This is a genomic window from Stenotrophomonas sp. MMGLT7 (genome assembly GCF_021168555.1).
Lineage (GTDB): Bacteria > Pseudomonadota > Gammaproteobacteria > Xanthomonadales > Xanthomonadaceae > MMGLT7.
In genome coordinates, this window is sequence record NZ_JAJOZS010000018.1 from 1 (window position 1) to 56900 (window position 56900).

General features: G+C 69.8%; 51 protein-coding genes and 1 tRNA gene (1 of these 52 running past the window's edge). 16 read left to right on the top strand and 36 right to left on the bottom strand.

Translation table 11 applies throughout. From position 1 onward, the window contains the following. Nucleotides 1-614 (bottom strand): RseA family anti-sigma factor (locus LRX76_RS16930; RefSeq protein WP_269450941.1); only part of this gene is annotated, 614 nt, incomplete at its 3' end. Beyond that, nucleotides 611-1231 carry an RNA polymerase sigma factor RpoE gene (gene rpoE, locus LRX76_RS16935; protein WP_231806864.1) on the bottom strand — a complete coding sequence of 207 codons (621 nt, stop codon included), beginning with the start codon at nt 1229-1231 and terminating at the stop codon, nt 611-613. The genes rpoE and LRX76_RS16930, both read right to left, overlap by 4 nt. 237 nt (nt 1232-1468) lie before the next feature. Here rpoE and LRX76_RS16940 point away from each other — a divergent pair, with 237 nt between their 5' ends. Then, nucleotides 1469-3532, top strand: a complete 2064-nt coding sequence (locus LRX76_RS16940; RefSeq protein ID WP_231806808.1) for a 3-hydroxyacyl-CoA dehydrogenase NAD-binding domain-containing protein — start codon at nt 1469-1471, stop codon at nt 3530-3532. 436 nt (nt 3533-3968) lie between these two features. Here LRX76_RS16940 and LRX76_RS16945 read toward each other — a convergent pair whose 3' ends face one another. After that, on the bottom strand, nt 3969-4958 hold the full coding sequence (locus tag LRX76_RS16945) for a cation diffusion facilitator family transporter (RefSeq protein WP_231806809.1): 990 nt from the start codon (nt 4956-4958) through the stop codon (nt 3969-3971). Nucleotides 4959-5102: 144 nt separating this feature from the next. Between LRX76_RS16945 and LRX76_RS16950 the strand changes: the two genes are divergently transcribed. The 4 genes from LRX76_RS16950 to katG all read left to right on the top strand — a co-directional run bounded on the left by LRX76_RS16950 (nt 5103) and on the right by katG (nt 12487). Continuing rightward, a complete protein-coding gene (locus LRX76_RS16950; RefSeq protein ID WP_231806810.1) occupies nt 5103-6539 on the top strand; it encodes a GGDEF domain-containing protein in 1437 nt (478 codons plus the stop codon). A gap of 217 nt (nt 6540-6756) precedes the next feature. Then, complete coding sequence (gene mutS / locus LRX76_RS16955) at nt 6757-9312, top strand: DNA mismatch repair protein MutS (protein WP_231806865.1); 2556 nt, start codon at nt 6757-6759, stop codon at nt 9310-9312. Between the two features lie 180 nt (nt 9313-9492). Next, nucleotides 9493-10107 (top strand): DUF937 domain-containing protein, encoded by a 615-nt coding sequence (locus tag LRX76_RS16960; protein WP_231806811.1) that lies wholly within the window; start codon nt 9493-9495, stop codon nt 10105-10107. Between the two features lie 178 nt (nt 10108-10285). Beyond that, the gene (gene katG / locus LRX76_RS16965; protein WP_231806812.1) at nt 10286-12487 is read left to right on the top strand and encodes a catalase/peroxidase HPI; all 2202 of its coding nucleotides are present in this window, start codon (nt 10286-10288) and stop codon (nt 12485-12487) included. A 193-nt stretch (nt 12488-12680) separates the two neighbouring features. On the opposite strand, the gene LRX76_RS16970 is transcribed toward katG, so the two are convergent. Both LRX76_RS16970 and LRX76_RS16975 read right to left on the bottom strand, forming a co-directional pair. Further along, nucleotides 12681-13085: an RNA-binding S4 domain-containing protein gene (locus tag LRX76_RS16970; RefSeq protein ID WP_231806813.1), complete on the bottom strand. Its 405-nt coding sequence runs from the start codon at nt 13083-13085 to the stop codon at nt 12681-12683. Further along, complete coding sequence (locus LRX76_RS16975) at nt 13082-13324, bottom strand: hypothetical protein (protein WP_231806814.1); 243 nt, start codon at nt 13322-13324, stop codon at nt 13082-13084. The genes LRX76_RS16970 and LRX76_RS16975 overlap by 4 nt, the downstream gene beginning before the upstream one ends. A gap of 79 nt (nt 13325-13403) precedes the next feature. Here LRX76_RS16975 and LRX76_RS16980 point away from each other — a divergent pair, with 79 nt between their 5' ends. Continuing rightward, a complete protein-coding gene (locus LRX76_RS16980; RefSeq protein ID WP_231806815.1) occupies nt 13404-14843 on the top strand; it encodes an MATE family efflux transporter in 1440 nt (479 codons plus the stop codon). Between the two features lie 74 nt (nt 14844-14917). Here the strand turns inward: LRX76_RS16980 and LRX76_RS16985 are convergent, their stop codons facing one another. From LRX76_RS16985 to ffh, 10 genes are all read right to left on the bottom strand, one after another. Further along, nucleotides 14918-15196, bottom strand: a complete 279-nt coding sequence (locus LRX76_RS16985; protein ID WP_231806816.1) for a hypothetical protein — start codon at nt 15194-15196, stop codon at nt 14918-14920. A gap of 146 nt (nt 15197-15342) precedes the next feature. Next, the gene (rplS, locus tag LRX76_RS16990) at nt 15343-15747 is read right to left on the bottom strand and encodes a 50S ribosomal protein L19 (RefSeq protein WP_231806817.1); all 405 of its coding nucleotides are present in this window, start codon (nt 15745-15747) and stop codon (nt 15343-15345) included. 312 nt (nt 15748-16059) lie between these two features. After that, a complete protein-coding gene (gene trmD, locus LRX76_RS16995; protein WP_231806818.1) occupies nt 16060-16818 on the bottom strand; it encodes a tRNA (guanosine(37)-N1)-methyltransferase TrmD in 759 nt (252 codons plus the stop codon). 221 nt (nt 16819-17039) lie between these two features. Continuing rightward, nucleotides 17040-17555, bottom strand: coding sequence for a ribosome maturation factor RimM (rimM, locus tag LRX76_RS17000; protein WP_231806819.1), 516 nt, complete (start codon nt 17553-17555; stop codon nt 17040-17042). Nucleotides 17556-17607: 52 nt separating this feature from the next. Continuing rightward, complete coding sequence (gene rpsP / locus LRX76_RS17005) at nt 17608-17868, bottom strand: 30S ribosomal protein S16 (protein WP_231806820.1); 261 nt, start codon at nt 17866-17868, stop codon at nt 17608-17610. 102 nt (nt 17869-17970) lie between these two features. After that, the gene (locus LRX76_RS17010; RefSeq protein WP_231806821.1) at nt 17971-19005 is read right to left on the bottom strand and encodes a M48 family metallopeptidase; all 1035 of its coding nucleotides are present in this window, start codon (nt 19003-19005) and stop codon (nt 17971-17973) included. Beyond that, the gene (locus LRX76_RS17015; RefSeq protein WP_231806822.1) at nt 19002-20105 is read right to left on the bottom strand and encodes a YjgN family protein; all 1104 of its coding nucleotides are present in this window, start codon (nt 20103-20105) and stop codon (nt 19002-19004) included. Before LRX76_RS17015 ends, LRX76_RS17010 begins: the two co-directional genes overlap by 4 nt. 162 nt (nt 20106-20267) lie before the next feature. Continuing rightward, nucleotides 20268-21065 carry an aminotransferase class IV family protein gene (locus tag LRX76_RS17020; RefSeq protein ID WP_231806823.1) on the bottom strand — a complete coding sequence of 266 codons (798 nt, stop codon included), beginning with the start codon at nt 21063-21065 and terminating at the stop codon, nt 20268-20270. Next, complete coding sequence (locus LRX76_RS17025; RefSeq protein WP_231806824.1) at nt 21062-22132, bottom strand: nitronate monooxygenase; 1071 nt, start codon at nt 22130-22132, stop codon at nt 21062-21064. The genes LRX76_RS17020 and LRX76_RS17025 overlap by 4 nt, the downstream gene beginning before the upstream one ends. 125 nt (nt 22133-22257) lie before the next feature. Next, entirely contained in the window at nt 22258-23637 is a 1380-nt protein-coding gene (gene ffh / locus LRX76_RS17030; protein WP_231806825.1) for a signal recognition particle protein, read from the bottom strand. 142 nt (nt 23638-23779) lie between these two features. Here ffh and ccsA point away from each other — a divergent pair, with 142 nt between their 5' ends. Next, on the top strand, nt 23780-24577 hold the full coding sequence (gene ccsA, locus LRX76_RS17035) for a cytochrome c biogenesis protein CcsA (RefSeq protein ID WP_231806826.1): 798 nt from the start codon (nt 23780-23782) through the stop codon (nt 24575-24577). Between the two features lie 61 nt (nt 24578-24638). Here ccsA and LRX76_RS17040 read toward each other — a convergent pair whose 3' ends face one another. Beyond that, nucleotides 24639-25247, bottom strand: a complete 609-nt coding sequence (locus tag LRX76_RS17040) for a hypothetical protein (RefSeq protein ID WP_231806827.1) — start codon at nt 25245-25247, stop codon at nt 24639-24641. Nucleotides 25248-25480: 233 nt separating this feature from the next. On the opposite strand from LRX76_RS17040, the gene LRX76_RS17045 reads away from it, so the two are divergent. Further along, the gene (locus LRX76_RS17045) at nt 25481-26164 is read left to right on the top strand and encodes a hypothetical protein (RefSeq protein ID WP_231806828.1); all 684 of its coding nucleotides are present in this window, start codon (nt 25481-25483) and stop codon (nt 26162-26164) included. A gap of 162 nt (nt 26165-26326) precedes the next feature. Here LRX76_RS17045 and radA read toward each other — a convergent pair whose 3' ends face one another. The 14 genes from radA to murJ form a co-directional block, all read right to left on the bottom strand. Beyond that, nucleotides 26327-27715, bottom strand: a complete 1389-nt coding sequence (gene radA, locus LRX76_RS17050) for a DNA repair protein RadA (protein ID WP_231806829.1) — start codon at nt 27713-27715, stop codon at nt 26327-26329. A 206-nt stretch (nt 27716-27921) separates the two neighbouring features. Beyond that, nucleotides 27922-28305, bottom strand: coding sequence for an RcnB family protein (locus LRX76_RS17055; protein WP_231806830.1), 384 nt, complete (start codon nt 28303-28305; stop codon nt 27922-27924). Between the two features lie 253 nt (nt 28306-28558). After that, nucleotides 28559-29314 (bottom strand): hypothetical protein, encoded by a 756-nt coding sequence (locus tag LRX76_RS17060; RefSeq protein WP_231806831.1) that lies wholly within the window; start codon nt 29312-29314, stop codon nt 28559-28561. Between the two features lie 82 nt (nt 29315-29396). Next, complete coding sequence (locus LRX76_RS17065; protein ID WP_231806832.1) at nt 29397-31283, bottom strand: tetratricopeptide repeat protein; 1887 nt, start codon at nt 31281-31283, stop codon at nt 29397-29399. Between the two features lie 162 nt (nt 31284-31445). Beyond that, the gene (gene cyoD, locus LRX76_RS17070; protein WP_231806833.1) at nt 31446-31790 is read right to left on the bottom strand and encodes a cytochrome o ubiquinol oxidase subunit IV; all 345 of its coding nucleotides are present in this window, start codon (nt 31788-31790) and stop codon (nt 31446-31448) included. Then, the gene (gene cyoC / locus LRX76_RS17075) at nt 31790-32419 is read right to left on the bottom strand and encodes a cytochrome o ubiquinol oxidase subunit III (RefSeq protein ID WP_231806834.1); all 630 of its coding nucleotides are present in this window, start codon (nt 32417-32419) and stop codon (nt 31790-31792) included. The genes cyoD and cyoC overlap by 1 nt, the downstream gene beginning before the upstream one ends. Then, the gene (gene cyoB / locus LRX76_RS17080) at nt 32416-34419 is read right to left on the bottom strand and encodes a cytochrome o ubiquinol oxidase subunit I (protein ID WP_231806835.1); all 2004 of its coding nucleotides are present in this window, start codon (nt 34417-34419) and stop codon (nt 32416-32418) included. The genes cyoC and cyoB overlap by 4 nt, the downstream gene beginning before the upstream one ends. Beyond that, complete coding sequence (gene cyoA / locus LRX76_RS17085) at nt 34419-35456, bottom strand: ubiquinol oxidase subunit II (RefSeq protein ID WP_231806836.1); 1038 nt, start codon at nt 35454-35456, stop codon at nt 34419-34421. The genes cyoB and cyoA overlap by 1 nt, the downstream gene beginning before the upstream one ends. A gap of 269 nt (nt 35457-35725) precedes the next feature. Then, a tRNA-Thr gene (locus LRX76_RS17090) sits at nt 35726-35801 on the bottom strand. Between the two features lie 35 nt (nt 35802-35836). Then, the gene (gene ispH, locus LRX76_RS17095; RefSeq protein WP_231806837.1) at nt 35837-36787 is read right to left on the bottom strand and encodes a 4-hydroxy-3-methylbut-2-enyl diphosphate reductase; all 951 of its coding nucleotides are present in this window, start codon (nt 36785-36787) and stop codon (nt 35837-35839) included. Nucleotides 36788-36842: 55 nt separating this feature from the next. Beyond that, nucleotides 36843-37358 (bottom strand): signal peptidase II, encoded by a 516-nt coding sequence (gene lspA / locus LRX76_RS17100; RefSeq protein WP_231806838.1) that lies wholly within the window; start codon nt 37356-37358, stop codon nt 36843-36845. 167 nt (nt 37359-37525) lie between these two features. Further along, on the bottom strand, nt 37526-40354 hold the full coding sequence (gene ileS, locus LRX76_RS17105) for an isoleucine--tRNA ligase (protein ID WP_231806839.1): 2829 nt from the start codon (nt 40352-40354) through the stop codon (nt 37526-37528). Then, nucleotides 40351-41313 carry a bifunctional riboflavin kinase/FAD synthetase gene (locus LRX76_RS17110; protein ID WP_231806840.1) on the bottom strand — a complete coding sequence of 321 codons (963 nt, stop codon included), beginning with the start codon at nt 41311-41313 and terminating at the stop codon, nt 40351-40353. Before LRX76_RS17110 ends, ileS begins: the two co-directional genes overlap by 4 nt. A 73-nt stretch (nt 41314-41386) precedes the next feature. Continuing rightward, nucleotides 41387-42979: a murein biosynthesis integral membrane protein MurJ gene (gene murJ / locus LRX76_RS17115; RefSeq protein ID WP_231806866.1), complete on the bottom strand. Its 1593-nt coding sequence runs from the start codon at nt 42977-42979 to the stop codon at nt 41387-41389. A 116-nt stretch (nt 42980-43095) separates the two neighbouring features. Here murJ and rpsT point away from each other — a divergent pair, with 116 nt between their 5' ends. Further along, nucleotides 43096-43365 carry a 30S ribosomal protein S20 gene (gene rpsT, locus LRX76_RS17120; protein ID WP_057629708.1) on the top strand — a complete coding sequence of 90 codons (270 nt, stop codon included), beginning with the start codon at nt 43096-43098 and terminating at the stop codon, nt 43363-43365. Nucleotides 43366-43535: 170 nt separating this feature from the next. Here rpsT and cgtA read toward each other — a convergent pair whose 3' ends face one another. From cgtA to rplU, 3 genes are all read right to left on the bottom strand, one after another. Beyond that, nucleotides 43536-44582 (bottom strand): Obg family GTPase CgtA, encoded by a 1047-nt coding sequence (gene cgtA / locus LRX76_RS17125; protein ID WP_231806841.1) that lies wholly within the window; start codon nt 44580-44582, stop codon nt 43536-43538. A 229-nt stretch (nt 44583-44811) separates the two neighbouring features. Beyond that, nucleotides 44812-45072 carry a 50S ribosomal protein L27 gene (gene rpmA / locus LRX76_RS17130; protein ID WP_231806842.1) on the bottom strand — a complete coding sequence of 87 codons (261 nt, stop codon included), beginning with the start codon at nt 45070-45072 and terminating at the stop codon, nt 44812-44814. Nucleotides 45073-45084: 12 nt separating this feature from the next. After that, on the bottom strand, nt 45085-45405 hold the full coding sequence (rplU, locus tag LRX76_RS17135; protein WP_231806843.1) for a 50S ribosomal protein L21: 321 nt from the start codon (nt 45403-45405) through the stop codon (nt 45085-45087). 296 nt (nt 45406-45701) lie between these two features. Between rplU and uvrA the strand changes: the two genes are divergently transcribed. Further along, on the top strand, nt 45702-48689 hold the full coding sequence (uvrA, locus tag LRX76_RS17140) for an excinuclease ABC subunit UvrA (RefSeq protein ID WP_231806844.1): 2988 nt from the start codon (nt 45702-45704) through the stop codon (nt 48687-48689). Next, the gene (locus tag LRX76_RS17145) at nt 48686-49099 is read left to right on the top strand and encodes a thioesterase family protein (protein ID WP_231806845.1); all 414 of its coding nucleotides are present in this window, start codon (nt 48686-48688) and stop codon (nt 49097-49099) included. Before uvrA ends, LRX76_RS17145 begins: the two co-directional genes overlap by 4 nt. A 215-nt stretch (nt 49100-49314) precedes the next feature. On the opposite strand, the gene LRX76_RS17150 is transcribed toward LRX76_RS17145, so the two are convergent. After that, nucleotides 49315-49773: a copper chaperone PCu(A)C gene (locus LRX76_RS17150; protein WP_331716790.1), complete on the bottom strand. Its 459-nt coding sequence runs from the start codon at nt 49771-49773 to the stop codon at nt 49315-49317. A 38-nt stretch (nt 49774-49811) separates the two neighbouring features. On the opposite strand from LRX76_RS17150, the gene LRX76_RS17155 reads away from it, so the two are divergent. Then, complete coding sequence (locus LRX76_RS17155; protein ID WP_231806846.1) at nt 49812-50588, top strand: enoyl-CoA hydratase/isomerase family protein; 777 nt, start codon at nt 49812-49814, stop codon at nt 50586-50588. A 315-nt stretch (nt 50589-50903) separates the two neighbouring features. On the opposite strand, the gene LRX76_RS17160 is transcribed toward LRX76_RS17155, so the two are convergent. After that, nucleotides 50904-51842, bottom strand: coding sequence for a DUF1684 domain-containing protein (locus tag LRX76_RS17160; RefSeq protein WP_231806847.1), 939 nt, complete (start codon nt 51840-51842; stop codon nt 50904-50906). A 201-nt stretch (nt 51843-52043) separates the two neighbouring features. On the opposite strand from LRX76_RS17160, the gene tesB reads away from it, so the two are divergent. The 4 genes from tesB to LRX76_RS17180 all read left to right on the top strand — a co-directional run bounded on the left by tesB (nt 52044) and on the right by LRX76_RS17180 (nt 56521). Then, nucleotides 52044-52961, top strand: coding sequence for an acyl-CoA thioesterase II (gene tesB, locus LRX76_RS17165; RefSeq protein WP_231806868.1), 918 nt, complete (start codon nt 52044-52046; stop codon nt 52959-52961). Between the two features lie 292 nt (nt 52962-53253). Continuing rightward, a complete protein-coding gene (locus LRX76_RS17170; RefSeq protein WP_231806848.1) occupies nt 53254-53751 on the top strand; it encodes a pathogenicity-like protein in 498 nt (165 codons plus the stop codon). Nucleotides 53752-53807: 56 nt separating this feature from the next. After that, nucleotides 53808-54962, top strand: coding sequence for a sigma-70 family RNA polymerase sigma factor (locus LRX76_RS17175; RefSeq protein ID WP_231806849.1), 1155 nt, complete (start codon nt 53808-53810; stop codon nt 54960-54962). Between the two features lie 311 nt (nt 54963-55273). After that, a complete protein-coding gene (locus LRX76_RS17180) occupies nt 55274-56521 on the top strand; it encodes a DUF2075 domain-containing protein (protein WP_231806850.1) in 1248 nt (415 codons plus the stop codon). Between the two features lie 112 nt (nt 56522-56633). Here the strand turns inward: LRX76_RS17180 and LRX76_RS17185 are convergent, their stop codons facing one another. Beyond that, nucleotides 56634-56900, bottom strand: partial view of a transcriptional regulator gene (locus tag LRX76_RS17185; RefSeq protein WP_231806851.1) — the 3' portion only. It continues 132 nt past the right edge of the window; 267 of the gene's 399 nt are visible here — the last part of the coding sequence; its start codon lies beyond the right edge, outside the window — the gene reads right to left on this strand; its stop codon occupies nt 56634-56636.

Consider the following 56900-nt stretch of genomic DNA (forward strand, 5'->3'; position numbering starts at 1 on the left):
GTGCGCGTGGCGGCGACCGTGCGGCGTGCCGAGGCTTCCTGGCGGCGCGCGGCCGCCAGCGCCGCCGCCGGCGCGGCCGCGACCACCTGGCCGAGGGTGCCGTCGGGATCGGCCGGCATCGCCGGCGCCTGCACAGGCACCGGCGCGGGCGTCGGGGCCGGTGCAGGCGTGGTGGCGACCACCGCGGCGGACTCGTCGGCGGGAGGCGGAAGATTGTCCGGCAGCTGCTCGCGGCTCATGAACATCGCCAGCGCGGCGACCGAGGCCGCCAGCGCGGTGCCGCCGCCCCAGCGCAGCCAGCGCCGCGGCGCGTGCGCGGGAGAACGCGAAGGCGAGCCGGTGCGTTCCGGCGGCGGTTCGTGCGCCACCGCCGCGGCGACGCGGCCGGCGAAATCCAGCGGTGCCGGCGCGCAGGACTGGCCGCGCAGCACGTCGCCGCACAGCAGCCAGCGCTCGTGGCAGCCGGACAGTTCGGCATCGTGCTGCAGCCGGCGCAGCATGAAGCGCGCCTCGTCGGTGGACAGCTCGCCATCGATCAACGCCGACAGCTGCTGGCGGTAATGGACCTCGAACTTGTCGCCGGCGACGCCGGGCAAAGGCTTTTCGTTATTCATACGCGTTGCTTTTCACGGGTAGCGCTCTCGGTATCCAGCAGGGGCCGCAGCTCGGCATCGATCGCCTCGCGTGCACGGAAGATGCGCGAACGCACCGTCCCGATGGGGCACCCCATCCTGTGCGCGATGTCCTCGTAGCTCATGCCCTCCACCTCGCGCAGGGTGATGGCCGCTCGCAGCTCCTCCGGCAATGCATTGACCGCCTTCATCACCGTTTGTTCCAGCTGCTGGCGCATCAGTTCACGTTCCGGTGTGTCGGTATCGCGCAGGCGGGTGCCGGAATCGAACTGCTCGGCGTCGGCCACGTCGATGTCGTCGGTGGGCGGGCGGCGGTTGTGGGCGACCAGATGGTTCTTGGCGGTGTTCACGGCGATCCTGTGCAGCCATGTATAGAACTGGGCGTCGCCGCGGAAGCTCCCGATCGCGCGGTAGGCGCGGAGGAAGGTGTCCTGGGCCACGTCCTGACATTCGCTCCAGTCGGCGATGTAGCGCCCGATCAACGCCACGATCCGATGCTGGTACTTGCGCACCAGGACATCGAACGCCGCGCTCTCGCCGCGCTGCACACGCCGGACCAGTTCCAGGTCCAGCTCCTGAGGTGTATCGACATCGGCCATAACGGGCCGCACTCCTGTCAGCCCAACCGCGTCGGGCACTGTGACCGCCATTCCGGCAAAAAGTTCAGCGGCCTTGCCTGCACCGCCACCCCACAACGTTAACCGCGTCCCCGTTAGGCTCGCGCATGCCAGCGGTCACGGATCATGTCCCTCGCCCGGAACATTGGGATTTGACGGGATGGAAACAACCTCTGGATGATAACGACCTTGTCCATACACAACCGGATGGTCCACCCCATGCTTGCAGGCTTCGATGGGCTTCGATTCAGCCACTGGCTTCCCGAGATCCGCGACGACGGCGTCGTCGTGCTCAGCCTGGACCGCCAGGGCATCTCGGTCAACGCGTTCTCGCAGGACGTGCTGATCGAGCTGGGCGACCTGCTGGAACGCATCGCCATCGATCCGCCCAAGGGCGTGGTGATCCGCTCGGCCAAGCCGTCGGGCTTCATCGCCGGCGCCGACCTGAAGGAATTCCAGGAGTACGACCGCAAGGGCACGGTCAACGATGCGATCCGCCGCGGACAGGCCGTGTTCCAGAAGCTGGCCGAGCTGCCGTGCCCGACGGTGGCCGCGATCCATGGCTTCTGCATGGGTGGCGGCACCGAGATCTCGCTGGCCTGCCGCTACCGCGTGGCCAGCGGCGACGCCTCCACCCGCATCGGCCTGCCGGAAACCAAGCTCGGCATCTTCCCCGGTTGGGGTGGCAGCGCGCGCCTGCCGCGCCTGATCGGTGCGCCGGCGGCGATGGACCTGATGCTCACCGGCCGCACCGTGTCGGCATCGGCCGCGCGGGCGCTGGGACTGGTGGACAAGGTGGTGGCGCCGGCGGTGCTGGTCGATGCCGCGGTCGCGCTGGCGCTGTCGGGCACCACGCGCCCGTTCAAGCAGCGCGCGACCGCATGGGCCACCAATACCTGGATCGCACGGCAGATCCTGGCGCCGCAGATGGCCAAGCAGGTCGCGCGCAAGGCACGCCGCGAGCACTACCCGGCGCCGTACGCGCTGATCGACGTGTGGAAGCGCAGCGGCGGCAGCGGCATCCAGGCACGCCTGGACGCCGAGCGCCGCGCGGTGGTCAAGCTGGCCGGCACGCCGACCGCGCGCAACCTGATCCGCATCTTCTTCCTCACCGAGCGGCTCAAGGGCCTTGGGGGCAAGGATCACGGCATCCGCCACGTGCACGTGGTCGGTGCAGGAGTGATGGGCGGCGACATCGCCGCCTGGTCGGCCTACAAGGGTTTCGAGGTGACGCTGCAGGACCGCGAGCAGCGCTTCATCGATCCGGCGCTGGCGCGCGCCGGCGAACTGTTCGCCAAGCGCGTCAAGGACGAGAGCAAGCGCCCGGCGGTGGCGGCACGACTCAAGGGCGACCTGGACGGCGCCGGCATCGCCGAGGCCGACCTGGTGATCGAGGCGATCATCGAGAACCCGGACGCCAAGCGCGAGCTGTACCAGTCCATCGAGCCCAGGCTCAAGGCCGACGCGCTGCTCACCAGCAACACCTCCTCGATCCCGCTGGACGAGCTGCGCGAGCACATCCAGCGCCCGGCGCAGTTCGCCGGCCTGCACTACTTCAACCCGGTGGCGCAGATGCCGCTGGTGGAGATCGTGCAGCACGACCAGCTGGCGCCGGAGACCGGCAAGCGGCTGGCGGCGTTCTGCAAGGCGCTGGACAAGCTGCCGGTGCCGGTGGCCGGCACGCCCGGCTTCCTGGTCAACCGCGTGCTGTTCCCGTACATGCTGGAGGCGGCCAACGCCTACGCCGAGGGCGTCCCCGGCGCGGTGATCGACAAGGCCGCGGTGAAGTTCGGCATGCCGATGGGACCGATCGAGCTGATCGACACCGTCGGCCTGGACGTGGCCGCCGGCGTGGGCAAGGAACTGGCGCCGTTCCTCGGCCTGCAGATCCCGCAGGCGCTGGCGACGGTGGAGCCGGACAAGCGCGGCAAGAAGGATGGCAAGGGCCTGTACACGTGGCAGGAGGGCAAGCCGGTCAAGCCGGACGTGCCCGCCGACTACAAGGCGCCGGACGACCTGGAGGACCGCCTGGTGCTGCCGCTGCTCAACGAGGCGGTCGCCTGCCTGCACGACGGCGTGGTCGCCGATGCCGACCTGCTCGATGCCGGAGTGATCTTCGGCACGGGCTTCGCCCCGTTCCGCGGCGGTCCGATCCAGTACATCCGCAGCACCGGCGCCGACGCCCTGCTGGACAGGCTCAAGGCGCTGCAGGCTCGCCATGGCGAACGCTTCGCCCCGCGCCCGGGCTGGGATTCACCGGCACTGCGCGAACCGGCGGTGTGACGCAGCGATGCCGCGACCGGAAACGCCGCCTTCGGGTGGCGTTTTCGTAGGCCCCTGCCGGCGTCGGACGGGGAAACGCCTGGAGCCCCGTAGCCCGGGCAAGCGAAGCGCACCCGGGATGACCGATGGCCTGGCAGCGCCCACGCCGCCGGCCTGGGCCGGGGCGCGCCGCAGAGATTGGGGTCAGGGGGCAAAGCCCTCGGAATGCCCGGCTGCACCAGGCTTCGCCCGTACCCTCATCCGCCCCTTCGGGGCACCTTCTCCCGCAAGGAGAAGGAAACTTACAGCCCGTAGCTCGGAACCACGCCCCCGACGCCTGGTGAACCCGAACATCGCGCGCGTCGGCCGCGTGCCTGCCCCGTGAACACCGGCCCGCGCGTCGGATGCATCGCTGCGATCGGCTGCGGAGCTGGCCTTGCCGTGGACAGCCAGACGCTCAGGAATGGGTGTGCCCGTAATGCCCGTGCCGATCAGGCCCGTGATCGTGATCGTGCGAATCATGCCCGGACGGGTCGTGGCCATGGCCATCGCCTTCTACCCCGCACACCTCGCCACCGCAGTAGCTGGCCTCGACCTGCAGCGTCACGTGATCGATGTCGAAGCGCTCGTGCAGCAGTTCCCCCAGCCCGCGGCGCAGCAGTTCGGCGTCGACGCCGTCGGCCATGACCACGTGCGCGGTCAGCGCCGGCGTGCTGGAGGCCAGCGCCCACACGTGCAGGTCGTGCACGTCCACCACCCCCGCATGGCCGCACAGCGCCTGCCGCACCTCGCCCAGCACGATGCCCTTGGGCACGCCTTCGAGCAGCACGTTGATCGCCTCGCGCAGCAGCACCCAGGTGCGCGGCAGCACCCACAGGCCGATCAGCACCGCCAGCGCCGCGTCGATCCATTGCCAGCCTGTCCAGCGGATCAGCAGTGCGCCGATGATCACCGCCACCGAACCGAGCATGTCGCTCCATACCTCAAGGTAGGCCCCCTTGACGTTGAGGCTCTCGCCGCTGCCGGCCTTGAGCAGGCGCATGGCGACCAGGTTCACCGCCAGCCCGATCGCCGCGATGACCAGCATGCCGCCGGAAGCCACGTGCTGCGGCTGGCGGAAGCGCTCCACCGCCTCCCACAGGATGTAGGCCCCGACCGCGAACAGCAGCGCGCCGTTGGCCATCGCCCCCAACGCTTCCAGGCGCGCGTAGCCATAGGAACGGCGCGCATCGGGGGGGCGCCGGCTCATGCGCACGGCCAGCAGCGCGATCATCAGCCCGACCGTGTCGGTGGCCATGTGCGCGGCATCGGACAGCAGCGCCAGGCTGTTGGTGATGAAGGCGCCGGCGATCTCCGCCAGCAGGAAGGCCGAGGTCAGCCCGAGCGCCCACCACAGGGGCTTCTCGTAGCGGATGTCGCTGGGCAGGTGGTTGTGATCGTGGCTCATGTGCCGCTCCGGGATTTGCGCCACCTTAGGCACGTTCGTGCACGGAGACTATTACACCGCAGGCACCGCCATCGCATTGACACGACCGGCCGCGCCGGTGAAATACAATACGCGGTTAATTTTTCCCCGCGCCCTCCCCCGGCTATGACATCCCCGGCCAACGCCCTTCCCGACGAAGACTCGCAGCAGCTGGCTCCGGCCTGGCGCGAGCAGATCCTGGCCACGCCGCCACACGCCCTGGCGTTGATGGCCGACATCGCCTCGCAGCCGCTGCAGGCGCTTTCGGACCAGTTCTACGCGGTCCTGCTCGACGATCCCCGCGCCAGCCGCTTCCTGTCCAACGAACAGGTCAGCGAGCAGCTCAAGCCCGCCCTGCAGCACTGGCTGCGCGCGCTGATGACCGCGACGCCGGCCACGGTGCAGGAACTGATCGTCGTCAACCGCCACATCGGCCGCGTGCACGCGCGCGTCGGCATCCCTGTGGACCTGGTCACCCGCGGGGTGCGCGTGCTGCGGCTGCAGCTGTTCCGCCGCATCGCCGGCAGCGGAGCCGTCGAGCCGACCTGCATCTCCGCCATGGCCTGCATCAGCATCGCCATGGACATCGCGCTGGAAGGCATGACCCTGGCCTACACCACCGCACACGACCGCTCGGCGCGCACCGACGCGGCCTACCGCCTGTTCTCGCTGGTGCAGAACGTGAGCACCGAGCGCGAACGCCAGCGCGCGCTGCTGCTGGACTGGGAGAACAACCTGCTCTACAGCCTGGCCGGACAGACCGGTTCGGACATCGACACCCAGCGCCTGTCCACATCCGAATTCGGCCTGTGGTACACCCACAAGGGCATCCCCAGCTTCGGCGACAGCTCCGAGACCCAGCGCATCACCGCGCTGATCGGCGAGGTCGATGCGCTGCTGGCGGTCGAACCGGGCGCCGGCGGCTCCGGCCAGGGCCGCCTGGCGACCCTGCATGCGATCCGCGAGCGCCTGAGCGCGATCCGCAACCTGCTGAACATGCTGTTCGAGCGCGTCGGCGAACTCGACGCCGGGTCGGATTCGCTGACCAACCTGCTCAACCGGCGCTTCCTGCCCACCGTGCTGCGGCGGGAGATCGAACTGGCGAGCAAGGCATCGGGCAGCTTCGCCGTGCTGCTGCTCGACCTGGACCACTTCAAGAGCATCAACGACCGCTACGGCCACGAGACCGGCGACCGCACGCTGCAGCACGTGGCCAACACCCTCAACCAGTTCACCCGCGGCAGCGACTATGTGTTCCGGTTGGGCGGCGAGGAGTTCGTGATCGTGCTGGTGGCGGTCACCGAACAGCGCGCCCAGGCCATCGCCGAGTCCCTGCGCAAGCAGATCGCCGCCACCCAGGTGCCGGTGACCGATGCGCAGGTGCTGGCCATCACCGCGAGCATCGGCGTGGCCATGTACGACGGCCATCCCGACTACGAACGCCTGATGAGCCGGGCCGACGCCGCCATGTACGAGGCCAAGGCCAACGGCCGCGACCAGGTGGTGATGGCCCGCCCGGGCATGAAGACCAGCGCGCCCCGCCGCTACCTGGCGCGCGACTGAGCGCGCCGCACCGGTGGCGCCGGAGCGCCGCCATGCCATCGGGATCGCCACCTGCCTGCGGCGCGCGCGACCGCGTCGACTACAATTCCAGACCGTTTGCACGTCCGCCCGCGTCAGCTCGGCGGACATGATCGACAACCTGGAATCCGGTGCGCAGTTGAGCGAATCAAGAGACAAGGCGGACAGCCGCAAGGGGCAGCCCGAGCACACCCCGCTCATGAAGCAGTTCTTCGCAGCCAAGTCCGAACATCCGGACCTGCTGCTGTTCTTCCGCATGGGCGACTTCTACGAGCTGTTCTACGACGATGCGCGCAAGGCCGCGCGGCTGCTCGACATCACCCTGACCCAGCGCGGCAGCTCCGGCGGCGCGCCGATCCCGATGGCCGGGGTGCCGGTGCATGCCTACGAGGGCTACCTGGCGCGGCTGGTGGCGCTGGGCGAGTCGGTGGCGATCTGCGAGCAGATCGGCGACCCGGCGCTGGCCAAGGGGCTGGTGGAGCGCAAGGTGGTGCGCATCGTCACGCCCGGCACGGTCACCGACGAGGCGCTGCTGGACGAGCGCCGCGACACCCTGCTGATGGCGCTGTCGCGCACCCGCCACGGCTACGGCCTGGCCTGGGCCGACCTGGCCGGTGGCCGCTTCCTGGTCAACGAGGTCGATGGCGAGGACGCGCTGGAGGCGGAATTGGCGCGACTGGAGCCGGCCGAACTGCTGGTGCCGGACGAGGACGGCTGGCCCGAGTTCCTGCACCAGCGCCACGGCATCCGCCGCCGCGCGCCGTGGCTGTTCGATGCCGACAGCGGCCGCCGCCAGCTGCTGCAGTTCTTCGGCGTGCACGATTTGTCCGGCTTCGGCATCGAGGATGCGCCGCGCGCCATCGCCGCCGCTGCCGCCCTGCTCGGCTATGTCGAGGAGACGCAGAAGCAGCGCCTGCCGCACCTGACCGCGATCGCGCTGGAGACCGCCGGCGAGGCGATCGCGATGAATGCCGCCACCCGCCGCCACCTGGAACTGGACACGCGCGTGGACGGCGACACCCGCAACACCCTGCTCGGCGTGCTCGACAGCACCGTCACGCCGATGGGCGGGCGCCTGCTGCGGCGCTGGCTGCACCGGCCGCTGCGGCTGCGCCAGGTGCTGGTGCAGCGCCACCACGCCGTCGGCACATTGATCGACCACGGCGCCGACGCCGACCTGCGCGAGCGCTTCCGCGCGCTCGGCGATGTCGAGCGCATCCTCACCCGCATCGCCCTGCGCTCGGCGCGCCCGCGCGACTTCTCCACCCTGCGCGACGGCCTGGCGCTGCTGCCGGACATCGCCGCCCTCCTCGCCCCGCTCGACTCGCCGCGGCTGCAGGCATTGGCCGCCGAACTGGGCGACCACGGCGAGACCGCACATCTGCTGCTGTCGGCCATCGCCGAGCAGCCGCCGCTCAAGCTGTCCGACGGCGGCGTGATCGCCGCCGACTACGACGCCGAGCTGGACGAGCTGCGGCAGCTGTCCACCAACGCCGACCAGTTCCTGATCGACCTGGAGGCACGCGAGCGCGAGGCCAGCGGCATCGCCACGCTCAAGGTCGGCTACAACCGCGTCCACGGCTACTTCATCGAGATCAGCAAGGGCCAGGCCGACCGCGCGCCGGTGCACTACACCCGCCGGCAGACCCTGACCAACGCCGAGCGCTACATCACCGAGGAACTCAAGGCGTTCGAGGACAAGGTGCTGTCGGCGCGCGAACGCGCGCTGTCGCGCGAGAAGCTGCTGTACGAAGGCCTGCTCGATGCGCTCGGCGCGCGCCTGGAGCCGCTCAAGCGCGCGGCCGCGGCGCTGAGCGAGCTGGACGTGCTGGCCGCCTTCGCCGAACGCGCGCAGGCGCTGGACTGGTCGCGCCCGGAACTGGAGACGGCGCCGTGCCTGCGCATCGAGCGCGGCCGCCACCCGGTGGTCGAGGCGGTGCGCGAACAGCCTTTCGAGCCCAACGACCTGGACCTGCATCCGGACCGCCGCATGCTGGTGATCACCGGCCCCAACATGGGCGGCAAGAGCACCTACATGCGCCAGAACGCACTTATCGTGCTGCTGGCGCACATCGGCAGCTTCGTGCCGGCCGCGCGCGCGGTGATCGGCCAGATCGACCGCATCCTCACCCGCATCGGCGCCGGCGACGACCTGGCCAGGGGCCAGTCCACCTTCATGGTCGAGATGGCCGAGACCAGCTACATCCTGCACCATGCCAGCGCGCAGTCGCTGGTGCTGATGGACGAGATCGGCCGCGGCACCTCCACCTACGACGGCCTGGCCCTGGCCGACGCGGTGGCGCGCCACCTGGCCCACGTCAACCGCTGCTACACGCTGTTCGCCACCCACTACTTCGAACTCACCGCACTGGCCGACGAGACCGTCGAAGGCGGCCCCAGCGGCATCGCCAACGTGCACCTGGACGCGGTCGAGCATGGCGAGAACCTGGTGTTCATGCATGCGGTCAAGGACGGCCCGGCCAACCGCAGCTTCGGCCTGCAGGTGGCGGCGCTGGCCGGCCTGCCGCGCGACACCGTCGCCCAGGCGCGGCGGCGCCTGGCCGAGCTGGAGCAGCGCGGCGGCGAGAGCCACGCCTCGCAGATGGCACCGCGGGCGCTGGACGCACCTCAGCAGTTCGGCCTGTTCGCGCCGGCTGCCTCGGCCGCGCAGGAAGCCCTCGCCGCACTCGACCCGGACGAGCTGACGCCCAAGCAGGCGCTGGAGGCGCTGTACCGGTTGAAGTCGTTGCTTTGAGGGCCGGGATTCGGGATTCGGGATTCGGGATTCGGGAAAGGCTATCCCTAGTTTCGCTGGTCCTGGGGGCCGATCCGATCCGTCTTTCCTGTCGCTGCGGAGACGACTCAACGGTAATGCCCGGGCTGCTAGCCTGAAGCGGCCACGGCGGTACGACCGCCTTCACCCAAAGGACATGACATGACCACGACCAGCCTTACCGAGACCCTCCTGCAGCAACTGCAAGGCCCCGCACTGCAGCAGGTGGCGCAGAGCCTGGGCATCGATGCACAGCAGGCGCAGGGCGCCGTCGGCGCGGCGCTGCCGCTGTTGATGGGCGCACTCGGGCGCAACGCACAGCAGCCGCAGGGCGCCGAGGCGCTGCTGGGCGCACTGCAGCGCGACCATGCCGGCGGCGGCGGCTTCGACCTGGGCGGCCTGCTCGGCTCGGTGCTCGGCGGTGGCAGCGGCAATGCCCAGACCGATGGCGCCGGCATCCTCGGCCACGTGTTCGGTGCCAAGGCGCCGCAGGCGGCCAGCCAGTTGGGCCAGGCCACCGGGCTGGGCGGAGACAAGGCCTCGCAACTGCTGCAGATCCTGGCCCCGATCGTGCTGGCCTTCCTGGCCAAGCGATTCCTCGGCAACGGCCAGGCCGATGCCTCGCAACTGGGCCAGACCCTGAGCCAGGAACAGCAGCATGTCGCGCAGTCGGGCGTCGGCGGCCTGCTCGGCTCGGTGCTCGACCAGGACGGCGACGGGCAGCTAGGCGTCGGCGACCTGCTGAAGATCGGCGGCGGCCTGTTCGGCAAGTCCTGAGCAGGCGTCCCCCGGCCATCGCGGCCACTCATTCATCCAACTGGTCGCTTTGGCAGAGGGCAGCCTCTGCCTCTCGAGGCAATCGATAGATCTGGTCTATCGATAAGGCAGATTCATTCGAATTGATTTTATTAATCAACGGCGCATATCGTTCGGGTCTTTAGAGGAGAAGCCCGCCATGAGCACGCCAACCGAAACCAATACCCCGGCCCCGGTCGACACGCCCTCGCCCTCGGCCGCGAAATGCCCGTTCCACAGCGCCCCGATGCATCCCGTCGCCGGTGGCGGCACCGGCAACCGGGACTGGTGGCCGAAACAGCTGCGCGTGGACCTGCTGAACCAGCATTCCGAGCGCTCCAACCCGCTCGATCCCGGATTCGACTACCGCCAGGAGTTCAAGAAGCTCGACTATGCCGCGCTGAAGGCCGACCTCAAGGCGCTGCTGAGCGACTCCCAGGACTGGTGGCCGGCCGACTGGGGCAGCTACGGCGGCCTGTTCATCCGCATGGCATGGCACAGCGCCGGCACCTATCGCATGGTCGACGGCCGCGGCGGCGGCGGTCGCGGCCAGCAGCGCTTCGCCCCGCTGAACTCGTGGCCCGACAACGTCAGCCTGGACAAGGCCCGCCGCCTGCTGTGGCCGGTCAAGCAGAAGTATGGACAGAAGATCTCGTGGGCCGACCTGATCATCCTGGCCGGCAACATCGCGCTTGAGGCGTCGGGCTTCCGCACCTTCGGCTTCGCCGCCGGGCGCGAGGACACCTGGGAGCCGGACCTCGACGTCAACTGGGGCGACGAGAAGAGCTGGCTGGCCCACCGCAAGTCCGAGGCGCTGGCCGGCAGCCCGATCAGCGCGACCGAACTGGGCCTGATCTACGTGAACCCGGAAGGTCCGGAGGCCAGCGGCGACCCGCTCTCCGCCGCCCCGTTCATCCGTGCCACCTTCGGCAACATGGCGATGGACGACGAGGAGATCGTCGCCCTGATCGCCGGCGGCCACACCCTGGGCAAGACCCACGGCGCCGGGCCGGCGGACGCGGTCGACGTCGATCCCGAGGCCTCGGCGCTCGAGCAGCAGGGCCTGGGCTGGCGCAGCAGCCATGGCAGCGGCGTCGGCAAGGACGCGATCACCTCCGGCCTCGAAGTGGTATGGACGCAGACGCCGACGCAGTGGAGCAACCACTTCTTCGAGAACCTGTTCAAGTTCGAATGGGTGCAGACGCGCAGCCCCGCCGGCGCCATCCAGTGGGAGGCCCAGGATGCCGAGGCGATCATCCCGGACCCGTTCGATCCGGCGATCAAGCGCAGGCCGACGATGCTGACCACCGACCTGACCCTGCGCTTCGACCCCGAGTTCGAGAAGATCTCGCGGCGCTTCCTCAACGACCCGCAGGCCTTCGCCGAGGCCTTCGCCCGCGCCTGGTTCAAGCTGACCCACCGCGACATGGGCCCGAAGGCGCGCTACCTCGGCCCGGAAGTGCCGAAGGAAGACCTGATCTGGCAGGACCCGCTGCCGGCTCCGGTCCATGCGCCGAGCGCCGCCGACATCGCCGACCTGAAGGCGAGGATCGCAGACTCGGGCCTGACGGTGTCGCAACTGGTGTCGATCGCCTGGGCCTCGGCCTCGACCTTCCGCGGCGGCGACAAGCGCGGCGGCGCCAACGGCGCGCGCATCGCCCTGGCCCCGCAGAAGGACTGGGAAGCCAACCGGCTCGCGCTGCAGGCGCTGCCCAGGCTGCAGCAGATCCAGCAGGCCTCGGGCAAGGCCTCGCTGGCCGACGTGATCGTGCTGGCCGGCGTGGTCGGCGTCGAGCAGGCAGCCAGGGCCGCCGGCGTCGCGGTGGAAGTGCCGTTCGCGCCGGGCCGCGTCGATGCCACGCAGGAGCAGACCGAGGCCGAATCCTTCCAGTGGCTGGAGGGCCTGGCCGACGGCTTCCGCAACTGGAAGAAGGCGGGCGTGAATGCGCCGACCGAGGCGCTGCTGATCGACAAGGCGCAGCAGCTCACCCTGACCGCGCCGGAGCTGACCGTCCTGGTCGGCGGCCTGCGCGTGCTCGGCACCAACCACGACGGCTCCAGCCACGGCGTGTTCACCGACCAGGTCGGCGTGCTGAGCACCGACTTCTTCACCCACCTGCTGGACATGTCCACGGTGTGGGCGCCGGTGGACGATGCGGCCGAGGTGTTCCAGGGCAAGGACCGCAGGACCGGCGAGCCGAAGTACACCGCCACCCGCAACGACCTGGTGTTCGGCTCCAACTCGGTGCTGCGCGCCCTGGCCGAGGTCTACGCCGAAGCCGACGGCAGGGAGAAGTTCGTCAAGGACTTCGTCGCCGCGTGGACCAAGGTGATGAACCTGGATCGCTTCGACCTGGCCTGAGCGGACGTAAGGTGCCGGCCTGGCCTGAATCCCCCAGGCCAGGCCGGCACCTGTCTTTCTCCCTTTTTTTGTAGGAGCGACTTCAGTCGCGATGGGACCTTACCTAACCTAGTAAAGCCCGATCGCGACTGAAGTCGCTCCTACAGTTTTCACGCAGTTTTCCACGCCGTTTTTCACGCAGTTCCACGGCCCGTCACATCGCGTCGATGTCACCCAGCGCGCGGATCAGCCGCCGCGCGCGCTTGTCCGGGCGGTGCTCCGGTGGCCGGTAGCCGTTGCGTTCGGCCGCGCGCAGCTCGCGCAGCTGGATGCGTTGCTGCCGCGACTGCTCGCTCTCCTCGTACAGCGCCTGCGCCACCGCTGCCGGGCCGCGGGTCTCGCTCAGCGCCAGTACCCGCACCTCGAACGTCTCCTCGCCGCGGCCGATCCGCAGCCACTCGCCGACGCGCAGCGCGCGCGACGACTTGGGCCGCTGCCCGGCCACCTCGACCTTGCCGGTTTCTATCGCCTGCTTGGCCAGGCTGCGGGTCCTGAAGAAACGCGCGGCCCACAGCCACACGTCCAGCCTCACCGCAGCCTGCAACAACCCATCCGTCATTTGTCGAAATCCGCCTTGATCGGTGCCTGCCGGCCGCGCCCGGTCATCTCCGGGTCGCAGCGGCGATCGTACATCCCGGACATCCCGGCCGGGTGCGGCGGCCCCGGTTCGCGGCCGACCTGGCACTCGGGCAGGTCGGCCGGATGCCGGCCGGCGTCCTCGCGCCAATCGGTCGAGGCGCAGCCGCCCGACATCGCCGTCATCGCCGCCGCCCGCAAAGCCGTGGTCACTGGATTCATGCGATCTCCCTGCCGGGAAACACCCGGACTACGCCAACACAATGGTAGTGTGCCGGTCCCCAGACGACGTGACCGGCGCATGCAGTCCAGCACAGGAAACCTGACCGAAGGACCGATCGGACGCAGCCTGCTGCTGTTCTCGCTGCCGATTCTCGCCGGCAACGTCGCACAGTCGCTGAACGGCTCGGTCAATGCGGTCTGGGTCGGGCGCTACCTGGGCGAGGCGGCGCTGACCGCCACGGCCAACGCCAACAACATCCTGTTCTTCCTGCTCGGTTCGGTATTCGGCATCGGCATGGCCTCGAGCATCCTGATCGGCCAGGCCATGGGCGCCGGCGACATCGCCCGGGCGCGGCGGGTGATGGGCAGCAGCGCCAGCTTCTTCATCGGCATCTCGGTGGTCGTCGCCCTGGCCGGCTGGCTGCTGGCCCCCCGGCTGCTGGCGGCCATGGGCACGCCGGCGGCGTCGCTGCCGCTGGCCGTGGCCTACCTGCGGGTGATCTTCCTGGCGATGCCGGTGCTGTACGCGTTCGCGTTCCTGTCGGCGGCGCTGCGCGGTGCCGGCGACTCGCGCACCCCGTTCCGCTTCCTGATGCTGTCGGTGCTGCTGGACATCGGCTTCAACCCGCTGCTGATCTTCGGCCTCGGCCCGCTGCCGCGGCTGGGCATCGCCGGCGCCGCCTGGGCCACGCTGTTCGCGCAGGTGCTGTCGCTGGCCGCGCTGCTGCTCTACCTGCGCCACAAGCGCCACGTGCTGTGGCTGGGTCGCCGCGACGCGGCGCTGTTCAGGCCCGACCTGCAGATCCTGCGCGCGCTGGTGGTCAAGGGCGTGCCGATGGGCCTGCAGATGGTGCTGATCTCGCTGGCGATGCTGGCGATGATGACCATGGTCAACGGCTACGGCACCCACACCGCCGCCGCCTACGGCGCCGCCCTGCAGCTGTGGACCTACGTGCAGATGCCGGCGATGGCGATCGGCGCGGCCTGCTCGTCGATGGCCGCGCAGAACGTGGGCGCCAACCGCTGGGACCGGGTGTCGGCCACCGCCGGCTACGGCGTGCTGTTCAACTTCCTGCTGACCGGCGCGCTGATCGCGCCGCTGATCCTGCTCGACCGCTGGACGCTGGCGCTGTTCCTGCCCGCCGGCAGCGAGGCGCTGGAGATCGCCCGCCACCTCAACCACATCGCGGTGTGGTCGTTCCTGTTCTTCGGCGTGACCTTCGTGATCTCCGGCGTGGTCCGTTCCACCGGCGCGGTGATCCCGCCGCTGGTGATCCTGGCGATCTCGCTGTGGGGCATCCGCGTCCCGTTCGCCGAGATGCTGCAGCCGACGCTGGGCGCCGACGCGGTGTGGTGGAGCTTCCCCACCAGCGCGGTGTGCGCGATGCTGATGTCGATGGCCTACTACCGCTGGGGCCGCTGGCGCCGCGCGCACATGCTGGCCGGGCCGGAAACGGTGGCGGTGCCGGCCGAGGTGCCGGCCACGCCGCCGTCGCCGGTGGCCGACCCGGGCAAGTAGCGAGTCCGCCTGCCGGCCCCGCCCCTGCGGCAGCGGCGGGCAAAGCAGGGCTGACGGCCCCGAGCCGCCTGCGCTCAGCGCCCGGAACCGGGGCCGCGCCGGGGAAGCAGCTCCACTTCCACCGAGCGGTCGTAGTAGCGCTGGCAGTCGCGGCTCACGTAGGCATCGCGGTGGCGCTGGCGGGCCTCGCCATCGGCCTTGTCCGGCAGCACGCCGGCGGCGGCGTCCGAGGCCTGCCGCTGGCAATGGTAGGGAATGCCGGCATTCGGGTCGTCGCCCCAGCCGGTGCTGGCGCATCCGCCGCACAGCGAAGCGGACCCGAGCACGATCGCGGAAACCAGGCCTCGGTGCATCGACCGTCTCTCTCATCGGGGAACCGGCGCCAGTGTGCCGCAGGCCGCGCCAGGCCGCCACGGTCGCGATGTCGCCGCGCACAAAGCAAACGGCCGCCCGAAGGCGGCCGTCCGTCGCAGCGACCCGGAGGCCGTCGCGGTGTCGCTTACTCGGCCTTGGCGGCCAGGCGCGCGGCCTTGGCCTGCGCAGCGGCGGCCAGGTCTTCCTTGATGCGGGCAGCCTTACCTTCCAGGCCACGCAGGTAGTACAGCTTGCCGGCGCGGACCTTGCCGCGGCGCTTCACCTCGACCGAGTCGATGATGGCGCTGTGGGTCTGGAACACGCGCTCGACGCCGTAGCCGTGCGAGATCTTGCGCACGGTGAAGGCGGAGTTCAGGCCGGCGTTCTTGGTGCCGATGACGACGCCTTCGTAGGCCTGCACGCGCTCGCGGTTGCCTTCCTTCACCTTCACGTTGACGACGACGGTGTCACCCTGGCTGAACTTCGGCAGTTCGCGGGAGATCTGGGCGGATTCGAAGTCCGAGAGGATGGTCTTGTTCAGCTTGCTCATGGTTGCACCGATATCTTGTTCGGGTGGGCGTGTCGTTCGACAACGTGGGCTCATGCAGTCACCGGACTGTGCTGCACGTTTGTTGTAGGAGTCCGCAACCGGCCGCAAGGCCCGATGGGAATCCCGCATGATAGCCGAAGTTCGTGCCGTTGCGCCAGGGGCGGGGCGACGGAGACCTTCGCGGCGATGGGCCGGCCAGCGCAAGGCCGGATGTTCGACGATTCGCCGGCCTGCCGGGGCGCTTGCGGGCCAAGAAGCGGCGAGAACATGGATTGCGCGGACGGACGGACGGCTTGCGCCGCCCCGCACTCGCTAGGGAGCGGAATCTCCCGAGAGAGCCTGCCGCGCCTGCTCCAGCAGCGCGCGGTCGGCCTTGGACAACTGCTCCTCGTGCAGCAGGTCCGGCCGCCGCAGCCAGGTACGCAGCAGCGACTGCTGCCGCCGCCAGCGCGCGATGGCGGCATGGTTGCCCGAGCGCAGCACCTCGGGCACCTCGCCCAGCTCGTGGCTGGCCGGATGGCTGTAGTGCGGGCAGTCCAGCAGGCCCTCCGGCCCCTCGAAACTGTCCTGCTCGGCCGACTCGGCATCGCCCAGCGCGCCCTCCTGCAACCGGGTGACCGCATCGACGATCACCGCCGCGCCCAGCTCGCCGCCGGACAGCACGTAGTCGCCGATGGAGATCTCCTCGTCCACCTCGGCCGCCAGCAGGCGCTCGTCCACGCCCTCGTAGCGGCCGCACAGCAACACCAGCCGCGGCAGCGCCGCCAGCTCGCGGACCTTGGCCTGGGTCAGCGGCCGTCCCTGCGGGCTGAGGTAGATCACCGGCGCCGGCTGCGGGTCGGCCGCACGTACCGCCGCCAGGCAGGCACGCAATGGCTCGATCAGCATCACCATGCCGGGCCCGCCGCCGAACGGGCGGTCGTCGACGCGGCGGTAGTTGCCCTGAGCGTAGTCGCGCGGGCTCCACCCTTTCAGCGCCAGCAGGCCGCGCTCGCGCGCCCGCCCGACCACGCCGAATGCCGCGCACTGGTCGATGAACTCGGGAAACAGGCTGACGACGTCGATGCGCATCGGTTCGGGGATTCGGGATTCGGGATGGACAGCCTGCGGCTGTCGAAAGGCGTTCGGAATTCGTTGAGAGGCTAGCAGGCTTGCGCTCTGTCGATCCCGGGCGTTCTTCGACGCACGCGCAGAGCGACCGTAGGAGCGACTTCAGTCGCGATGGAGCTCTACCGGCAAGGCCTCATCGCGACTGAAGTCGCTCCTACAGAGACCAGACCTTGGGCAGGCGCTCAGAACTCCGGATCCCAGTCCACCACGATGCCGTCGCCGCCGAAATCCACCGACTTGACGAAATCCGGCTGCACGAACGGGATCAGCCGCTCGCGATCGCCGCGCACCACCAGCACGTCGTTGGCACCGGTGGAGAACAGGTGCGAGACGGTGCCGAGGGACCGGCCCTCGGTCGTGCGCACGTCCAGCCCTTCCAGGTCGACCCAGTAGTACTCGTCCGGCGCCGGCGGCGGCAGCGCGCTGCGGGGCACGTAGATCTCGGTGCCGCGCAGGGCCTCGACCTGGTCGCGCTCGGCGACGCCGGGGAAGCTCGCCACCAGGTGCTTGCCGGAGTCGCGTCCACGCGCGCCGGACAGCTCGGTTTCCTGGCCGGAGGGGCTGCGCAGGATCCATGGCTGGTAGCGGAAGATCGCCGCGCGCGGCTCGGTCCAGGACTCGAGCTTGAGCTCGCCGCGTACGCCGAAGGCGCCGACCACCCTGCCCAGCAGGATGCGGCGCCCGCTATCGTTGCTCATGTCGGCGGCATGCCAGCGAATCGGGCCGCGCCGACAGGCACGGCCCTGTGGATCAGGCTGCGGTGGCCTGGGCCTTGGCCGCTTCCTTGTACAGGTTGCGGACCTTGTCGGTCAGCTGGGCGCCGTTGGCGACCCAATGGTCGACGCGGGCCACGTCCAGCACGACGCGCTGCTCGGCACCCTGGGCGACCGGGTTGTAGTAGCCCACGCGCTCGATGTTGCGGCCGTCGCGCGCGCTGCGCACGTCGGTGACGATGATGTGGTAGAACGGACGCTTCTTGGCGCCGCCACGGGTCAGTCGGATCTTGACCATTGCAGTGATTCCTGTGTTGCCCAGTCGCCAGGATGGCGAGGTAAGCCTGCAAGTATAGGGCATCGCCGGTGCCGGGTAAAAGCCCCCGCCCCGTCCTGCCGCTCAGGGGCCGCGTGCCGCCGCCTCGGCGGCGCGGATCCGCTCCGGCGTCGGTGGATGGGTGGAGAGATAGCCGTCGATGCCCTGCCCGGCCCCCGAGTGCGCCTGCAGCCGGCGCATGATGCGGGCGAACGCCGACGGATCGATCCCGCGCCGGCGCAGCAGTTCCAGCGCGTAGGCATCGGCCTCGCGTTCGTGGCCGCGCGAGTAGCCGCTCTTCAGCAACACCGTGGGGACCGCCACCGCCAGCGACGAGCCGGACACGTCGCCGAACGCCACGCCTGCCGCGACCACCACCGCCGAGCTCTCGATGGCCTGGCGCAGCCCGTGCCGGTGCACGTGATGGCCGGCCTCGTGGGCGAGCACGGCCAGCAGTTCGTCGTCGTCCCCGGCAAGCTGCGCCAGCGCATCGGTCAGGTAGATCCGTCCGTCCGGCAGGGCGAAGGCATTGGCTCCCAGCGAGGGGGCCCGCGCGAACCGCAGCCGCATCTGCCGGTACCGCGGCTCGCCGGCGACCAGCGCGGCGAAGCGCCCGCGCAGCTGCCGCTGCCGCGCGGGCGGAAGTCGGCTCGGCTGCAGCTGCATGCGTTCGAGCAGCGACACCACCTGATTGCTGACCTGCGCCTCCATCGCCGGCGGGATGCGCTCGGCCAGTTGCAGCGCCAGCCACGGCAGTCCCACCTTCAGCGCCAGCACGGCGCAGGCGACGGCGACCACGACCGCGGCGGCGATCGCCGCGCGCCGGCGCTCCAGCCAGTCGGCCCAGGCCTGCACGCGGCTGCGCGGTCGTACGAACCATTGCGCCAGCAGCGGCGAGTCCGCGCATTCGACCTGGCCGTGGCCGCGGCGCCGCAGCACCCGCGGCAGGTCGCCGAGGCGGTTGTCGATCTCGATCTCGGCCAGCGGCCACTCCACGGCCGTGCCGGCCACATCGACGATCCGCAGCACGCGCTCTCCGGGCACGTGCTCCAGCACGACCTCGTGGGCCTGGCTCGAACGGCCGTCGTACCAGCGCCCGGCGAGCTGCTGCGGGTTCAAAAGCCGATGTCCCCCATGATGTCCAGCGCATCGGCCAGCTCGGCACCGGCCGCGCCCTGCTCGCCCGCGACACTGGCCATGAAGCCGCCGACGCCACCGCTGGCCAGCACTGCGAAATGACGGGCGCGATAGTGCGCCAGCCGCACGCGCGCCCAGGGCGTGGCCAGGCCCAGCGTGCACAGGATCGCGACCAGGTTGCTGGCGTAGATCCACAGCATGTCGCGCACCCGCAGCGTGCATTCGAAGCGGTGCCCTCCCTGCAGCCGGGTATTGCTCCACAGCAGGTTGGTATAGCGGGTGTGGACCAACGCCATCAGCGCGAACATGGACAGGTAGACGGCCAGCATCAGCACCACGATCATCGAGCCCAAGACCTGCTGCGCCGACCCAGCCTCCGCGCCGAGGACCTTGGCGCCCACCACCAGGCCGACCATCGCCACGACCATCAGCACCATCAGCGCGACGCCCGCGCCCAGCGCGATCAGGTAGGGAAGGTAGTAGCCACTGGCATCGCCGTGAAAGCGGAACGCCGCGCTGCCGAAGCGGTGGCCGTCGACCATGTACTGGTGCTGGCGCCTGCGCATCAGCGGGTACAGCAGCGAGCCGGTGATGGCCGAGAGGATGTTCCAGCCGAGGAACGGCCCGTAGGCCTCGCCGGCGGAGCCGACGAAACGGAAGCGCAGCCCGCGCCAGGCCGAGTAGCGCGCACGGAAGCGCAGGCTCAGGAACACGATCAGCGGCATGCACAGGAACAACGCCAGCGCCAGCAGCAGGTACAGCAACGGCAGGAAGTGCTGGCTCGCCACCAGCACGATCACCAGCGCGTAGGCGATCAGGCGCCCCTTCAGGATCCGCAGCGGATCGGCCAGGTACTCGAATGCCGAGCCGTCCACGCGGGTATTGCCGTAGAAGTAGCGCTCGCTGCGCACCTTGGCCCACGCCGAGTAGATGCCCAGGGTGAGGATGCTCAGCACCAGGTTGACGATCCAGATGCGGAAGTACTCGCCGGCGCGGCCATGGAACTGCGCCTGCAGGCGCACGGTTTCGGGAGCCGGCGGCGCGTCTTCCGCCAGCGATGACGATGAGGTGTGGTCCAGCATGGATGTCTCGGTTCCCCTGGGGCCGGCGGTGCGGCATGGTGCGGCGCTGGCTCGGACCGGATGGCGCATGGCGATGCCGGTCCTGGCTTCCCTTCCGGGCTTCCCCGCCCGGAGCCCGCCCATGTTAAACGACGAGGATGGCGAACACCGCGCCGGTGCCGCTCACAGCGGCTGCAGCGGCTGGGTTTCAAGTGCCCGCTGCAGCAATGCCGGCAGCTCCGGCGCCCGCGCCAGCGCATGCCCGTCGACCGAGTCGACCACCTGCTGGCCACGCGCGTTGCAGGCGAAGGCGGCCACCTTCGCGCCCAGCAATTCCAGCGGGACCGGCTGGACGACCTGCGGCACGCCGAGCTCGTCCAGTCCCGCCTGCAGCAGCCGTTCCTGGGTGCCGCGCAGCGCCGGCCCCTGCGGCCAGATCACGCGCCGTCCATCCCAGAGCCCCAGGTTCCAGACCGTCCCCTCGACCACGCTGCCCTGCGGATCGACGAACAGCGCGTCGTCGAAACCGGCGGCCAGCGCCTGCCGTCGGTAGTGGAACAGCGGGAAGGTGCCGACGTGCTTGAGCCCGGGACTGTCGCGCACGAAGCCCAGCGAGCGCAGCCGCAGCGCCGGCGCCGGCAACGCCGAGGCCGGCGTCGCCGCGACCAGCAGGTCCGGCGCGACGGCGCGCAGCGGGTCGCGGAAGTCGAACCGGCGCGAGAACACCGTCACCCGCAGCGAGGCGTCGTCGTCGCCGAATGCCGCCAGTGCCGCGCGCAGGTCGGCGCGTACCCGGCGCTCGTCGAGATCCGTGCCGAACAGCGCCTGCGTTCCCTGCCGCAGGCGCTGCAGGTGCAGGTGCAGACCGCGCACCGCGCCGGCGCGGACCTGCATCGAGGTGAAGTGGCCGTAGTTGACCAGCGCCGCCGCGGCCAGTGCCTCCGCATCGGCCGGATGGCCATTGCAGAGCAGCACGCTCACAGAAGCTCCTGTGCCTGCGCCCACCACGCCCGCAGCAGCGCCGCGGCCGGCTCGGCCCGGGCCAGCGTCGCCGACTGCCCGGCCCAGGCCTGCATCGCCGCCAGCCGGTTCTCGCGCGCGGCCTGCTGCCGCATCGGCGCGGTGAGGCCGCGCTGCACCGGGTACGGCCGCGGCGGTGGCGCCGACGGCGCGGCAGCCGCGCGCACGTAGTCGGTGGCCAGGGCGCGGCCGAGCCGGCCGGAGAAGGCCCGGGTCGGCCAGGTCGCCTCCGGCTCGGCCTCGGCCAGCGCGTCGGCCCAGGCCGGAGGCAGCGCGGCCTCGGGCGTGCGCAGCAGGCCGGTGCCGACCTGCACGGCGCTGGCGCCGAGCGTAAGCGCGGCGGCGATGCCGCGTCCATCGGCGATGCCGCCGGCGGCGACGACCGGGATGTCGAGGGCATCGGCCAGGCGCGGCAGCAGCGCGAACAGGCCGACCAGCTGGCGCTCGGCCGCATCGGCATCGAACGCGCCGCGGTGGCCGCCGGCCTCGAAACCCTGCGCGACCACGGCGTCGGCGCCGGCACTTTCGGCTGCGCGCGCTTCGGCCAGCGTCGTGGCGCAGGCGAACCAGGCGATGCCGGCCTGCTTGAGCCGCAGCACCTGGTCCGGACGGAACACCCCCATGATCGACGACGCCACGGCCGGACGGGCCTGCAGCAGCGCCTCGAACTGGGCGTCGAAGTCGGCCGGGCCGGCGTCGCCCGCCCCGGCCGGGACCTGCGGGCCCCATTGCGCCAGGAGGGCGCGGGTCGCGGCTTCGGCGGCGGCATCGCGGGCCGGCGGGGGATCGGGAACCCACAGGTTGACCTGCGCCGGGCCATCGCTGCCGGCGCGGAACTGCGCCATCCAGCGCCCGATGTCCTCCGGCGCCGAGAGCACCGCGCCCATCGCACCCATGCCGCCGGCATCGGCCACGGCGACCGAAAGCGGGACCGGGCAGGCCCCGGCCATCGGCCCGAGCAGGACCGGCAGGCGCAGGCCGAAGCGGCTGCAGAAGGAGGAAACGCGGGCCTGGATGTCGGCGTTCATCGGCACGATGCATGGCGGCGCGGGGCGCACCGGCGGGCATTGTCGCTCACCCGCTCGCCCGCTCGCCCTCATCCGCCCTTCGGGCACCTTCTCCCGCAAGCGGGAGAAGGGAAGAGCAGGCCCGCTCAGCGGAAGGGCAGGCCGCCGCGGCCGCCCATCGCCCCCATCATGCCCTTCATGCTGCGCATCATGCCCTTCATGCCGCCGCCGGCCAGCTTGCCCATCATCTTTTCCATCTGCTGGTACTGCTTCATCAGCTTGTTGACGTCCGAGGGCTGGGTGCCGGAACCGCGGGCGATCCGGGCGCGGCGCGAGCCGTTGAGGATGGCCGGGTTGCGCCGCTCCTTCTTGGTCATCGAACCGATGATGGCGATCATCCGCGGCACTTCCTTGCCGCCGGCGACCTGCTGCTTGAGGTGGTCGGGGATCTGGCCCAGGCCCGGCAGCTTGTCCATCAGCGAGCCGATGCCGCCCATGTTCTGCATCTGCTCGAGCTGTTCCTTCATGTCGTTGAGGTCGAACTTCTTGCCCTTGGCGACCTTGGCGGCGAGCTTGGCCGCCTTCTCCTGGTCCACCGTCTGCTCGACCTGCTCCACCAGCGACAGCACGTCGCCCATGTCGAGGATGCGGCTGGCGACGCGGTCGGGGTGGAACACGTCCAGGCCGTCGGTCTTCTCGCCGGTGCCGACGAACTTGATCGGGCGGCCGGTGATGTAGCGCACCGACAGCGCCGCGCCGCCGCGGGCGTCGCCGTCGGTCTTGGTCAGCACCACGCCGGTCAGCGGCAGCGCCTCGCCGAACGCCTTGGCGGTGTTGGCCGCGTCCTGGCCGGTCATCGAGTCGACCACGAACAGCGTCTCGGCCGGGTTGACCGCGCCGTGCAGCGCCTTGATCTCGGCCATCATCGCCTCGTCGATGGCGAGGCGGCCGGCGGTGTCGACGATCAGCACGTCGGCGAAGGACTTCTTCGCGTCGTCGATGGCGGCGCGGACGATGTCCACCGGCTTCTGCCCGGCATCGGAAGGGAAGAACAGCACCCCGACCTGCTCGGCCAGCGTCCGCAGCTGCTCGATCGCGGCCGGGCGGTAGACGTCGGCCGACACCACCATCACCTTCTTCTTGCGCTTCTCCTTCAGGTGCTTGGCGAGCTTGCCGACGGTGGTGGTCTTGCCGGCGCCCTGCAGGCCGGCCATCAGGATCACCGCCGGCGCCGGCACGTTGAGGTTGAGGTCGGTGGCGGCCGAGCCCATCACCGTGGTCAGCTCGTCGCGCACCACCTTGATCAGCGCCTGGCCCGGGGTCAGCGACTTGAGCACCTCCTGGCCGACCGCGCGCACCTTGATGCGCTCGATCAGCGCCTGCACCACCGGCAGGGCGACGTCGGCCTCGAGCAGGGCGATGCGCACCTCGCGGGTGGCCTCGCGGATGTTCTCCTCGGTCAGGCGGCCGCGCCCGCGCAGGCGCTCGATGGTGCCGGAGAGGCGCTGGGTGAGGGATTCGAACATGCCGGTGGTATCGCTATCGGAGACGGAAGCGGATTATAGCGGTCCGCCCTCCACCTCCCCATGACCCCCGGCCGCGGCATCCGGGACCGGCCGCCGCGCCGCTCCCGCGCCACAGGCCAGCGGTTGTGAGAGACTCCCATCGATGACAATCGTTCTCATCTCCATCGTCCTGTACCTGGCCGCCACCGCGCTGCTGGTCGCCGCGGTGAAGCGCCAGTCCGCCGGCGACCGCCATTGGCTGTGGCCGGCGCTCGCCGCCGTGCTGCTGCATGCCGGCTACCACGTCCTGGTGGCGGTGCGCAGCCCGGGCGGGGCGGACATGCACTTCTTCGCCGCGCTGTCGCTGGTCGGGCTGGGCATGGCCGCGCTGACCCTGCTGGTGGCCGCGCGCGGGCGCATGGCGGCGCTGGGCGTGGTCGTCTTCCCGCTGGCGGCGATGCTGCTGCTGGCCTACCAGGTCTATGGCCATGCCTACAGCCCGGAACTGGACTGGCGGCTGCAACTGCATGCCTGGCTGGCGCTGCTGGCCTATGCCACCCTCGGCATCGCCGCGCTGCTGGCCGGCATGCTGTGGCTGCAGGAACGTGCGCTGCGCAGGCGGGATTTCCGCAACTGGCTGCGCGCGCTGCCGCCGCTGACCGAACTGGAGACGCTGCTGTTCCGCACGATCGGCGCCGGGTTCATCCTGCTGACGCTGACCCTGCTCACCGGCGCGCTGTTCGTGGAGGACCTGTTCGCGCAGAAGCTGGTGCACAAGACCGTGCTCAGCGTGCTGTCGTGGATCGTCTTCGGCGCGCTGCTGCTCGGGCGCTGGCGCTATGGCTGGCGCGGCGCCAAGGCCGTGCACGGGACCCTGGCGGCGGCGGCGCTGTTGCTGCTGGCGTTCTTCGGCAGCAAGTTCGTGATCGAGCTGCTGCTCGGCCATCGCGCCGGCGCCTGAGCGGGCGTCCTTGCCGCTTGCGGGCGGTGCGCGAACGGACGCGATCCGCAACGCCCGGCCTTCAATCGCCGCCCGCCGGCACCTCCACTGCCGGCAGCGGCCACCGTGCCAGCGCGGCAAGGTCGCGCAGGCGGGCACGCGGCAGGCCCGCGGCAAGATCCCGGACCTCGCCGTCGCCATAGCCGCGGCGGCTGATGCCCAGCAGCAGCACGCCGTCGGGACGGCGGACGTAGCGATAGGCGTTCCACTCGACGATGACGCTGCCGTCGGCGGCGGGCGCAGAGAGCACGAAATCCAGCAGTCCATCGCCGTCGTTGCCCTGCTGCCGTATCTCATAGGTCACGTGCGGATCGAAGGCCTTGCGCTGCTCCAGCTCGCGGACCTTGGCCTGCAGTTGCCGCGCGGGGTCGGCATCGCCCAGCGCCAGGTCGAGCAGCAGCATCGCGTGGAAGCGCTCCACCGGCTGGCCGGCGGGCACGTACTCCTGCTTGTAGTAGCCAGGCCAGGGATGGCCGCTCCAGGCCAGGTGGAAACGCTCGCCCCCGAACTGCAGCGGACCGGGCACCGCCAGCAGGTCCGCCGGCGCCTGCGCATACGCCGCCGCGCACAGGGCCAGGCCCAGGCATGTGCCGGCGAGGCGGCGCAGTGTCGAGACGATGCATCCTTTCATGAACACCTCCAGCGAAGTCCATCGACGATACGCAAGCCGGTCGACCTCGGCAAACGCGCGATGCCTCTCGGCACCGACGGCCAGCGCTGGCGGGATCGAAGCATTCCCGCAGCCCCCTGCCCTGCCGGCAACGCCGTCGCCACGCTGCGCACGGGACACCTGCACTTCCCTTCGCGGCGAGTTGTGGCAGTGTTGGGCCCGCTGATTCTTCCCCATCACCCGACGGTATCCCCATGCGCAACATGCTCGACTTCAGCTCCTGGGCGGCCCTGCTGTCCACGCTGCTGGGACTGGTGCTGGTCTCGGTGATCGCGGTGGGCATCCGCCTGCTGGCGATGCAGACCGTGCAGCGCCGCCGCGAGCGCGAGAACCGCCAGATCAACGAGCGGCTGAAGACGCTGATCGCCGCCTACAAGACCCTGGGCGGGTCGTTCACCGGCGAACTGGCGGTGGACCCCGCGCACCTGCGCGACCTGCTCCGCAATGCCGCCGCGGATGCCGCCGCAACCCCGGTCACCACTTCCTCCGAGCGCCGCCGGCGGATCCGCGACGCGGTCGAGGCGGCGCTGTCGGACGTGATCCTGCTGGGCACCGAGGAACAGGTCCAGCTGGCGGCACAGGCGGCCAGCGACATGGTTGCCGGCCGCCGCGTCGAGACCGCGGCACTGGTCGCCTCGCTGCGGAACTTCATCCGCGCGGCGCTGGACCTGGAGCCGATCCCGGCCGGCCTGGCGATTCCCAACCAGGGCCCCCTGCGCACCAGCGGCGGCGCCAGCAAGCGCGGCGACGAAGGCGGCAAGGGTGGCGGTGGCGGTGGAGGCGGAGGTGGCGGCGGCGGAATGGGCGGCGGCGGCATGTCGCTGGGACGCGGCGGGCAGTCCGGCGACGCGATGGAACCGGACCGGCACGGCGGGTGAGCGGAGGCAGCCGGGCGGATGCGGAGCGGCCGACGGGAAGGCAGCCGGCCCGATACGCACGCGGGCCTCGCACCGAAGGAGGACCGCTCGTTGCCCCGCCGTCTGCGGCAACGGGGCGATATCGGGACCCTGCAAGCCCCCGACCCGGAATGCGCAGGCGCGTCAGCCCACCGCTTCCAGCGCCTGCGCCAGCCGCTCCACCGCGATCACTTCCATGCCCTTGACCGTACCGGTCTTGGGCGCGTTGGCCTTGGGCACGATGGCGCGCTTGAAACCGTGCGTGGCCGCCTCGCGCAGCCGGTCCTCGCCGTTGGGCACCGGCCGGATCTCGCCGGAAAGCCCGACCTCGCCGAAGGCCACGGTCTTCTCCGCCAGCGGCCGGTCGCGCAGCGAGGACAGCACCGCCAGCAGTACCGGCAGGTCGACGGCGGTCTCCTGCACGCGGATGCCGCCGACCACGTTCACGAACACGTCCTGGTCGCCGACCATCACCCCGCCGTGGCGGTGCAGCACCGCCAGCAGCATCGCCAGCCGGTTCTGCTCCATGCCCACGGCGACGCGGCGCGGGTTGGACAGCGGCGAGGAATCGACCAGCGCCTGCACCTCGACCATCAGCGGCCGCGTGCCCTCGCGGGTGACCATCACGCAGCTGCCGGGCTGGTGCGCGCTGCCGCCGGACAGGAAGATCGCCGAAGGGTTGGAAACCTCCTTCAGGCCCTTCTCGCCCATCGCGAACACGCCCAGTTCGTTGACCGCGCCGAAGCGGTTCTTGAACGCGCGCAGCACGCGGAAACGGCTGCCGCTCTCGCCCTCGAAGTACAGGACCGCGTCGACCATATGCTCGAGCACGCGCGGGCCGGCGATGCCGCCCTCCTTGGTGACGTGGCCGACCAGGAACACCGCGGTGCCGGTTTCCTTGGCGTAACGCACCAGCCTGGCCGCGCTCTCGCGCACCTGGCTGACCGAACCGGGGGCGGCGGTCAGCGTCTCGGTCCACAGCGTCTGCACCGAGTCGGCGACGATCAGCCTGGGCCGCGCCGCGCTGGCGTGCTGCAGGATGCTCTCGATGCCGGTCTCGGCCAGCGCGTCGAGCCCTTCCAGCGGCAGGTCCAGCCGTACCGCGCGTCCGGCCACCTGCGCCAGCGATTCCTCGCCGGTGACGTAGAGCACCGGCAGCGTACCGGCCATCTTCGCCAGCGCCTGCAGCAGCAGCGTCGACTTGCCGATGCCGGGATCGCCGCCGACCAGCACCACCGCGCCTTCGACCAGGCCGCCGCCGAGCACCCGGTCGAACTCGCCGATGCCGGTGGACACGCGTGCATGCTCGCTGTGCTGCACGTCCTTGAGCGCGGTGATCCTGGGCGCGTCGAGCTTGCCGGCCCAGCCGCTGCGGCGCGACGCCGGCGAGGCCGCGGCGGGGCCTGCGGAGGGGCTTTCGAGCACGATCTGGCTGAGCGTGTTCCATGCCCCGCATTCGCCACACTGCCCCTGCCACTTGCTGTACTCGGCGCCGCATTCGCCGCAGACGTAGGCGATCTTTGCCTTGGCCACGTTTAACTCGCACAGGTTGAAAGGCCGACAGGATAGCGGCCCGCGATCTCATCTCCTGCGAAGGGCCGGCCGCGGTCCCGGCCTCGCCTGCGTACGATCGAGCGGACGGCGTCCTCGCGAAGGTCGGGCCGGCGACCGCATCGAGGCTGCGGCCGCTACCCCGGCCCGCCGACCGGAACGCCATCGGCAGGCCGGCACGGGATCGCTCAGCGGCCGTGGTGTCCCGAGTTCAACAGCAGGTTGGTGATCACGCCGCTGGCGATGGCGACCAGCAGGAAATTGCCGGCGTCGTCGCGTACCCAGCGATGACGGTCGTCCGGCGGTGGCGGCAGGTCGTAGCGGCGATAGTCGTCGACCATGTAGCGCGGACCGTCGAAGCGGTCGCCGCGGTGCCACTCGCGCGGTGGACCGCCGCGATCGTCGCGGTCGCGGTCGCGGACTTGGCGATCCTCGGGACGCGGACCGCGGTCGTCGCGCCGGTCGTCGTGGTCGCGCCGGTCCGGCGGGTAGTAGTCCTGCGCCGCCGCCGGCAGCGAACCGGCCAGCACGAGTACGGCCCCCATCGCGAGAACGATGCGCTTGCTCTTCATGATCGGCTCCTGCGTTGTTGGATGGCCCATGCTGCCCATCCCGGGGCGCTGCCGTGTGTCATCGGCGACACATGGCCGAGTCGATCCAATGGCCATTCATGGACATGAGCGCGATGGAAACGGCACTCGCGAAACGACACGCCAGAACCACGACCCGGACAAGCGCGGCGCCCCGGTAGTCGCCGCCGTCCTGGACGCGTGGCACGTGCCCGGGCGGCAACTTGTCGATCGACCTACCTGCCTTGCCTTCGACTCAGCCAGCCGATGAGCCTATCCCCTTGCCCTGCCGGGCAAGAATCTCCCCCAGCACATCGGCCATGAAGAATGCTCGCTTCAGGCGCAGGTACGCGGCCATCGCCCCAGCCAGGCTGCCGACGAGTCCCCACATCGCCAGCCGGACCCAGGCGCACGGCTCGGCCAGACCAGCATGGCCTACCGCACCCAGCAACAGTCCGCTGGGCGCCTGCACATTGCAAAGCGCAGGACCATCGGCGGTGGTTTCAGCCAGTACCAGTGCCAAAGCCACGCCGGCCAGGGCCAGCAGCAACTGCAGGCGCCCGCCGTAGCGCTCCTTCCAGCTCTGCAGCATGGCCTGCAATCGCGGCCAGTCGTAGGAACTCCCGAAGCGATGCAGCAACAGCGTCGCGGCCCCCTCGACCCTGCGCTGCCGGGCCAGAAGACCGTGCCGCTCGCGCCGGTCCAATGTAAACATCACCGCTCCGATCTCCCCAACCACACACATCAGGCCGAGAACGGCCAGCACCTGGCTGGCCAACAACATACCCACCGGCAGGCTGCGTCCGTGGGCCAGCGCCAGGAACACGGCAATCGGAAACAGCGAAATTGCCAGCGCGTACAGATGCCAACCCAGGCTTCCGAAACGCTCCTGCCAGGGGCTGCGCCAGACACCTTCTCGCATGCGCCGGCTGGCAGCCTGCAAGGTAGCCAGCACCAGGTCATCCTCATGCGCATACCCGCGTACGGCCGCCGCCCTTGCCCATGTCTCCATGGGCCTATGAAGCCCGACACGAATCGCAGAGGCTGCGACGCTGGCGTGGGCTCATGCGCTCACGCCGCGACGTGGCGCCCGCTCAGCGCGCCTTGAGCAGTTCCGCCAGCCGGTCCGGCTTGCCGGCGATGCGCTCCAGATGCGGGTACAGCAAGCCGCCGCGATAGGCGATGCGCACGGTCTCGTAGCGATCGAACTTCTTGACCAGCAATTCGATCGGCGCCTGCCCGTCCCTGGCCGCCTTCACCGCTTGCTTGAGCTCGTCGCCGCTGTACTCGCGTCCGTTGACCGCGACCAGGGTCATGCCCGGTGCCAGCCCGGCGTCGAATGCCGGCCCGTCCCACAGCACGTCGCCGAGCACGCCCTTGTCGTCGGCGGCCAGGCCCAGCGAATAGGTCAGGTTGACGCCCTTGCCGCGGGCCTCGATCGCCTTGAACGCCTCGCTGGGCGTGTCGGTATAGACCAGCTTCCAGCCGTGCGACTCCAGCCCGCCGGTCAGCGGCCCATGGCCATCGACGCGGCCGCGCAGGAAGGTGGCCCAGTCGAACGGCGCGATGCCGTCGAGCGTGGCGACGATGTCCTCGAACGTGTACGGGTTGACGTCCCAGTCGCCGTTGCCCATGCCGAAGAACGCCTTGGCGAAGTCGTCGATCGAGCGCCTGTTGCCGCTGAGCTCGCGCAGCTTGCCGTCGACCTCCAGCCACACCATCTGCCCGCCGGAGTAGTAGTCCTCGCTCATCTGCCAGTTGCGGAACGCCAGCGGCCGGCGCTGGGCGATGGTCGGGTCGTTGGTGGTGTCCTGCAGGTTGCGCCAGGCCAGACCGGGACGGCCGCGATCGTAGGTGGCGGCGACGTTGGCGAGCATCTCCCGCGCCTGCTCCTGGGTCCACAGCCCCGAGCGCGCGGCCAGCACCTGGCCGAAGAACTGGGTCTGGCCCTCGTACAGCCACAGCAGGCTGTCGCCCATGGGCACGTTGAAGTTCGGCGTGGCCAGGTCGGCGCCGCGGCGGTACTTGCCGTTCCAGGAATGGTTGAACTCGTGCGGCAGCAGGTCGCGTCCCAGCCAGGTCTTGTCCCATTCGGTGAAGTAGCCGACCGCGCCGCTGTTCTCGCTGGAACGATGGTGCTCCAGGCCGATGCCGCCGAGCTTGCCGGTCAGCGCCAGCAGGAAGTCGTAGTGGTCGAAGTGGCGCGCGCCGTAGAGCCTGTCCATCTGCTGCACCAGCGCCTGGTGCGCCTTGACCTGCTCGGGCCTGGCCTCCAGGTAGCGGGCGTCGTCGGCGAACACGTTCAGCCGCACCGGCTGGCTGCCGCCATCCAGTTCGATGCGCTTGTGGTACTTGCCGGCGAAGATCGGCGAATCGACCAGGTCGTCGTAGTCGATCGGCTTGAAGGTGACCCTGTTGCCGACGCGGCTCTCGGTCTCCAGCGCGGTGGCGTAGTCCCAGCCCTGAGGCAGGGTCACGCTGGCCACGGTCTTGATGTTGCGGGCGTAGTAGCCGGCCGGGTACAGCGAGTTGCTGTTCCACTGCAGGTTGAGCATCTCCGGGGTCATCACCACCCGGCCCTGCCCTGCGCCCTGCGAGGACAGGAACTGGAACTCGGCGACGATCTCGCCGGCGCCCTGGGGCACGTCGATCTTGAAGGCGTAGACGTCGTACGGATCGCGCATCCACGGGATGACCTGCCCGGAAGCGGTCCTGACCGTGAGCCCGGCGACCTTGTCGATGCTGCCGCTGGGCGAGTGGTGGCCGGGGATCCACTGCGGGTACAGCAGCGTCATCGGCCCCGGCGTGGCCGGCATGGTGGTGCGCACGCGGAAGATGCGGCGGCCGATGTCGGTGGCGTCCACGTCGACCTTGAGCACGCCCGGATACGGCACGTCCTGCGGCGGCGCGGTCTGCGCGGCCAGCGGGGCGCACGACAGTGCGGCGAGCAGCGACAGCATCAGTGCGGCGGGTTTCTTCATCGGTTGTCCGGCTTGGGGCGATCCCCGATGCTAGTGCGCGCGGCAGCGCCCCCCCGCATGCCAAAGGTCATGGCCGGCGCGGATCGCCTGCCATGGAAACGACAAGGCCGCCCGAAGGCGGCCCTGCCGTCGATACGCGGGGCGATGCCCCACAGCGAAGCCCTACATCATGTGGCGGTTCATGTTGTAGAGGATCCACAGCGAGCCGGCCACGATGATCGCGATCACCAGCACGGTGAAGGCGAACGCCGAGACGTTCCAGCGCTGCTCGGACGAGTTGTCCATGTGCAGGAAGAACTTCAGGTGCACCAGGATCTGCAGCACGCCCAGGATCGAGATCGCCGCGATGGCCACGGTGCGGGAGAAGCCGCCGCTCATCACGATGGCGAACGGGATCACCGTCAGCACCACCGCCAGAACGAAGCCGATCAGGTAGGACTTGACGCTGCCGTGGCCTTCGCCGCCGGCGGCGTGGGCGGGGGTCTGATGGTTGTCGTGTGCGGCCATTACAGGGCTCCGAACAGGTAGACGACGGAGAACACGCCGATCCAGATGATGTCGAGGAAGTGCCAGAACAGGCTCAGGCACGCCAGGCGCGTCTTGTTGGTGGGGGTCAGGCCGTTCTGCGCCACCTGCACGAACATCACGATCAGCCACAGCAGGCCGGAGGCCACGTGCAGGCCGTGGGTGCCGACCAGGGTGAAGAACGCCGACAGGAAGGCGCTGTGGCCCGGCCCGTAGCCCTGGTGGATCAGGTGGCGGAACTCGTAGATCTCCATGCCCAGGAAGCCGGCGCCGAGTAGGAAGGTCACGCCCAGCCAGCCGTAGACCTGGCCCAGCTTGTGCTTGTGCACCGCGATCATGCCCAGGCCGAAGGTCAGGCTCGACAGCAGCAGCAGCGCGGTTTCCCAGGCCACGAACGGCAGCTCGAACAACTCGGCCCCGCTGGGCCCGCCGTTGGTGGAGCTGGACAGCACCGCGTAGGTGGCGAACAGGCAGGAGAAGATGAGGCAGTCGCTCATCAGGTAGATCCAGAACCCGAGGACGGTGTTCTCGCCCGGATCGTGGTGCTCTTCGTGGCCATGGGCCGCCGCGTGGGCGGCCCCGGTCATCGTGTCGGTGGTTGCGCTGCTCATGCCGTACGCTCCGTTGCTTTCACCAGCCCCGCTTCCTCAAGGTGGCGGAAGCGTTCGTTCTCAATGCGCTCGACCTCGGCGGCCGGCACGTAGTAGTCGGTGTCCTTGTCGAACGTGCGCACGATGAACGTGGCGATCATGCCGACGAAGCCGACGATGGCCAGCCACCAGATGTGCCAGATCATCGCGAAGCCGAATACCAGGCTGAAGGCACCGATGACCAGGCCGGCGCCGGTGTTGCGCGGCATGTGGATGTCCTGGTACTTGGCCGGGCGCTTCCACGCCTTGCCGTCCAGCTTGTCGTGCCAGAACTGGTCCAGGCCGCCGACCTGCGGCACCACCGCGAAGTTGTAGAACGCCGGTGGCGAGGAGGTCTCCCACTCCAGCGTGCGCGCATCCCACGGGTCGCCGGTCAGGTCCATGTTCTTCTTGCGGTCGCGGATGCTGACGATGAACATCAGCAGCTGGAAGACGATGCCCAGCGCGATCACCGCCGCACCCACGGCGGCCACGATCAGCCACGGCTGGAACTCGGGGTTGGAATAGCTCTGCATGCGCCGGGTCATGCCCATGAAGCCGAGCACGTATAGCGGCATGAACGCCAGGTAGAAGCCGATCAGCCAGCACCAGAACGCCGCCTTGCCCAGCTTCTCGTTGAGCTTGAAGCCGAACATCTTCGGGAACCAGTAGCTGATGCCGGCCATCATGCCGAACACCACGCCGCCGATGGCGGTGTTGTGGAAGTGGGCGATCAGGAACAGGCTGTTGTGCAGCACGAAGTCCACCGCCGGCACCGCCATCATCACGCCGGTCATGCCGCCGATGGTGAAGGTGACCATGAAGCCGATGGTCCACAGGATCGGCACGCGGTACTCGATGCGGCCGCGGTACATGGTGAACAGCCAGTTGAACAGCTTCACGCCGGTCGGCACCGAGATGATCATCGTGGTGATGCCGAAGAACGCGTTGACGTTGGCGCCCGAGCCCATCGTGAAGAAGTGGTGCAGCCACACGATGAAGGACAGCACGCCGATGGCGCAGGTGGCGTACACCATCGAGGTGTAGCCGAACAGCGGCTTGCGCGAGAACGTGGCCACCACCTCGGAGAACACGCCGAACGCCGGCAGGATCAGGATGTAGACCTCCGGGTGGCCCCAGATCCAGATCAGGTTGACGTACATCATGGCGTTGCCGCCGCCGTCGTTGGTGAAGAAGTGCGTCCCCATGTAGCGGTCGAGGGTCAGCAGCACCAGCGTGGCGGTCAGCACCGGGAAGCTGGCGACGATCAGCAGGTTGGTGACCAGCGCGGTCCAGGTGAACACCGGCATGCGCATCAGGTTCATGCCCGGCGCGCGCATCTTGAAGATGGTCACCAGGAAGTTGATGCCGCTGAGCGTGGTGCCCAGGCCGGAGACCTGCAGGCCCCAGATGTAGTAGTCCACGCCGACGCCGGGACTGTATTCCAGGCCGGACAGCGGCGGATAGGCCAGCCAGCCGGTCTGGGCGAACTCGCCCACGCCCAGCGAGATCATCACCAGGCCCACGCCGGCCACGAACAGCCAGAAGCTGAGCGAGTTGACGAACGGGAAGGCGACGTCGCGGGCGCCGATCTGCAGCGGCACCACCAGGTTCATCAGGCCGGTGACCAGCGGCATGGCCACGAAGAAGATCATGATCACGCCGTGGGCGGTGAAGATCTGGTCGTAGTGATGCGGCGGCAGGTAGCCCTCGGCGCCGCCGGCGGCCATGGCCTGCTGGGCGCGCATCATCACCGCGTCGGCGAAGCCGCGCAGCAGCATCACGAACGCCACGATCAGGTACATGATGCCGATCTTCTTGTGATCGACCGAGGTGAACCACTCCTTCCAGAGATAGCCCCACAGCTTGTAGCGGGTGATCAGCCCCAGGATGACCAGACCGACCAGGCCGGCGGCCGCGAGCGTGACCATGATGATCGGCTCGTGGTACGGAACCGCTTCGATAGTGAGTTTACCCAGCATCAGTGTTCTCCCGGACCCGCATGGCCGTGCGCGGGCGCATCGGCATGGGTGTCCGCGTTGTGGTCGGCATGGTCGTTATCGGCATGGTCCATGCCGGCGTGCTGCATGTCGGCATGCTGTCCGCCCGCATGCTCCATGGCGGCATGCTCCTGCGGATCGTGCGACATGCCGAAATGGTGGTTGTCGCCCACGTGCGCGGCGATGATCGACTTGAACAGCCCCGGCTGCGCCGAGGAGTAGTAGGTCACCGGATAGCGCTTCTCGTTGCGGTCGGCGGCCAGCGCCTTGAAAGCGACCTGGTCCAGCGGCTTGCCCTCGGCCTTGACCTTGTCCACCCACTGCGCGAATCCCTCGTCGGTGGTCGCGCGGGCGGTGAAGTTCATGCCGGCGAAGCCGTGGCCGCTGTAGTTGGACGAAATGCCGTGGAACTCGCCCTGCTCGTTGGCGATCAGGTGCAGCTTGGTCTCCATGCCCGCCATCGAGTAGATCTGCGTGCCCAGCTGCGGGATGAAGAACGCGTTCATCACCGTGTCCGAGGTGATGCGGAAGTTCAGCGGCGTATCGACCGGGAAGGCGATCTCGTTGACCGTGGCGATGCCCTGCTCCGGGTAGATGAACAGCCACTTCCAGTCGAGCGAGACGGCCTCGATGGTGACCGGCGGCACATCCGAATCGATCGGCTTGTACGGGTCCAGCGCGTGCGAGGAACGCCAGGTCAGCACCGCCAGCACCAGGATGATCAGGCACGGGATCGACCACACCACCACCTCGATCGCGGTGGAGTGCGACCAGTTCGGCTCGTAGCGGGCCTTGGTGTTGGAGGCGCGGTAGTGCCAGGCGAAGGCCAGCGTCATCACGATCACCGGGATGACCACCAGCAGCATCAGCACCACCGCGGTGATCAGCAGGGTCTTCTGGTCGTGGCCGATCTGCCCCTTGGGATTGAGGATGCCGGTACTGCAGCCCGCGAGGAACACGGCCACCAGCAGCACGGCGGCTGGACGAAGCAGGCGTCCAAATTGTTTCAGCGAAGTCATCGGGTCGATCCAATGGCGAGGGAATGCTGGCCGCTTCCGGAGGCTGTGCGGGGACAATGCACAGCCAACAAGCTCCGCGAAAGCCGGAACCCGATCCTGGAAATGGTTGGCGCGACAATTTTATGCCGTTGCGCAGCAACAACGAAAGTCATTAAGCAATGATCAGGCGCAAAATCGCCGTGATTGAGCCTGCGACAAATTGCCGCAGCCGCTCGCGCCGGGCATGAAAACGGGCCGGCCATCTGCATGGCCGGCCCGTCGGGTGTCGCTGGTGCCGGAGATAGGAATCGAACCTACGACCCCATCATTACGAATGACGTGCTCTACCAACTGAGCTACTCCGGCGGAACCGCGAATTCTAGGGCCCCGCCGTGCGGCGGTCAATTGACCAGTTGCAGGCGCAGCTCCTTCGGCAGCGCGAACACCATCGATTCCGGCTCGCCGGCCAGCTCCGACACCCCGGAGGCCCCCAGTTCGCGCAGGCGCTCGATCACGCCGTCCACCAGCACCTGCGGCGCCGATGCGCCGGCGGTCAGGCCGATGCGGCGCTTGCCGGCGACCCAGGCCGGGTCGATCTCGTCGGCGCCGTCGATCAGGTAGGACTCCACCCCGTCGCGCTTGGCCAGTTCGCTCAGGCGGTTGGAATTGGAGCTGTTGGGCGAGCCCACCACCAGCACCAGGTCGCATTCGCGGGCCAGGTCGCGCACCGCATCCTGGCGGTTCTGGGTGGCATAGCAGATGTCGTCGTTCTTCGGCCCCTGCATGGCCGGGAACCGCGCCCGCAGCGCGACGATGATGCCGCGGGTGTCGTCCACCGACAGCGTGGTCTGGGTGGTGTAGGCCAGGTTCTCCGGCTGCGATACCTGCAGCGAGGCGACGTCGTCGATGTCCTCCACCAGGTAGATGTGGCCATCGCCCCCCTGCCGGCTCCACTGCCCCATGGTGCCCTCGACCTCGGGATGGCCGGCATGGCCGATCAGCACCACGTCGCGGCCGGCACGGCAGTGCCGCGCCACTTCCAGGTGGACCTTGGTCACCAGCGGGCAGGTGGCGTCGAACACCTTCAGCCCGCGGCGGTCGGCCTCGGCGCGCACCGCCTTGGAGACGCCGTGGGCGCTGAAGATCACCGTGGCGTTGTCCGGCACCTCGTCCAGTTCCTCGACGAACACCGCGCCGCGGCGCTTGAGGTCGTCGACCACGAAGCGGTTGTGCACCACCTCGTGGCGCACGTAGATCGGCGCGCCCAGCGTCTCGATGGCACGCTTGACGATCTCGATGGCTCGATCGACGCCGGCGCAGAAGCCGCGCGGATTGGCTAGCAGGACATCCATGGCTCAGAGGGTCCGGGCAAAGGGCGTGAAGTTCAAGGGGCAGGCCTGGATCGGATCATCCTGCGTTGGGCTTGCCGCCGGCCTTGCGGCGGCCGTCGAACAGGCCGAACACGGCGATGCCGATGGCCCCGGCGACGATCGCCGAGTCGGCGATGTTGAACGAGGGCCAATAGTGGTCGCCCACGTACCACTGGATGAAGTCCACCACATGGCCGTGCATCAGCCGGTCGATGACGTTGCCGATGGCCCCGCCGATCACCAGCGAGTACGGCAATGCGCCGCGCCAGTCGCCGCGGCCGGTGCGTGCCAGCCAGAACGCCAGCATCGCGCTGATGCCCAGCGCCAGCGCGGTGAAGAACCACAGCTGCCAGCCGCCGGCATCGCTGAGGAAGCTGAATGCGGCGCCGGTGTTGTAGCTGCGATACCAGTTCCAGAAGCCGTCGATCACCGGCACCGGGGTGTACTCGGGCAGGCTGGACAGCACCCAGGCCTTGCTCCACTGGTCCAGGCCGATGATCGCCGCCGACAGCAGCAGCCAGATCAGTGCGTTGGGTTTGGGGGTTGCGGTCATGGCCAAGCCACCTTGCTGTTACTTCTCCCGTTCGAGGGACTACGTGCCCACCGGGGTAGAAGGTGCCCGAAGGGCGGATGAGGAAAGAACGCCGGACACGCCGCGAACGGCCCTCATCCGGCGCTGCGCGCCACCTTCTCCCGCCGACGGGAGAAGGGAACACGCGGTCAGAACCAGCGCCGGTCCTCGCCCGGCCCCTCGATGTTGCTCACGCAGCGGCCGCACAGCTCCGGGTGGCGCGGGTCGGTGCCGACGTCGTCGCGGTGGTGCCAGCAGCGCACGCACTTTGGCTTGGAGGTCGGCTGCGCGCTGACGAAGATGTCGTCGGTGCTGGCCGGCGTCACCGTCACGTCGCCGCTGATGAACAGGAAGCGCAGCTCCTCGGCCAGCGGCTGCCAGCGCGCCGCGGTGGCGGCGTCGGCGGCAACGGTGATCTCCGCGTCCAGCGCCGCGCCGATCACGCCGTTGGCGCGCATCGGCTCGAGCACCTTGGCCACCTGCTCGCGCAGGACCAGCAACTGCTCGAAGTCGGCCGGCGACAGCGCCGCGTCGGCCGGCAGCGGCGCCAGGCCGTCGTACCAGGTGGCGAACAGCACGTTGCCGGCGCGCTCGCCCGGCAGGTAGCCCCACAGCTCGTCGGCGGTGAAGCTCAGCACCGGCGCGATCCAGCGCACGAACGCCTCGGCCACGCGGTACATCGCGCTCTGCGCCGAGCGGCGCCCGCGCGAGTCGGCGGCCATCGTGTACAGGCGGTCCTTGGTCACGTCCAGGTACAGCGAGCCCAGGTCGACGCTGCAGAAGTTCAGCAGCGCCTGCACGATCTCGGCGAAGTCGTAGCGCTCGTAGGCGCCAGCGATCTTCTCCTGCAGCTCCCAGGCGCGATGCACGATCCAGCGGTCCAGCGCGACCATGTCGTCGAGCGGGCGCAGGTCGCGCGCCGGGTCGAAGCCGTGCAGGTTGCCGAGCAGGAAGCGCGCGGTGTTGCGGATGCGGCGGTAGGCGTCGGCGTTGCGCTTGAGGATCTCCTGCGACAGCGACATCTCGTTGCTGTAGTCGGCCGAGGCGATCCACAGGCGCAGGATGTCCGCGCCCAGGGTCTTCATGATCTCCTGTGGCTCGATGCCGTTGCCCAGCGACTTGGACATCTTGCGGCCATGCTCGTCCACGGTGAAGCCGTGGGTCAGGCACTGCCGGTACGGCGCGGCGCGGTCCAGCGCCACCCCGGTCAGCAGCGAGGACTGGAACCAGCCGCGGTGCTGGTCGGAACCTTCCAGGTACAGGTCGGCCGGCTTGGGCAGGCCACGGTCGGCCAGCACCGCCTCGTGGGTGACGCCCGAGTCGAACCAGACGTCGAGGATGTCGGTGACCTTGTCGTACTGCTCGGCCTCCTCGCCCAGCAGCTCGCGCGCATCGAGCGAGTACCACACGTCGATGCCGTCCTGCTCCACGCGGTCGGCGACCTGGCGCATCAGCTCGGTGCTGCGCGGGTGCAGGTCGCCGGTGACGCGGTGGATGAACAGCGCGATCGGCACGCCCCAGGTGCGCTGGCGCGAGATGGTCCAGTCCGGGCGGCCCTCGACCATGCCGGCGATGCGCGCCTGGCCCCAGGCCGGGTACCAGCGCACGCCCTCGATCGCGGTCAGCGCATCGGCGCGCAGGTGGTTCTGGTCCATCGAGATGAACCACTGCGGGGTGGCGCGGAACGCCACCGGCGTCTTGTGCCGCCAGCAGTGCGGGTAGCTGTGCTCGATCCTGGCGTACGCCAGCAGCGTGCCGTTGCCGCGCAGCACCTCGACGAGCACGTCGTTGGCCTTCCAGATGTGCAGGCCCGCGAGCACGGTGTCGCCGGCCGGCGGCGTGGTCGGCAGGTACACGCCGCGGCCGTCGACCGGGTTGATCTGCGAGGCGTTGTAGCGTTCCAGCAGGCCGTACTGCCGGGCCACGACGTAGTCTTCCTGGCCGTGGCCGGGTGCGGTGTGCACCGCGCCGGTGCCGTCCTCGGCCGAGACGTGGTCGCCCAGGATCACCGGGATGTCGCGATCGTAGAACGGATGCGCCAGCAGCACGCCGTCCAGCGCCGCGCCGGGGGCGCGGCCGTGCACCACCACCTCGTCGATGCCGTAGCGCGCCAGCGCGGTGGCCGCCAGCGCCTCGGCCAGCACCAGCCAGCGCGGCTGGCCGTCGCGTGCGGGGCCTTCGACCAGCACGTAGTCCAGGTCCGGCCCCAGCGACACCGCCAGCGAGGCCGGCAGCGTCCACGGCGTGGTGGTCCAGATCGGCACCGCCACCTCCACGCCGGCCGGCAGGCCGGCGCCGAACAGCGCCGCCAGCGCCTGGCCGTCGCGCGCCGCATAGGCCACGTCGACCGCCGGCGATACCTTGTCCTGGTACTCGATCTCGGCCTCGGCCAGCGCCGAGCCGCAATCGAAGCACCAATGCACCGGCTTGACGCCGCGTGCCAGGTGGCCGTTGTCGACGATCCTGGCCAACGCGCGCATCTCGTTGGCCTCGAAGCGGAAGTCCAGCGACTTGTACGGGTTGTCCCAGTCGCCGACTACGCCCAGGCGCTTGAAGTCGCGGCGCTGCAGGTCGATCTGCGCGGTCGCGTACTCGCGGCACTTCTGCCGGAACTCGGTGGCGTCGAGCTTGACCCCGACCTTGCCGTACTTCTTCTCGATGGCGATCTCGATCGGCAGGCCGTGGCAGTCCCAGCCCGGGATGTACGGCGCGTCGAAGCCGGCCAGGTAGCGCGACTTGACGATGATGTCCTTGAGGATCTTGTTGACCGCGTGGCCCAGGTGGATCGCGCCGTTGGCGTAGGGCGGGCCGTCGTGCAGCACGAACAGCGGCCGGCCCTTGGCGTTCTCGCGCAGCTGCCGGTACAGGCCGTCGCGCTCCCAGCGCGCCAGCGTGTCCGGCTCGCGCTTGGGCAGGTCGCCGCGCATCGGGAAATCCGTCGCCGGCAGGTTGAGGGTGGCTTTGTAGTCCTGGCTCACGCGGTGGCTCGCAGTCGTTTTTCTGAAAGGATGCGACGCGCCTGTTCGGCGTCGCGATGCATCTGCTCGGTCAGGGCGTCCAGCCCGGAGAACCTCTCCTCGTCGCGCAGCTTGGCGACGAACTCGACCTCGATATGACGACCGTACAGGTCGCCGCGGTAGTCGAACAGGTGCGCCTCCAGCAGCGGCTCGACGCCGGCCACGGTCGGCCGGGTGCCGAAGCTGGACACCGACGGCCACGGCACGCTCCTGCCGGAATCGCTGAACACCCCGTGCACCCAGGTGGCATAGATGCCCGCCAGCGCCGGCGTGTGCGGGAAGCGCAGGTTGGCGGTGGGGAAGCCGAGCGTGCGCCCCAGCTGCTTGCCGTGCACCACCCGCCCGCCGATGGCGTAGGGATGCCCCAGCAGCTCGCTGGCATGTTCGAAGCCGCCGGCCAGCAGCAGTTCGCGGATCCGCGTGCTGGAAATGCGCTCGCCGTGCAGGTGTACCGGCTCGATCTCGCCGGCGACGAAGCCCAGTTCGGCGCCCAGCGCCTGCAGCAGCGCCAGGTCGCCGCCGCGGCGATTGCCGAAACGGAACTTCGGCCCGATCCACACCTCGCGCGCGCACAGCCGCCCGACCAGCGTCCGGCGCACGAAATCCTCGGCGGCGAGCGCCGCCAGCCGGCGGTCGAAGCGCAGCAGGCCGATGCCGTCCACGCCCAGCGCGCGCAGCCCCAGCACCTTGTCGCGCGCCAGCGTCAGCCGCGGCGGCGGCGCATCGGGGGCGAAGAACTCGCGCGGCAGCGGCTCGAAGCTCACCGCCACCGCCGGTACGCCGAGCGCGCGCGCGCGGGATTCGGCATGGCGCACCAGTGCGCGGTGGCCCAGGTGCAGGCCATCGAAGGCACCGATGCAGACCACGCTCCCGTGCGGGTACAGCACCCCGCCGTCGACGTCTCTAAACAGCCTGCTCATTCAAACCGGAATCCGGCCCACGGGCCGGCTCATTGCGATAGGGAGCCGTGAAGTATAGCCGGGCCATCGCCGATCAATGCCCGCGCAGGTCGCGCGGGCGGAAACCCAGCGCCAGCAGCGCGGCGACGTACATGCCGCCGCCGCCGCATACCAGCACCGCCAGCCAGCCGGCGCGCTGCCACTTGTGCATGCCGGTGAACCCCGGCAGCCAGTACAGCAGGGTCGCCAGCACGGCGACCATTGCCGCGCAGGCCAGCGCCAGCCGCAGCAGGTAGCCGCCCCAGCCCGGCCTGCGCCGGTACACGCCGGTCCGGCCCAGCCAGCGCCACAGCAGCAGCAGGTTGAGGTAGCTGGACAGCGCGCTGGCGATGCCCAGCGCCAGGTGCAGGCCGGGCTGCTGGCCGAGCGCGGCCATCACCCCCTGGGCCTTGAGCGCGTCCGGCACCATGATCTGGTACAGCACCGCCAGGAACACGAAGTTCAGCACCATGTTGGCGACCAGCGCCGCCACGCCGGCGCGCACCGGGGTGCTCGTGTCCTGGCGCGAATAGAACGCCGGCAGCACCACCTTGAGCAGGGCGAACGCCGGCAGGCCGAAGCTCAGCCCGTACACCGACAGCGCGGTCATGCGCACGTCGAAGGCGGTGAACTCGCGGTACTGGAAGAACGTGGCGATCAAGGGCTCGGCCAGCAGCAGCAGCCCGAGCATGGCCGGCACCGCGATCAGCAGGGTCGTGCGCAGGCCCCAGTCCAGCGAGGCCGAGAAGCCGTCGCTGTCGGTCTTGACGTGGTGGCGCGCCAGCGCCGGCAGGATCACCGTGCCCAGGGCCACGCCGAACACGCCCAGCGGCAGTTCCAGGAAGCGGTCGGCCAGCGACAGCCACGACTGCGAACCGTCGCTCAGGCGCGCGGCGATCACCGTATCGAGCAGCAGGTTGATCTGCGCCACCGAGGAACCGAACAGGGTCGGCACCATCAGCGTCAGCACCTTGCGCACCCCCGAGTGCCGCCAGCCCCAGCGCGGCAGGGTCAGCAGGTCGATGCCGCGCAGCGCCGGCAACTGGAACAACAGCTGCAGGATGCCGGCCACCAGCACCGCCCAGCCCAGTGCCAGGATCGGCACCTGCATCCGCGGCGCCAGCCACAGGGCGCCGGCGATCATGCACAGGTTGAGGATGACCGGCGTCAGCGCCGGCATCGCGAACCGCTGGAAGCTGTTGAGCGCGCCGCCGGCCAGCGCGGTCAGAGACACGAACAGCAGGAACGGGAAGGTGAGCCGGAACAGATCCACCAGCAGCCCCTGCTTGGCCGGGTCGGTGCCGACGCCGCTGCCGAACAGCCAGGCCAGCTGCGGCGCGAACAGCAGGCACACCGCGGTGACCACCAGCAGCGCGCCGCCCAGGGTGCCGGACACACGCGACATCAGCTCGCGCAGTTCGGCGTGGGAGCGGGTCTCCTTCACCTCGGTGAACACCGGCACGAAGGCGGTGGCGAAGGACCCCTCCGCGAACAGCCGGCGCAGGAAGTTCGGCACCCGGAACGCCACCCAGAAGGCGTCGGTCACCGCGTTGGCGCCGAAATGGGTGGAGATCACCTGGTCGCGCACCAGCCCCAGCACGCGCGAGACCATGGTCATGCTGCTGAACGAAAGCAGCCCGCGAAGCATGCGGGGGGAGCTCATCGACCGCCCCCCTTGACAACCGACTTGACGTGGATATTCGGGACCTTCATAATTTCGCGCTTGCTTTTTTCCACCACACCGCTTTTCAGGAAACCACCAACGTGGCCAATATCAAGTCCGCCAAGAAGCGCGCCAAGCAGACCGTCGTGCGCAACGCGCGCAATACGGCTCAGCGCTCGATGCTGCGCACCGCTGTCAAGAAAGTGATCAAGGCGCTGGACGCCAACGACGCAGCCGGCGCCGAAGCCGCCTTCGCCGTCGCCCAGCCGATCCTGGATCGCTTCAGCGCGCGCGGCCTGATCCACAAGAACAAGGCTGCCCGTCACAAGAGCCGCCTGACCGCCCGCATCAAGGCCATCAAGGCCGCCTGATCCGGCGTTGCCGCTGGCGGCCTGACCGCCGACGGCGCGAAAAGACCCGGCCCCGGCCGGGTTTTTTGTTGCCCGGAGTCCGGGAGGAAACCCGGCAGGAGCGACTTCAGTCGCGACCGGGCTTTCCCGGGAGAGCTCCATCGCGACTGAAGTCGCTCCTACAACCGCGCTCACGCGTCCTGCTCCTCCGACTCCTCGCGCTGGCGGTCGAAGAAGGCCATCACGTCCTTCATGATCGGCCAGGTGCCCTCGCGACCCAGCGCCGACACCAGGTACCACGGCCCGGTCCAGCCCAGTTCGGCGACGATCGCCTCGGCGGCCTGCCGCGCCTCGTCCTCGAACATCAGGTCGGCCTTGTTGAGCACCAGCCAGCGCGACTTGGCCAGCAGCTCGGGATCGTGCCGCTCCAGCTCGCGCTCGATCGCGCGCACCTGCTCGACCGGCGACACGCCCTCGACCCCGCCTTCCATCGGCGAGATGTCCACCAGGTGCAGCAGCAGGCGGGTGCGCTGCAGGTGGCGCAGGAACTGCGCGCCCAGGCCGGCGCCGTCGGCCGCGCCCTCGATCAGGCCCGGGATGTCGGCGATCACGAAGCTGTGGTGCGGCTCCACGCTGACCACGCCCAGGTTGGGATACAGGGTGGTGAACGGATAGTCCGCCACCTTCGGCGTGGCCGCCGAGACCGCGCGGATGAAGGTGCTCTTGCCGGCATTGGGGAAACCCAGCAGGCCGACGTCGGCCAGCAGCTTGAGCTCCAGCTTGAGCGTGCGCTCCTCGCCCTCCTCGCCCGGCAGCGCCTGCCGCGGCGCGCGGTTGACCGAGCTCTTGAAGTGCATGTTGCCCAGGCCGCCCTTGCCGCCCTTGGCCACCAGCAGGCGGTCGCCATGGCGCACCAGGTCGCCGATCACCTCGTCGGTATCGACGTTGATCACCACCGTCCCCACCGGCACGGTGATGACGCGGTCCTCGCCGGCCTTGCCGTACATCTGCCGGCCCATGCCGTTCTCGCCGCGCTGCGCCTTGTAGATGCGCTCGTGGCGGAAGTCGACCAGCGTGTTGAGGTTCTCGTCGGCCTGCAGCCAGACGCTGCCGCCATTGCCGCCGTCGCCGCCGTCCGGGCCGCCGAGCGGAATGAACTTCTCGCGCCGGAAGCCGACGCAGCCATTGCCGCCGTTGCCGGCGATCACCTGGATTTCAGCTTCGTCTACGAGTTTCATGGGTTCAAGGCCGGGATTGGGGAGTGGGGATTGGGGATTGGCGCAACGTTCCGATCGCCGCGCCAAATCCCATTTTGCAACATCGCCAGGGTCGGACAGGACACCGGGACACGCCTTTGCGAATCCCGAATCTCCACTCCCGAATCCCGGCCTTCCAACGAAAAACCCCGCCGAAGCGGGGCTCTTGGCGTCGGATCCCGTGCCGTAGCCGGGTTCCTGCGCGAGGCGATCAGGCCTCGGCGACCACGCTGACGGTGCGTCGCTTCTTCGGGCCCTTGGTGGTGAACTCCACCTTGCCGTCGACCAGCGCGAACAGGGTGTGGTCGCGGCCCAGGCCCACGCCGGTACCCGGATGGAACTGGGTGCCGCGCTGGCGGATGATGATGTTGCCGGCCTCGATGGCCTGGCCGCCGAAGATCTTCACGCCGAGGTACTTCGGATTGGAGTCGCGGCCGTTACGGGTGGAACCACCAGCCTTTTTGTGTGCCATGACGTCTTCTCCTTACTTGCTGTCGCCGGCGGCGATGCCGGTGATCTCGATTTCGGTGTAGTACTGCCGGTGCCCCTGGTGCTTCATGTGGTGCTTGCGGCGGCGGAACTTGATGATGCGCACCTTGTCGGCGCGGCCCTGGGCCACGACCTTGGCGGTGACGCTCGCGCCCTTGAGCGCATCTCCGAGCTTGATGCCATCGCTGTCGCCGAGCAACAGGATGTTGTCGAAGGTGATCTCGTTGCCGGCTTCGGCATCGAGCTTCTCGACGCGGAGCGTTTCGCCCTGCGCCACGCGGTATTGCTTACCGCCGGTTACCAGTACTGCGTACATGACCAGACTTCCTCTGTAGTTATTGTGGTCGCCCCTGCCGTACCCGGATCGGGCAGACAGGAGCGGAATTGTAGTCGCCCCGGCGGGTTACGGTCAAGCCGCCCCCATGAACGGGAAACCTTGGCGGGCAAGGCCGGACCGCGCCGCGCCGGCCGCGCCCCGCAGGCTGGCAAAAGCGGCAATTGCCCCCACCTGACAAGCTGGGTAGGCTGATCGATTGCCGACCCAACGTTGAGCATGCTCGCCCCCTTGCCGGCACGGACACCCGTCCCTGCCGGCCCGACATCGGATCCCCCATGGCGATGGAATACATCCGCATCCGCGGTGCGCGGACGCACAATCTCAAGAACCTCGACCTCGACCTGCCCCGCGACAAGCTGATCGTGATCACCGGCCTGTCCGGCTCGGGCAAGTCGTCGCTGGCGTTCGACACCATCTACGCCGAGGGCCAGCGCCGCTACGTCGAGTCGCTGTCGGCGTATGCGCGGCAGTTCCTCAGCGTGATGGAAAAGCCGGACGTGGACCACATCGAGGGGCTGTCGCCGGCGATCTCGATCGAGCAGAAGTCGACCTCGCACAACCCGCGCTCCACCGTCGGCACCATCACCGAGATCTACGACTACCTGCGCCTGCTGTACGCCCGCGTCGGCCAGCCGCGCTGCCCCGACCACGGCTACCCGCTGGAGGCGCAGACGGTCAGCCAGATGGTCGACCAGGTGCTGGCGCTGGGCGACACCGAGGAAGGCCGGGCGCGGCGCTACATGCTGCTGGCGCCGGTGATCCGCGACCGCAAGGGCGAGCACGCGCAGGTGTTCGAGCAGCTGCGCGCGCAGGGCTTCGTGCGCGTGCGGGTGGACGGCGAGCTGTACGAGATCGACGCGGTGCCGGCGCTGGCGCTGCGGCAGAAGCACACCATCGAGGCGGTGATCGACCGCTTCCGCCCGCGCGAGGACATCAAGCAGCGGCTGGCCGAGAGCTTCGAGACCGCGCTCAAGCTCGGCGACGGCATGGCCTCGGTGCAGTCGCTGGACCCGGCGCCGGACGGCGCCGGCCCGGCCGCGCCGCAGCTGTTCTCCTCCAAGTACAGCTGCCCGGTGTGCGACTACTCGCTGCCGGCGCTGGAGCCGCGGCTGTTCTCGTTCAACGCCCCCACCGGCGCCTGCCCCGGCTGCGACGGCCTGGGCATGGCCGAGTACTTCGATCCGGCCAAGGTGGTGGTGCACCCGGAGCTGTCGCTGGCCGCCGGCGCGGTGCGCGGCTGGGACCGCCGCAACGCCTACTACTTCCAGCTGATCGCCTCGCTGGCCAAGCACTACCGCTTCGACGTGGACGCATCCTGGCAGTCGCTGCCGGAGAGCGTGCGCCACGCGGTGCTGTACGGCAGCGGCGAGGAAGCGGTCACCTTCACCTACTTCACCGAGGCCGGCGGCCGCACCCAGCGCAAGCACCGCTTCGAGGGCATCATCCCCAACCTCGAGCGCCGCTACCGCGAGACCGAGTCGCCGGCGGTGCGCGAGGAGCTGGCCAAGTACGTCAGCGAACGGCCGTGCCCGGAATGCGGCGGCGCGCGCCTGAACCGGGCCGCGCGCAACGTGTTCGTCGCCGACCGCGCGCTGCCCGAGCTGGTGGTGCTGCCGGTGGACGACGCGCTGGCGTTCTTCCGCCAGCTCTCGCTGCCCGGCTGGCGCGGCGAGATCGCCGCCAAGATCGTCAAGGAGATCGGCGAGCGGCTCGGCTTCCTGGTCGACGTCGGGCTGGACTACCTGACCCTGGAGCGCAAGGCCGACACCCTGTCCGGCGGCGAAGCGCAGCGCATCCGCCTGGCCAGCCAGATCGGCGCCGGCCTGGTGGGCGTGATGTACGTGCTCGACGAGCCGTCGATCGGCCTGCACCAGCGCGACAACGAGCGCCTGCTGGGCACCCTCACCCGCCTGCGCGACCTCGGCAACACGGTGATCGTGGTCGAGCACGACGAGGACGCGATCCGCCTGGCCGACTACGTGCTGGACATCGGCCCCGGCGCCGGCGTGCACGGCGGCGAGATCGTCGGCCAGGGCACGCTGGAGGACATCCTGGACGCGCCGCGCTCGCTGACCGGGCAGTACCTGTCGGGCAAGCGCGCCATCGAGATCCCGGCGCGCCGGCACAAGCCGAACCCGAAGATGACGCTGCACCTGCGCGGCGCGAGCGGCAACAACCTCAAGGGCGTGGACCTGGACATCCCGGCCGGGCTGATGACCTGCGTGACCGGCGTGTCCGGCTCGGGCAAGTCGACCCTGGTCAACGACACCCTGTTCACCCTTGCCGCCAACGAGATCAACGGCGCCTCGCATCCGGTGGCGCCGTACCGCGAGATCGACGGACTGGACCTGTTCGACAAGGTGGTGGACATCGACCAGTCGCCGATCGGGCGCACCCCACGCTCCAACCCGGCCACCTACACCGGTCTGTTCACGCCGCTGCGCGAGTTGTTCGCGCAGGTGCCGGAGGCGCGCGCGCGCGGCTACTCGCCCGGGCGCTTCTCCTTCAACGTGCGCGGCGGCCGCTGCGAGGCCTGCCAGGGCGACGGCCTGATCAAGGTGGAGATGCACTTCCTGCCGGACGTGTACGTGCCCTGCGACGTCTGCCACGGCAAGCGCTACAACCGCGAGACGCTGGAGATCCTCTACAAGGGCCACAACATCAGCGACGTGCTGGAGATGACGGTGGAGGACGCGCTCAAGCTGTTCGAGCCGGTGCCGTCGATCGCCCGCAAGCTGGAGACGCTGGTGGACGTGGGCCTGAGCTACGTCAAGCTCGGCCAGAGCGCGACCACCCTGTCCGGCGGCGAGGCGCAGCGCGTCAAGCTGTCCAAGGAGCTGTCGCGGCGCGATACCGGGCGCACCCTGTACATCCTCGACGAGCCGACCACCGGCCTGCACTTCCACGACATCGAGGCGCTGCTGGCGGTGCTGCACAAGCTGCGCGACGAGGGCAACACGGTGGTGGTGATCGAGCACAACCTGGACGTGATCAAGACCGCCGACTGGATCGTCGACCTCGGTCCGGAGGGCGGCCACCGCGGCGGCACCATCCTGGTCACCGGCACGCCGGAGGAAGTGGCGGCCGCCCCGAACTCCTACACCGGCCAGTTCCTGGCCAGGATGCTGCCCTCGGTCGCCGCGCGCCCCGAGCGGCCGGCGGCGATGGCCAACAAGCCCTCGGCCTTGCCACCGCGCAAGAACAAGAGCGCCGGCAAGGCCGCCGCCAAGAAGACCCCTGCCAAGAAGAAGGCTTCCCGATGAGCGAGACCCGCGAGCACAAGATCCTGGCGCGCATCCCGATCAGCGTGCGCTGGCGCGACATGGACAGCATGGGCCACGTCAACAACGCCAAGTACGTGTCGTACCTGGAGGAGGCGCGAGTGCGCTGGATGCTGACCGTGCCCGGGGTGTCCATGGGCGACCGCATCGCCCCGGTGGTGGCGGCGACCAACGTCAACTACCGCCGCCCGCTGGTATGGCCGGACGACATCCTGGTGGAGCTGTTCGTCGAGCGCCTGGGCAACAGCTCGGTGACCATCGGCCACCGCATCGTCGACCAGAAGGACGAGGCCGTGCTGTACTCGGACGGCAACGTGGTGGTGGTGTGGATGGATACCCAGACCGGCAAGAGCGCGGCATTGCCGGAGGCGATCCGCGCCGCGTCGAGCTGAGGGACCGAGGCCGGCTATCGTCCCACGTGAATCCCCTTCCCCATCCTTCTCCCGCTTGCGGGGGAAGGTGCCCGAAGGGCGGATGGGGGCTGCCTGGAGCATGGGAAAGCAACAGCAAAAGCACCCCCATCCGGCGCTGCGCGCCACCTTCCCCCGCAAGCGGGAGAAGGGAATCCGCTTTCACGACGGGAAGGCGAGCAGTTCAGCAACAGGATCTACGGCTGCGGCGCGCTTCGCGCGACCCTCAACTCCGCCGGTGCCTGGCTGCCATCCTCCAGTTCGAACGACAGGCGCAGCCGTGCGCCCTCGGTCAAGCCGCCCGTGGCCCGCATCAGCATCAGATGCAGGCCGCCGGGGCGAAAGACCGCCTCGCCGCCGGCCGCAAGTGGCAACCTGCCGATCTCGCGCATGCGGCTGATGCCGTCCTTCTGCGTGCTCTCGTGCAGCGTCACCTCGCCGAAGTCGGGACTGCGTGCGGCCACCACCACGACCGGGTACCGGCACCGGTTGCGCAGCACGCCGTAGCCCGCCGCCATCGACATCGCCGGCATCGCGCGCGCCCAGCCGGCTTCCAGCCGCAGGCATCCGGCGGGCCCGACCGACGACGCGCACAGGGCCGGCGCCGCGAGGGCAACCAGGGTCAGGACAGCCATCCGGAAGGGGCGCAGGTCCATGCCGGCTATGATAGCCAGCCACATCCGGGAGGCAGTGAATGAGCGCATCCGTGCAGATCCAGGACCATGGCCCGATCCGCGAGATCCGTCTGGCGCGGCCGCCCGTCAACGCGCTCGACGACGAATTGTGCCGTGCCCTGGCCGCCGCGCTGGACCAGGCCATGACCGACGACGTCCACGGCGTGGTGCTGTCGGGCAGCGAGCGCATCTTCTCGGCCGGGCTGGACGTGCCGCACCTGCTCTCCCATGGCGTCGACCGCGCCCGCCTGCTCGACAGCTGGAACGCCTTCTTCGGCGTGGCGCGCGCGCTGGGCGACAGCCGCGTGCCGGTGGTGGCGGGGCTGACCGGCCACGCCCCGGCCGGCGGCTGCGTGCTGGCGCTGTGCTGCGACTACCGGATCATGGCGCGCAGCCCCGACCCGGCCTCGCCGTTCGCCATCGGCCTGAACGAAGTCCAGGTCGGGCTGGTCGCGCCGGAAGGCATCCAGCGCCTGCTGCGGCGCGTGGTCGGCGCGCATCGCGCCGAACGCCTGCTGGTGTCCGGAGCGATGGTGCCGGCCGAGCGCGCGCGGGAGATCGGTCTGGTGGACGAACTGGTCGATGGCGAACTGGTGGTGCCGCGCGCCGTCGCCTGGCTGCAGGCGCTGCTGAAGCTGCCGCGCCAGCCCATGCTGCGGACCCGCGCCATCGCCCGCGCCGGGGTGGCCCAGGCCCTGCAGCCGGGGCTGATCGGCCTGGACCGCTTCGTCGACGACTGGTACGCCGCCGACACCCAGCAGGCCCTGCACGCGCTGGTCGAGAGACTGAAGAAGTAGGCCCGGTCCGCACATGGGGCGGGCCTCGGCCCCGCCACCAGGTATTCGCACCGCCATGGCGCAGCCGCGCGCCACGAAAGATCGAGCCATGGTCGCGCTTCGCCCTCCCCCGGGCCGACGGCACGCCGTCACGCCGCTGGCCTGGGCAGGCCCCGGGAGGGTGGACCGGGGTCCACCCCACGGCTGTCCGGGAATCATCGAGCCCGGCTGCAACGCCTCGGGATCCGAGTCCGGGCTGCAATCCCGGCGCTGCCAAAGGCACGGCGCCCCTGGAAGCAATTGCGACGCACCGGCGGGCACCCGCGCGCAGGCGCATCAGTGCGCCAGCGGATAGGTCTTCTCGCCGGCGGCGATGCGCAGGTCCAGCCGGTTTTCCGGCGGAGCGGTCGGGCATACGACATGGCCGTTCAGCGCGCACGGCGGGTTCTGCGCCTGGTTGAAGTCCAGCACGAGCCGGCCGTCGCGCGGCGGCGGGGCGTACAGGAAGCGGGCGCCGCCATAGGTCTCGCGGCCGCTGGTACGGTCGGCGATGATGAAGAACAGGGCGTCGTCGCCCTCCTGCAGGATCGGCCGCAGCGTGTAGCGCCGGCCGTCGCGCTCGAACTCGGCCTGCCCCGGCACCTTCGCCGGCTCCAGCGTGCCGTTGCTGGTCAGCAGTTCGATCGGTACCGGCTCGGGATAGGGATGCCAGTCCGCCTCGATGCGCCACGACGGGTCCACCGGGAAGTGGGGCACGCCGGCAAAAGCCTGCAATGCCGGCGACTGCGGATCGCGGAAGCGCCAGCCATGGATGTCGCCGGTCTTGACCACGTAGAACCACTGCGGCCCGGCCTCGATCCGGGTCGGGCCGCCCTCGTCGAGCTGCGTCAGCAGCGGCACTGAATCGAAGGAACGGCCGTCCGCCGTCACGCCGCTACCCGGCGCCGCGTCGAAGCGCAGCCCGCCGTCGGCGCCGAGCCGCAGCACGCCCCACTTCGCCGGCCCCTTGGCTACGACGATGTCGTTGCCGGCGGCACTGCCGACACTGTGCGCGCCGGCGGCGACCTGGCCCGAGCCGGCGAAGCTGAGCCAGCCCTGCGGGTCGCGCAGTTTCCGCTCGCGCTCGCCGCGCCATTGTTCGATCGAGGCCAGGTAGGCCGGATCGATGGGCGCGGACGCGTCCGCCGGCGCGGCGGCGGGAGGCGGCGCCTGTTGCGGCGCACAGGCCGCGAGCGAGGCCAGTAAGACACAGGACAGCAACGCGACAGGTTTCATGGCAGCGCTCGGCAGCAACGGCGCTCCACCATAGGCCAATGGCCGGAGCGGGCGAAATAGCCATTGCTCGCCGGGCGGCTCGGCCCCGCCATATGCGCGACCGGGCATCGCCTGCCGTGTCGCCGCGAACGCAAGGCCAGCGTTCAGCGCCGCCCCGGGGGCGCGGCGGAGTGGCCGCTATAATCGCCGGCTCCCGTTCCCCTGGTCCAGTCCTTGTCCGTCAGCGCCGAACCCGTATCCGAACTCGTCGACCTGCTCACCCTGGAGCGGCTGGAGGACAACCTGTTCCGCGGCCAGAGCCGCGACATCGGCACCAAGTACGTGTTCGGCGGACAGGTGCTGGGGCAGGCGCTGTCGGCGGCGCAGACGACGGTGGACAACGGCCGCCACGTGCATTCGCTGCATGCCTACTTCCTGCGCGCCGGCGACATCGACCATCCCATCGTCTACGACGTCGACCGCACCCGCGACGGCGGCAGCTTCTCGGTGCGCCGGGTCACCGCGATCCAGCACGGCAAGGTGATCTTCTTCTGCGCGGCCTCGTTCCAGGAACAGGAGAGCGGCGCCGAGCACCAGGCGAAGATGCCGCAGGTGCCGCAGCCGGAGGAGATCGCCCCCTCCCCGGCGGTGGCGCCGCAAGTGCTGGCCAAACTGCCGACCAAGGTGCAGCGCTGGCTGCAGCGCGGCGGCCCGTTCGAGTTCCGCCACGTGCATCCGCGCGACGAGCTTCAGCCGCCGCGTCGCCCGCCGTTCCACCAGATATGGCTGCGCCTGAACGAAGCGGTCGGCGATGCGCCCGAACTGCACCAGGCGCTGCTGGCCTACGCCTCGGATTTCCACCTGCTGGGCACGGCCACCTTCCCGCACGGCATCAGCTACTACACGCCCAACGTGCAGATGGCCTCGCTCGACCATGCGCTGTGGTTCCACCGCCCGTTCCGGGTGGACGAATGGATGCTGTATTCGCTCGACAGCCCGAGCGCGCAGGATTCGCGCGGACTGGCGCGCGGGCAGTTCTTCAGCCGCGACGGCCGGCTGATCGCCAGCACCGCGCAGGAAGGCCTGATCCGCGTGGTCCACGACCGCGCAAGCGCCGCCGCCGTGCCGGCGAAGGACTAGCGCATGCCATCGACTCTCGGACTGGTCGCGTTGCGCCTGCAGGGCCGTCGGCCGGTGTTGCGTGGCGCAGCGCCTGGGGGGCCGTCGGAGCCCTGCGCCCGCGAAAGCGGGGATCAGGCCACGCGGCGCCGGATGGCAGCGCTGCAGGCCCGACCCGAAGGGCCGCTCCTGCGCGCGCCCGGGGCCGCGTCATCGCCAGGGCGTGGACGCAGGTCCACGTCCTCCCTCTCGCCAGCCCCGGGCACGCGCAGGAACGGCGCGGCCTGCTCGGGAATCGATGGAATGCCCTGACATGCGGCAGATATTCAGCAGCCAGCGGGTGGAGACGGTGGAAGGCGTGGCGCAGTTGCTGCGCGATGCCGGCATCGAGGTGCATATCAGCAACGGCCGCTCCTACCGCGGCCGCCGCAGCGGCCAGTTCAGCTACCTCGACCCGGTGGACGCGCGCAAGCAGCCGACGGTGTGGATCGTGCGTGCCGACGACCAGCCGCGCGCGCGCGAGCTGCTGCGCCAGGCCCGCCTGCTCGACACCACCCGCCGCGACCTGCCCGAGGCCGAATACAGCTTCCGCGACGGCACGGCGGCGACGCGCGGCTCCGCCTGGGCCTGGCGCATCCGCATCGCCCTGCTGCTGGTGATCGGCGCGGTGGCGCTGTTCATCGTGCTGCGCCATCGCGGGCTGCGTCCGCCGCCCCCCCCACCGGAGGTGGCCCCGGCGCAGCAGGCTCCCGCGCAGGAACCGCAGGACGACTCGCGCGTGCGCATCCAGCCGGTGCAGCCGCAGCGCTGAGCGGTCACATCCGGCGCCGGGTTGCGTCATGGAGGCATCCCGCAATGGAGCCGGCGATGAAGGCAGACACCCTCGAACTGATGCTGCAACGCGAACTGCCGGCCGCCAGCGGCGGCTGCACGCAGGCCTACGGCCGGATCGTCGCCGCCTGCCAGAACACGGTCACCGCGATCGCACTGGCGATCACCCGCGACGTGCACGCCAGCGAGGACATCGCCCAGGACGCCTTCCTCAAGGCCTGGCAGCAGCTCGGCCGGCTCAACAACACGGCCAGCTTCCTGCCCTGGCTGCGGCAGATCACCCGCAACCTGGCGCGCGATTGGCTGCGCGCGCAGCGTGGCCGGCCGCTGAGCGGCGAGGCGGCGGAGATCGCCATCGGCATGGCCGCCGATCCCTCGCCCTCGCCCGCCGACCAGCTGCTCCAGGTCGAGGAAGAAGCCGCCGCCGCCGAGATCATCTCGGCCCTGCCCGAGGACAGCCGCGAGACGCTGCTGCTGTACTACCGCGAAGGCCAGAGCTCGCAGCAGGTGGCCGCGCTGCTGGGGCTGAGCGACGCGGCCGTGCGCAAGCGCCTGTCGCGGGCACGCGGCAGCGTGCGCGAGGAGCTGCTGCGGCGCTTCGGCGAGTTCGCGCGCAGTTCCGCACCCGGCGCCGGCTTCGCGGTCGTCGTCACCACCGCGGCGGGCATCTTCAGCAAACCGGCCGCCGCCACCGGACTGGGCATGGCCGGCGGCAGCCTCGCCGGCGGCATTGCCGGCAAGCTCGGCGCCGGTACGGGCGCCGCGGGTGCGCTGGGCGGACTGCTCGGCGGCATCGGCGGCGGCATGCTGGCCTACTACCTGTGCCGCATGGTGCTGTTCCGCTACACCGAGAACGAGGCCGAACGGCGCCGGCTGACCGCCAGCTACCACCGCTACATGCGCCGCTCGTTCATCGGCGTGGGCGCCATCGTCGCCACGCTGTGGCTGTGCGACAGCCACTGGCCCGCGCTTGCGGCAATGGCCGTGACCATGGCGATCGTCAACTACGAGATGATCGTGCCGCTGCGCCGGGTGATGAAGCCGCTGCTCGAGCGCGACCGCCTGCGCGACCCGCGCACCGCGCTGCGGCGCCAGCTCGGCTACCACCTTACGTTCGGCCCGGCCGCCATCGTGATCAGCAACGCCGCGGTGCTCGCCGCCGTTCTGCCCGCGTTGCACGCGCCCGGCTGAGAACCCGTCCACGATCTCCACGATCTCCCGTAGGAGCGACTTCAGTCGCGATGGGGCTTTGCCGGTAGCGCCCCATCGCGACTGAAGTCGCTCCTACCGGTGACTGGCGCTGCTTGTCATTCCCGAGCCATAGCGAGCGATCGGCATCTGCTGCATCCGTCCCGAGATCGTGAACGGGGCATCGGGCGCAGGCGGCCAGGCACGGAGGGGTAGACTATCGCGTGCACCGCGGCGGTTCGCCGGGCAATCCCCGCGCAAGTAGAGCCGGCGGCGGCCACAGATCCCCGACGAGTTCCTGCCTTCCCCCGAGCATGTCCGCAACCAACCAGGCCAGCTTCAAGCTGTCGCCGGAAAAGACCCTGTCCGCCGAGCAGCGCGCACTCGAGCGCGCGGTGCAAGGCTTCATCCGCGCGCATGCCGACGACCGGCATGCGCTGCTGGTCATCCAGGGCGACGCCGGGACCGGCAAGAGCGTGCTGCTGAACTCGATCTTCCGCGACCTGCAGGCGGCCGCCCGCACCCAGCCGCACGGCCCGCTGTACGGCAGCGCGAACTATCTTCTCGTCAACCACGCCGAGATGATCAAGGCCTACCGCAACGCCGCCGACGGCCAGCCCAGCCTGCGCAAGAAGGACTACGAACGGCCGACGAGCTTCATCAACCGCATGCACGGCAGCGGCAGGACGGCCGACATCGTGCTGGTCGACGAGGCGCACCTGCTGCTGACCCGCAGCGACCGCTACAACCGCTTCGTGCAGGACAACCAGCTGGAGGAGATCGTGCGGCTGGCGCGCATCGTGGTGCTGGTGTTCGACGCCGGCCAGGTGCTCAAGTTCAAGAGCCTGTGGAACCCGGGCGACCTGGATGCGCTGATCGCCCGCTGGCCGCACGAGGTGCATGTGCTGCGCCGCCAGTTCAGGATGCGCGCCGATGCGGCGGTGCGGCGCTGGATCGAGGCCTTCGGCCGCGGCCGGCTGCTGCCGCTGCCGCGCGCCGCAGCCGGCGGCGACGCTTTCGAACTGAAGGTATTCGACGACGCGCAGGCGATGTACGACGCGGTCCGGGACAGGAACGCACGCTGCGGCCTGTCGCGCATGCTCTCGACCTACGACTACCCCTACAAGCTGGATGGCCGCGACCATTTCATCGAGGAAGGCCGCTTCCGGCTGCGCTGGGACCGCTCCAAGCCGGACGAGCGGCTGCCGTGGGCCGAGCGCGAGGACACCATCGACGAGGTCGGCTCGGTCTATACGATCCAGGGATTCGACCTGAACTACGTCGGCCTGATCCTCGGGCCTTCGCTGGCATGGGACGAGCAGCGCGGGGAGATCGTGCTCGACCCGTCCAGGTACGAGGACGGCGCCGCCTTCCAGGGCAAGGCGCAGCTCGCCGATCCCGAGGCGGTGAAGCGGCGCATCATGCTCAACGCGATCAACGTGCTGATGACACGCGCGATCCATGGCCTGTACCTGTACGCGCACGATCCCGCGCTGCGCCGCCGCCTGCTGGCGCTGCAGGCAGGCCGCGCCATGGCGAGCGAGAAGCCAGGCCCGCGCTAGCGGGTGGCGAGGGAACGCCCGGACCGGACGGCTTGCGTGTCAGCGCCCCGGACCCGGCGGCGCCGGCGCTCGCCGCGTTCGTGATCGTCCGGGCGCTCGCGATGCCCGGTACCTAGGCCGTGCGCTTGCGGCCAGCGGCGGGCGGCCGCCAGTTCTCCACCAGCGCCAGCAATCCCGGGAAGCGCGCGTCCAGGTCCTCGCGGCGCAGGCGGCTGCGCCGTTCGAGGCCGTACTGCCGCTGGCGGATCACCCCGGCTTCGCGCAGCGCCTTGAAGTGGTGGGTCAGCGACGACTTGGGCCGGTCGAAGCCGAACCAGCCGCAGGGGTGGTCGTAGGCATCCGACTCGCGCATCAGCTTGTGCACGATGGTCAGGCGCAG

Coding starts and splice junctions, on each gene's coding strand:
- rpoE (WP_231806864.1), bottom strand. CDS start 1,231: ATGGCCGATGTCGATACACCTCAGGAGCTGGACCTGGAACTGGTCCGG.
- LRX76_RS16940 (WP_231806808.1), top strand. CDS start 1,469: ATGCTTGCAGGCTTCGATGGGCTTCGATTCAGCCACTGGCTTCCCGAG.
- LRX76_RS16945 (WP_231806809.1), bottom strand. CDS start 4,958: ATGAGCCACGATCACAACCACCTGCCCAGCGACATCCGCTACGAGAAG.
- LRX76_RS16950 (WP_231806810.1), top strand. CDS start 5,103: ATGACATCCCCGGCCAACGCCCTTCCCGACGAAGACTCGCAGCAGCTG.
- mutS (WP_231806865.1), top strand. CDS start 6,757: ATGAAGCAGTTCTTCGCAGCCAAGTCCGAACATCCGGACCTGCTGCTG.
- LRX76_RS16960 (WP_231806811.1), top strand. CDS start 9,493: ATGACCACGACCAGCCTTACCGAGACCCTCCTGCAGCAACTGCAAGGC.
- katG (WP_231806812.1), top strand. CDS start 10,286: ATGAGCACGCCAACCGAAACCAATACCCCGGCCCCGGTCGACACGCCC.
- LRX76_RS16970 (WP_231806813.1), bottom strand. CDS start 13,085: ATGACGGATGGGTTGTTGCAGGCTGCGGTGAGGCTGGACGTGTGGCTG.
- LRX76_RS16975 (WP_231806814.1), bottom strand. CDS start 13,324: ATGAATCCAGTGACCACGGCTTTGCGGGCGGCGGCGATGACGGCGATG.
- LRX76_RS16980 (WP_231806815.1), top strand. CDS start 13,404: ATGCAGTCCAGCACAGGAAACCTGACCGAAGGACCGATCGGACGCAGC.
- LRX76_RS16985 (WP_231806816.1), bottom strand. CDS start 15,196: ATGCACCGAGGCCTGGTTTCCGCGATCGTGCTCGGGTCCGCTTCGCTG.
- rplS (WP_231806817.1), bottom strand. CDS start 15,747: ATGAGCAAGCTGAACAAGACCATCCTCTCGGACTTCGAATCCGCCCAG.
- trmD (WP_231806818.1), bottom strand. CDS start 16,818: ATGCGCATCGACGTCGTCAGCCTGTTTCCCGAGTTCATCGACCAGTGC.
- rimM (WP_231806819.1), bottom strand. CDS start 17,555: ATGAGCAACGATAGCGGGCGCCGCATCCTGCTGGGCAGGGTGGTCGGC.
- rpsP (WP_231806820.1), bottom strand. CDS start 17,868: ATGGTCAAGATCCGACTGACCCGTGGCGGCGCCAAGAAGCGTCCGTTC.
- LRX76_RS17015 (WP_231806822.1), bottom strand. CDS start 20,105: ATGCTGGACCACACCTCATCGTCATCGCTGGCGGAAGACGCGCCGCCG.
- LRX76_RS17025 (WP_231806824.1), bottom strand. CDS start 22,132: ATGAACGCCGACATCCAGGCCCGCGTTTCCTCCTTCTGCAGCCGCTTC.
- ffh (WP_231806825.1), bottom strand. CDS start 23,637: ATGTTCGAATCCCTCACCCAGCGCCTCTCCGGCACCATCGAGCGCCTG.
- ccsA (WP_231806826.1), top strand. CDS start 23,780: ATGACAATCGTTCTCATCTCCATCGTCCTGTACCTGGCCGCCACCGCG.
- LRX76_RS17040 (WP_231806827.1), bottom strand. CDS start 25,247: ATGAAAGGATGCATCGTCTCGACACTGCGCCGCCTCGCCGGCACATGC.
- LRX76_RS17045 (WP_231806828.1), top strand. CDS start 25,481: ATGCGCAACATGCTCGACTTCAGCTCCTGGGCGGCCCTGCTGTCCACG.
- LRX76_RS17055 (WP_231806830.1), bottom strand. CDS start 28,305: ATGAAGAGCAAGCGCATCGTTCTCGCGATGGGGGCCGTACTCGTGCTG.
- LRX76_RS17060 (WP_231806831.1), bottom strand. CDS start 29,314: ATGGAGACATGGGCAAGGGCGGCGGCCGTACGCGGGTATGCGCATGAG.
- LRX76_RS17065 (WP_231806832.1), bottom strand. CDS start 31,283: ATGAAGAAACCCGCCGCACTGATGCTGTCGCTGCTCGCCGCACTGTCG.
- cyoD (WP_231806833.1), bottom strand. CDS start 31,790: ATGGCCGCACACGACAACCATCAGACCCCCGCCCACGCCGCCGGCGGC.
- cyoC (WP_231806834.1), bottom strand. CDS start 32,419: ATGAGCAGCGCAACCACCGACACGATGACCGGGGCCGCCCACGCGGCG.
- cyoB (WP_231806835.1), bottom strand. CDS start 34,419: ATGCTGGGTAAACTCACTATCGAAGCGGTTCCGTACCACGAGCCGATC.
- cyoA (WP_231806836.1), bottom strand. CDS start 35,456: ATGACTTCGCTGAAACAATTTGGACGCCTGCTTCGTCCAGCCGCCGTG.
- ispH (WP_231806837.1), bottom strand. CDS start 36,787: ATGGATGTCCTGCTAGCCAATCCGCGCGGCTTCTGCGCCGGCGTCGAT.
- lspA (WP_231806838.1), bottom strand. CDS start 37,358: ATGACCGCAACCCCCAAACCCAACGCACTGATCTGGCTGCTGCTGTCG.
- LRX76_RS17110 (WP_231806840.1), bottom strand. CDS start 41,313: ATGAGCAGGCTGTTTAGAGACGTCGACGGCGGGGTGCTGTACCCGCAC.
- murJ (WP_231806866.1), bottom strand. CDS start 42,979: ATGCTTCGCGGGCTGCTTTCGTTCAGCAGCATGACCATGGTCTCGCGC.
- cgtA (WP_231806841.1), bottom strand. CDS start 44,582: ATGAAACTCGTAGACGAAGCTGAAATCCAGGTGATCGCCGGCAACGGC.
- rpmA (WP_231806842.1), bottom strand. CDS start 45,072: ATGGCACACAAAAAGGCTGGTGGTTCCACCCGTAACGGCCGCGACTCC.
- rplU (WP_231806843.1), bottom strand. CDS start 45,405: ATGTACGCAGTACTGGTAACCGGCGGTAAGCAATACCGCGTGGCGCAG.
- uvrA (WP_231806844.1), top strand. CDS start 45,702: ATGGCGATGGAATACATCCGCATCCGCGGTGCGCGGACGCACAATCTC.
- LRX76_RS17145 (WP_231806845.1), top strand. CDS start 48,686: ATGAGCGAGACCCGCGAGCACAAGATCCTGGCGCGCATCCCGATCAGC.
- LRX76_RS17150 (WP_331716790.1), bottom strand. CDS start 49,773: ATGGACCTGCGCCCCTTCCGGATGGCTGTCCTGACCCTGGTTGCCCTC.
- LRX76_RS17155 (WP_231806846.1), top strand. CDS start 49,812: ATGAGCGCATCCGTGCAGATCCAGGACCATGGCCCGATCCGCGAGATC.
- LRX76_RS17160 (WP_231806847.1), bottom strand. CDS start 51,842: ATGAAACCTGTCGCGTTGCTGTCCTGTGTCTTACTGGCCTCGCTCGCG.
- LRX76_RS17170 (WP_231806848.1), top strand. CDS start 53,254: ATGCGGCAGATATTCAGCAGCCAGCGGGTGGAGACGGTGGAAGGCGTG.
- LRX76_RS17175 (WP_231806849.1), top strand. CDS start 53,808: ATGAAGGCAGACACCCTCGAACTGATGCTGCAACGCGAACTGCCGGCC.
- LRX76_RS17180 (WP_231806850.1), top strand. CDS start 55,274: ATGTCCGCAACCAACCAGGCCAGCTTCAAGCTGTCGCCGGAAAAGACC.